Source organism: Acinetobacter lwoffii (genome assembly GCF_019048525.1).
Classification (GTDB): Bacteria; Pseudomonadota; Gammaproteobacteria; order Pseudomonadales; family Moraxellaceae; genus Acinetobacter; species Acinetobacter lwoffii_K.
On sequence record NZ_CP077369.1, the window covers coordinates 1,902,354 to 1,958,812 of the forward strand.

The following is a 56,459-nucleotide window of genomic DNA, read 5'->3' on the forward strand; positions in this document are numbered from 1 at the left end:
TTCCATTACCGCAATAGGAACCCCGCAATTGGAGCATTGTACAAACCAAAACAAAAGATCTGACTTGCCCAAGTTTTGGCTTGAAAGCTCAAAGCTGTGCGATCCACAGCTACCGCATTTTGTTTCTGCCATATTTTTCTCCACCCGATCCAAGAGCCGCTCGGGTATGCGGCAAGGTATTTTTATGAAATTAGAAACGCTTGTTTTAATAGAAGATCGGCTTCATCCCGGCTCAACCCAGATTTACCTGGAGCACATAAAAGAAGATGTGCCTGAATTTTTTGTGCCAGTAGGCGATTACAATAAGCCGATTGGTTATTTGAAATTTAAAAATATCGCTAAAAAAGGCTGCTTTGAATTAAGCTCATTAGAGAGCCTAGATTATCCCAACCCGCATCCACAATTTTCGTTGACAGGTGTTTTATATTCTCGGCAGGCAGCTCTTGAAGCGCACCACGCAATTTCTGCTTATCAACAGGCGATAAATCAGATTGATCCACCTTAAGTTGAAGTATTGTGCGTATGGTGTCAGCCTCAAATCTTACAGTTACCACACCTAAAATAGCTGAAAGACCACCATCATCTTTTAGAAAATCCAAGCCTTTTTCTGTGATTTCCGGCTTCATGATAAGAATGGAGCCACCACCATCTCCAGATTTACTATGCACCACTTTGGTGGAGTTCTCGGTAAGAAGGCCATGACCCTTGAGATAGTTCAAATTGATAGCAATTTTATGATACTCAGCACTATCTGGCTTTCGCTCATAATCAGTCCATACAAATGGGTAGCACTCTGCGATCTTACTTAACAACTCAAGCTGTAATTCTCGATCCAATATCATATAGCTTCCTGCTTATTGAGCCGCGTCGGGTTCGCGTTTTTTATTAATTAGTCTCAGGTGATTTGCTTAGGGCTTTATCCTGATACATTTTTTCATCTGCCTCTATGATAGCTGCTGATAGACCGTATGCTGGATTTCGCATTGCAAAACCAATTGCAGCACTAATGCCAGCTTTTGCAATAGCAGTTTGAATTCTGGTTGCAAGTTTATCCGCATTTTCTCGGTTGGTTTCAATACTGAGTACAGCAAACTCATCACCACCTAGACGAGCGACAATATCATTATTGCGTACAGTGTTTTTGAGGGTTAAAGCCATTTTTTGAATGAGTTCATCACCTGCAGCATGCCCCAAAGTATCATTGGTGATTTTGAGGTCATTAAGATCAATCATGAGAATAGCAACAGGGTGACCATATCGCTTGCAGCGCTTTTCTTCTAATACAATTAACTGGTCCCAAGCACGACGGTTAAAAAGGCCAGTCATCGGATCGGACAATGCCTCCATTTCAAACCGTTCAGCTTTACGTATGTACTCAGCGGCTTTTAATTCAGCTTGAATATTATAGCTAAGCACTTGTGCTAGCAGCTCAAATAATGGAGCTTCCTCGACCAGATTTTTAGATTGAGGTTCAGGATCGATTGCACAGAGAGTGCCAAAAAGGGACCCATCTTCTTTATACAGAGGTTGGCCGATATAGGCTTTAATTGGGACTAAGTGATTTATAGGTGCGTCTACGTAAACTTGAATATCAGGTGAATAGGGGGCAATGCGGGGCGCATTATTTTGTACCATGTGTGAGCAGAACGAATCTGCCCATCGAAATACTTGTCCTGGCTTAACGTCATAACCATTATCTTCACTTAGTAAGACGATCCAGTCATCACCCTCCGTACGCGTAATCATCCATAACTTGAAGCCAAAGCGTTGAGATAAGAACTTTAAAATGGCTTGGCCAGCCTCTTCGAAATTCTTAAAGTTAATATTATTCATTAAGTTAGTCCGTATTTGTACTAAGAGAGATATGGAAAAAAAATTTTTAGACTACAGGGTCATATATTATAATTTTAAACTGATAGGAATATTACTTCATATAATAAAAAGACAACCCACCACTGGGGTGGGTTGCCCTAGAGCAATAATCTTATTTTTTGTATTCAGTAATACTGATAGGTTTGTCTTTCATAAACTCTACAATACCTTCACCAGCTTTGAAGTGAATTGAAACACCATCATTATTGGCTAAACGCATACCACTTCCTGAAATAGCTCGCTTAAGGTGATAAACCTTGCCAGAATTATCTGTCATTTCTGCAGTTTCAAAATTATCCGAAGATTTCAATTCAACTGTAAGATCCATTGGACCAGTAAAGTTAATTACCTGAGTTTCAGCCGGAGTATTGCTCACAACTTTTTCTTGTACCACTTCGTTTTTTGGATTTGAAGTACAGCCAGTAATTGCTAATCCTAACAATGCTGCACCTAACAAATATTTCATTGATACTTACCTAGAGGTGGTCCCACTTGTTTGAACAACTAAAAGCTTATTTATAAGTGATATTCTGCTCTAGTTAAGCTACCTTATTTTGTTGTGGTAGCTGGTCATAGTAAAACTCATCTGGAGTCATTTTGTCCAGACTCGAATGAGGTCGTTTCAAATTATAAAATTCAAAATATGCGTTTAATTGCTTCTTCGCATCCAAAACATTGCTGTAGGCTTTGAGATAAACCTCCTCATATTTAACGCTCCGCCATAATCGTTCAATCATCACATTATCGACCCAACGACCTTTACCGTCCATGCTGATTTGGATGTCATTTGATTTTAACACTTCAATAAACGCATCACTGGTAAATTGACTGCCTTGGTCTGTATTAAAGATTTCAGGTCGACCATATTTTTCAATAGCTTCATTTAATGTTTCTATACAAAATGCAACCTCCATACTAATCGATACGCTATGGGCAAGCACCTTACGGCTGTACCAATCAATCACAGCACATAAGTAGACAAAGCCTTTTGCCATAGGGATATATGTTATATCCGTTGCCCACACTTGATTACTCCGTTGAATATTCAATCCTTTGAGCAGATATGGATATTTACGGTGAGCTTGATTGGCCTGACTTAGATTTGGTTTACGATATAACGCATTAATGCCCATTTTTTTCATTAAAGTACGTGTATGACGTCGTCCTATATGATGTCCTTGACGGTTCAATAAATCACGCATCATACGGCTACCTGCAAAAGGGTATTGCATATGTAATTCATCAATACAGCGCATCAGCTTCAGATCTGATGCACTCACAGGTTTTGGGCGATAGTAATAACAACCACGGGAGACTTTCAGTAGCTTAGCTTGCTTAGATACTGAAATCTGAAGTGAGTCGTCGATTAACTTTTGTGGTTGAAGCGGCCCAGTTTCTTCAACACACCTTCTAAAAAATCAATTTCTAATGCCTGCTCACCGATTTTTGCATGTAGTTTTTTTAGATCAATGGGTGGTTCTGCTGGAGCTTTTGATTGATCGAAGGCTTGCGAGGAAGCCGAAATCAATTGATTTTTCCAGTCAATAATTTGGTTTTGATGAACATCAAATTCAGCACTCAATTCAGCAAGTGTTTTTTCTGCTTTAATCGCAGCAAGTGCTACCTTAGCTTTAAAGTCATTTGAATGATTTCTTCTTGGTCTACGTGTCATAAAATACTCCATATATTGATGTTTATAACATCATTTGGGGAGCAAAATATCACTTATAGGTGTTGTTCAAATTTCCTGATCCACCTCTCCTTTCTATTTATGAATCATAGGTATCTTTATATTAATTGTTATAATGTAACATTTAAAGACAAGGTTACACTTACCTTACATAAAGAAAACCCGCGGATAGCGGGTTAGTGATGCTTTACTTAGTTATTACAGACCTGGTCATGAGAGGTCTTAAGTCCAATATAAAGATTTAATATTTCAGAAGTAAGAAAGCTTTAGCACTGAATAGCATCTTTCTCTTTGTAGTGATCCAAAACCAAATCCATATCAGCCAAAAGTGCAACTTCAGAGTATTCACCGGGTGATAGCTTCAACAAGTTAGGCATATAGTTCTTTTTATACTCACGCGGATAGTCTCTGCATAAGATTTTTACCCGCGCATCTTGAGTAGTGAACTCTGAGTCTAATTTTTCTATGTATTTACTAAGAATATTATCTGAGTTCTCAAGAGCTGTTGTGGTTGTGATTGGATCTATATCTTCATTAAGTTGCTTCTGGCAGCCAACAAAAGCCAAAGATAAGAGTAGGGTAGTAAGTGTGATGTATTTCATAGTTCGGTTTTATTGTTATTGTACTTTGAATTATATAGAGAATTTCATAAAAGAAAACCCACCGGAGGGGTGGGTTCATTTAATAAATTGATGAGTTAGTTTGGCTGTATTTTAAAATAGGCTTTTAGTAGTCATATTTACCAACATAAAAATTATGGTTGTTAAACCTCTAGCTTTGAAGACATATTCTTATTGAAATTAGCCCATCCAAGAATTTTATTGGCAACAATATTTTCTGAGCTTGAATACACAGCTGTAATCCCTTTTCTCTGAAGACGCCATTCAAGTTCGTTTAAATAGTTTTGTCTCTTCTCACGCTCTTCAATTTTTAATAGATTAAACTGTTCATCACTAGGGGTAAGAATAAACAAACCTGTATCATTGTCAGCCTTAAGATGATCCCTTGCTATTTCTAAATTACTTACAGCTTTTAAACAATTTAATTCAATTGTTTCATGGGATGAATAGACAGTGGAAACCATATCTGCAATTTTTTTAGAATTATAAAGCTGAATAGGAACGTTGATTTTACGTTTTATTTTAGAATCATTAATTTCAACTATTGGCTGAAGTGGAAATATCTTGTGATACTCCTGACCCATCTCTTTTTTTAATATTGAACGGATATGGTTTTGAAAAGCGTTTGTCTTTATAGGCTTAAATCTGTTAGTGGAAATGTCTTTATTATCATGTAATTTTGACAATGGAACAGCTTGTAATAGTAAATCATTTAAAATTTGATCAAGATTTTGGCCGCGAGCTAATCCACGTTTTTCATAAATTATTTGTGAAGAAAATGATTTTTCCAGCCCAAACATGAAAGCATCTTCGATTAAGTTTATAGATTCTGTAATTATCTGAGTGATTTCATCTCCATATGCACATTTGACTCTTCCAAAATCTTCGATAAAACGGGTATGACTAATACCATTTTCGTTAAAAATTATCCCTATAGCTAATTGCTCATTCGAAACAATATCTGGAGTGAAGCGAATTTGAGACCAAATTCCACTTACATGAGAATCAGTTTGCGGTAATTTTCTAAACTTTTCTTCTAATCTACGTGAGATACTCATTTCATAATCCTCAAAGATTTAGGAAAAGGTGCTATTTTGGGGGCCAAGCACAATCTCGCAATGACTCTCAAATTCAAGTGTATTGGATGCTCTGAATTCTAAAAACTCAAGTAACATTTCTGATACCGGTTTTTTGGGAACTCCCTCTATTTTAGAATCTAAAAACTCATTATCCAATAAATCTTCTAAATATTCTTGTAGTTTATCTTTAATCTCAGAAAAAGCTTTTGCCTGACTTGCTTTTGATGCTTTTAAACAATCCATTGCATGCTCAGGAATTAGAAGTGGAGTGGAAGAAAATCTCTTGCACAGCGTTTTTATGTAGATATTGAACCAGAATAAGTTTATTGGACGGGTTTGAATAAGATCCCAAGAATTCCAGTTGCTACTCGTGAGAATCTCTCCATGATCAATTAAGGAAAATGTCTTATTGGGTAGTTCTAGGATATTCCCCATATTGCGATCTTCGTTAAAAATCCAATGATCGCAAGCTATAAGCTTGTCTAGCTGTTTCCAATCTTTTAGTGTTTCAAAAAATAAATGTTCTAAATATTGTTGAAGTTTTGGATCATTCTCTTTTTTTATTTCAACTCTTTGATTTATACCTGCATTATCAGTAGAAACCCAAGCATATGTAAACCCTCGATATCTGTCTATTTCAGAAAGTTTTTGCCACATTTCTGGATCTGTATCTTCACTTACTTCTAATTCCAAAATTCCAGCCAATTCTGGCTGGGGCAGGTCTAGAGATTTAAGCATGAGGTAGCCTATGACCTCATTTATCAATCCACGCGGAGAGTTTGCACCATACACTTTAACCCAAGTATTTCTCTTGATACCATCTAACCACTCAATGCTTGCCATGTGGGTTTTAAGTCCAATAACACCATCAACAGCACCTTTTAAAAAAGTTAAATATGAAGACCGGGGTAAATAACATATCGGATCATCAGGGTTCATTTTTCTCTCCGCCCAATCAAAGGGCTGCGTCAGGTTTGCAGTTATTTATTCCAGCTAGCAAAATTAATTGGGCTATTTATATATCTGAATACTTTTCTAAAAACTCATCTATCCATCCTTGTGCCACTTCAAGATTGGTTATGTCCGCCAACTTTAGATTCGTCTCTTCTGCTTCGTTAAAGCCTTCAATAATAGCTTCAAAGATATTTGCCTCACTAATGACCTCGCGTGCTATTTCAGCAGCGTCATAGCTTTGCTTGGCCTTCTTAAGCGAAGCTATTTGCTTATCAATCCCTTCACCGATTTTACCTAATGCCAATTTAAATTCTTGACGATTAATTGTTAGCGCAGTTTTGGATTTATTAAGTGTTGCGATCATTGTGGTTTCCTTCTTAGAGATATTTTATTAAATATTTTCAATCAAAGAGCGGTGTCGGTTCGCATTTTAAAAAGCCATTGAGAACCATGCTATGGCTACTCCTGTAAAGAGTAACCCTAGTCATATTTATTCATCTTTCTTATTAACCATCTTTTGACCCAGTTTTCCTTCCTTGCAAAGTTGAACGATCTGATCATTGGTATACACAGGAATAAAACGGCCTTTCCCAAGTCCTTTAATTAGAACCTGAACATCGAAGGCGGAGAGGGTCACACCTTCATTGTTTTGCGCAGCTTCTTTAAGTCGGTCTACAACTTGATTAATAGGTAGTTGTGAATGATCCATTGTATTATCTCCTTAAGGTTTAACTAGAGCTGATTCCAGGCGACCAATAAAATCAATTTCATTAAGCTGCTCATTGGTAATAAATTCATCTGGATAGCGAATCTTGTCAGGATTATCGCTTGCAAGCCTTACAGTTGTGCTACCTGCATAACTGATGAAAATCCTTTTCATTCTTAGCTCGTAGTTATGTTTAAAAACATATACCGATCCACTTTTAAGCATGCTTGGATCTTTATCAGCCACATCAATAAAGAGAGGGCTATCTGGTGCCACAGTAGGCCACATGCTGTATTCGTCAGAATAAATTACCCGCAAGTTTTCAGGCTTGGCCTGAATACCTAAAATTCTTAATAGTGATGGGTCAATATCTAAATATTCACTTGGATCTTCTAAATAATTCTCTATCCCACTTCCACAAGAGGCCTTTACATCCCTATACACCGGTATTCTCACATTGTTTTTTTTAATCCCTTCAGCACCACGAAATTCAATGGGCGCAATTTGGATCCCGCTTTTATTTGAAATATCACTTAAAGGCATGGTGATGGCATTTGCCTGATCCAAAAAACCTTTAGGCTTACCAAAAGCTTCCTCTATTTTGGTTGCAGTCTCATCGCCAATATTTTTGGTCGGGTTTTTCCCGATGTATTGGCTAACCAAATTATAAGAAATCCCCACCTTTTCAGCAAAATCAGTACGACTCAACCCAGATTCCTTCATTAAGTCTCGAGCATTCTTAAGCCGTATTTCATGAATTTGCATCAAACCAGACATGCCAAACCCCATTATTAAATCCATTACTAAATTTACCTGTTAGGTAGAAAAAATAAATACCCTGACAGGTTGAATAAATTTTACCTAAAAGGTATATTTAATATTAATTTACCTATCAGGTGTATTTTCATGCGAAACCTATATGATTACTGGAAATCCTTAAGCGAGGATGAGAAGCATATTTTTTGTTCTCGTGTAGGGGTGTCTTACGGCTATATGGAATCACATTTGATTCATGGTCGTAAAAAACCCCGCATGGAAACTATCCAAGCAATTGTTGATGCTAGCAATAACAAGCTATCCCACAAAAATCTTTTTGACTTCTTCCTAAAGAAGACCCCAATAGCTGCTTAAACCAATTATCAATCAGTAATCGTTTTAAAGAAACGTGAACAAAAACAGGGATTCACATGATTCTAAAGAAAGAAACAAGAATAGCGATTCATCAGATGATTAATCAGTCCGAAGGATTTGATCCAAAGGATATTGCTCAAGTCACTGGTGATGCGCACAAGACGATTTGCAACTATGGCAATCCAAATATGGAGAACCATGATCCAAGTCTAAAGAAGTTTGAGGCGATCATGCTTTTGACCCAAAACCCGGTAGTTCTGAAAGTTTGGGCGCACATGCTAGGTTTTGTTCTTATGCCGGCAGGTGGAGAAGGCACACATCGTCAGATGACTATCGTAGAGGCATTACTTCAAATGAATTCTGAAACTGGAAAAGCCAATCAAAAGGTTTATGAGGTTTTAGAAGATGGCATGGTGACGCCACAAGAATATGCGGAAGCGAGCGAAATTCTTAATCGCATTATTGAAAACGCTAAAGCGGCGGATATGGCTTTAAGCAAGCAAATGCATAAATTCATGTCTTGTCCTGAAATAGATTGACAGTATTCCACTTCAAACCGAGTTAAGCAATTAGCTCGGTTTTTGTTTGCTCATACATCTGATTCGGGGTGTTCATATTTAAACTTAAATGCGGTCTATAACAATTGTAAATCATGATAGATTCCGCAATTAAGTGATCTAACTCCTTCATGGTTTGACATCGCGTGGTTAAAAACTCCTGCTTTAATATTCCATTAATTCGCTCTGCTAATGCATTCTGATAACAGTCCTTGCCATCTGTCATGGAAGGACATATCCCATAATGGCGCAATGCCGATTGATATAGCTCAGAGCAATACTGAGAGCCTCTGTCTGAATGGTGAATCATCCTGGCTGCCCGATCTGTCACATGCTGCATCGCCATATGTAGTGCCTGCACAACATTCTCTGCACGCATATCATTCGATAACTTATAACCTTTAATCTGTCGGGTATAAGCATCTGTCACCAAGGATAAATAATGCACACCTTCAGCACTCTCAACATAGGTAATATCACTAACAAAGACTTCATTGGCTTGCACCGCTGAATAATCCTTTAATAAATTTGGATGCTTCTTCATCCAATGCTTGCTATCCGTAGTTTTTGTATAGCGACGCTTAGGGCGAATCAATAAGTTATTTTCTTTCAATATTTTAAATAACTGATCCCGTCCACACTTTAAACCACGTTGCAACAATTTGCCTTTAATAAGCCAATACAGCTTACGTGTTCCGATACTTGGCATGAGACAGCGATATTCCATAACCAACTCAAGTATTTGTTCAGTTGCTTGTGCAGTCATTTGAGCACGTTTTTCTGCTTGATAATAAGCTTGTCGGGTGATTCCCAACCACTGACAATAACGTGAAACGCTTAGTCTTCTTTGGCTTTGCCAATCTTTGAAACGTGCTCGGTATACTTTTTTCCAAGATCAGTCCCACATTCTTTATCAATGTGATAAATCACATCCTGAATAAATTCAGTTTTAAGCTTTTCTGCGGCTAACTGCTTTTCTAATTGGCGGATTCGTTGTTGGGGTGTCAATTGGCGTTTAGAAGAAGTCGGCATATTCGAAGTCCAGTCCTGTTGTCCGTGCTTGCGTAACCATACCAGCACAGTTGATCTTCCTTGAATACCATATTTTGCCTGAGCTTGCTTATAAGTAATTTGCCCTTTTTCTACTTCATGTACCACCATCATTTTAAAGGCAAAGCTATAGTCACGTTGTGTACGTTTAACTCGTTGTTCTCGTTTATGTTCCATAAAATAAGTCTCTTAAGGTGTAAACTTATTTCAGGACGGGACATCACACAAAAAGAAAAAGCCTGATTTCTGAGATCAGGCTTTTTAATTCGAATTCGATCGGAGAAAAGAATTGAACATGAAGTCAAATCTAGCACATGAACCACCGCTACCTCAAGGGCAAGTAGTTCATTTCCCAAAAAATGAGCGCAAAGCTATGTCGAATAAAGAAGAGCGCTACACCAAGATGCCTAACACGTTAATTGATAGCCAGATTATGGCTCAACTGAACGATAAGGCATTTAAGTGTTTAATGTTTGTCATGCGTCAAACCATTGGATTTGACCGCGTATCTCACCCAATCGCCATCACTCAATTTCAAAAATATTGCGGTATCAAAAAACGCGATACGGTTATGTCATGTATTCGTGATCTGGAAGAACTCGGCTTAATCAAAGTTGAGAGAACAACAGGCTGTCTAAGCGAATATCAATTTACTCCTGACCAGTACCGCGAAAAGGGACTAGTACCAAATGAAGGTAGTACCCTTAAAGGTGACGGGACTAGTACCACCAAACGGGACGGGACTAGTACCACCAAACGGGACGGGACTAGTACCGCGAAAGGTGACGGGACTAGTACCGTTGAACGGGACCCTATTAAAGAAACACTTAAAGAAACATTTAAAGAAAACTTTAAAGAGAAAAACACGCAAGAAAATTCAGTTGATCAGGTTCTAAAACTTTGGACGCCAGATTTACATTCTTTGAATTCCTGGTTACAGCGATCAGGTGAAACTCCGATGACCCAAGAACTGGTGAATCAGATTTTACTTGAAGTGAATGCCCATTACGAACCACGTTTGAATGCAGGTCAGATTACAGACACCCAGATGTATTCAAACTTCGTGAAGTGGATCAAACGTAAATACACTCAAAAACAAAATTCACACTCTGCAGCACCCGCCCAAAACAACCGCAACGTAAATCAAAACTGGGGCCAGGTTCAACAGTACGCACCCGCAACCGATGACATCGACTTGGAGGGCTTAGTATGAATGCAGCAGCTCTACTTGGTTCAAAAATTCAGATCAGCTCTGAATACTGTGACCGCCACCAGATGCAAAAAGTTCAACTGGGTAACCAGTCAATTTGCAAACAGTGTGCATCTGAAATCTTAAATCAGGCCCATCAGGATCATGCAGCCTCTGTCAATCAGATGGTTCGTGAAAAGCATTTTGAAGGCGCGAAGTTACCAGGTCGTCATGCAAACAGTGGTTTTAAGGAATACATCACCACTAACGACGGCCAGAAACATGCCAAAGCTCAGTGTGTGAAATTCACTAAAGACTTTCTGGAAGGCATCACTCGCAATCTGATTATGGTGGGTCGTACTGGTACTGGAAAAACCCATTTGGCATGCGCAGTCGCTCGCAACGTTCTGGAGGCGCGTAAATACGCCCGCTACGTCACTTCTGAAGATATGGCTAATGAGATTGCCAACGCTTGGAAAAAAGCCGATGACAACGAAGCCAACGCAATCTGGCGCTATACCGATTATGACCTTCTGATTCTGGATGAATATGGATTGCATGATCGCCATGAAAACCGCCTGCAACTGGTTCACAAGGTTTTATATGCGCGTTATGACGCAGGTAAGCCGACCATGCTGATTTCAAATATGACCAAGGATGATTTGGCGACTGATTTGGGTGATCGACTATGGTCCCGGTTCCAGCATGACGGATTGGCTGTGGTTGAGTGCAATTGGATGGATCGGCGTGTAGGGGGTGGGGTGTGAAAATGCATCATCCTTTAATCCGGTACCACGGTGGAAAGTTCCGTATTGCTCACTGGATCATTTCTCAAATGCCAAATCATACTTGCTACACAGAAGTGTTTGGAGGAGCAGCTGGAGTTCTTCTGCAGAAGCCACGAGCGTACGCGGAGGTCTATAACGACCTTGATGGTGACATCGTAAATCTTTTTAAGGTACTTCGAAGTTCTAGCTCGAGAGAAAAGCTGATTGAACAATTGATTCTAACTCCGTACAGCCGTGAAGAATTTGAGAACTCTTGGGGGATCACGGAAGACTCAGTGGAACGTGCACGTCGTACGATCATCCGTGCTCAGATGGGCTTTGGGTCTGCCGGTGCAACTAAAGGTATTACAGGTTTTCGGATTGATACCAAGCGCCAGTACGGCACAGCTCAATCATTATGGACAACTTATCCAGAACATCTAAGTCAGATTGGCCAGAGATTGAGTGGCGTGCTCATTGAGAACCGTCCGGCAATCCAGGTGCTTAAGGACCATGATGCACCAAGTACTTTGCATTATGTAGATCCGCCATATGTGCATGAGACACGTTATGACGGTGCCAAAAATGGCCGGATTTATCGTCATGAAATGGATGATAAAGATCATCTGGATCTGCTCAATAGATTACTCGAGCTAGAAGGAATGGTCATGCTGTCCGGGTATCAATCAGACTTGTATGAAGATCTATTGAAAGGCTGGCAGAAGGTAGAGATCAAAGCCCGTATCTCATCCGGTCGCGGGACTGATACCAGAATTGAGTGCTTATGGATGAATCCAGCTGCTGCTCAACCAGACTTATTTGGGGGTGCCGCATGAACCAATCACTTTCAAAGCTCAATAGCGCTGCCGTTCTAGATCGCGGAATTGATGTCCTCCTAGCCGTTAAAAACACCCCAGTAGCAACAGCATCCGAAATTCAGCAGCAAGTTATGCCAAATGTGACGAAGCGTGCGGTACAGCGATATTTAAAAAACTTTGTTCAAATCGGCCTCTTATATACCAAAGTCAAAAATGGTGAAGAGTACAGATACTACCTGACAGGTAAGGCCAAACAGCTATTTGGTGATGCATGACCAGCTACTCAATCGCTGAATACAAGAAGATGGTGAAAGCCACCAGACCGAAAGGGCGCTCCAAGCGTCCTAAGGTGAAAGGCGAAAAAGTACCGAATGAGTTTGAGGTGAAACTGGCCCGAGAACTAAAGACTTTAAAAATTGAGTTTGAGCAGGAATTTGAGTTTCACCCGGATCGTAAGTGGAAAGCAGATTTTCACTTAGTAGACAAAAAGATATTGGTTGAGGTTGAAGGTGGGATCTGGAGTGGTGGAAGACATACCAGAGGCAAGGGGTATATCGGGGACATGGAAAAATATAACGCCGCAACAATGATGGGTTTTCAGGTAATACGGTTTAGTACAGATCAAGTGAAGTCAGGTCACGCGATACAGCAAATTGAGAAGATGGTAGGGGATTTGGGATGAATGCGATGGTTGAAAAATTTGAACAGTTTGAATGGTTGATTCGGGGTACTACAGCAAAGTCACCTAACTTTGAGCCTGTGGTGCATGGGACTAATGAGAAGCCTTTAACGTATCAGGATAAGTTGGGTGCCATTGCATCAATGGATACCGATCTGGCGAAGGCAATTGCTTCAGTCATCGTATTTGGCCCAGCAGCTAAAGCTGATTTTGATCATGTACAGGAACACCTGGCAAATATCATGATTTTAAATGCGGTCCAAGATAAACGTCGTGAACCAGATGGAATCAAGATTAAGGATTTAGCTAAACGTGTGGCCTTTATGGTGATTCAGTTTACTCTAGATCCGACGTTTGAAGAAAACTTCACAGCTAAAGGCCGTTTATACGCAGCTGGTATTGGTGCTCATCAGATGACACTAAAAGCCTATGATTGCACATGGAAACAGTATGAAAAGTTGATGGCACTAGCGATTGACTCTGCAATAGATGAGGCAGCTAAAGCTATTAGAAAGTACAAGAAAAATACCTACAAAGAATTTGAAGCATAAAGCTAGTAATATTTTTCTGATTCAGGTATTCTTTTTCTATACTGGTCGTATTACGGTTCAACCGAGACCAAGTGTTATCTGATAAAATGTTGACTGCTAGGAAAGACTAGTAAAGGCTCATCGAAAGGTGGGCTTTTTTGACATTATTTATTCATAAAATTAAGTGATAATGCCTTTTTGTTTTTGAGCTCTAATTGAAATGGCGATTTTAACTGTTAAAAAACTAGAAGATACTCTCGGTAAATTAGTGGCTGAAGGCAAAAAGCCTGAAAAGATTTTATTAGGCTATAAAGCGTATGGCGAGCTAATGAATGATCGTAGCTTTTTTGAGGAAGTGGCTGGCTCGGCAATGGATCCAAACAAACGAAAATATAAAAATATTAAAATTAAGGTCACTCAAGACGAATATCAGTTTGAAGTGAAATGTCAAAAATAGGTTTAAGCATCAAGGAAAGCTCGCCAAATGGTGGGCTTTTTTATTGCCCTGAGAAATACTAGTGTAATCATACCAAATTAAAATGCTTGATTAACCAGGAAGGAATCTTGCTTAGTTCGACAAAGTTAATGACATTATTTCAGCAATGAATATTATAAATTTATGTTTTATAAGTGAAAATAACTGACATTTCTTGCGACATGATTGCTTGATTGTCCAGGAGTAAATCATGCTTAGATTACTGATGTGTTTATTTGGCCTACATGGTGCGACTGAGATCGATTACACGGTTGATGATGAAGAAATCAAGGTGTGTCGGGATTGTTTGAAAGAAATAAAGTGACTTAATTCAATTTAATCGTTAAAATCACTTAGTAATTAATAGTTTATTTTTAAAACGAGTTAGATCTCAAATATAATACATATTATCTTACCGATTATTCAAAATCTCCACATTTTGGATTTCAAGTTTCGCCCACATCGACCCCAATGATGTGGGTTTTTTTTGACTAAAAATTGCCGAACGTATTACGGCGTATAAAAGCCCCTCGCATTCTAGATGTTGAGGGGTTTTTCTTTTCTTATTGGTGGTACCCATGACAGATAAAGTACAAGCTAAACAAGACTTAGAATTTTGCAGTACTGAGCTGTCTAAGTATCAGAATCTCAGCAGATCTGGATTGACGCGTCATCAAATGATAGTAATCGATGAAATTATAATTAAGCTGAAAGAACGCATTAATAATTTACGGTTCACTTTGTATGGATGAAAAGGCTTATAAACTTTTCACCCAAAAAATCCCGCCAAAAAAGAAATCGCGTGTCAGACCCCTACCCAAAGCTGGTGAAAAATACTTAGAAGCATTCGATCGATTAAAAGAAATCTTGGATCGGATGGAAATCAAATACGAAGAATATTTTCACTTTAAAAGTACGAAGCACTGGCGTTTTGATTTACACCTGGTTGGCTATCTCACATTAATTGAAATTGCTGGTGGGCCTTGGTCTGGTGGACGGAAGGGTAAGCTGGCCACAAAAGCTTGGAGCATAGATCGCTATGACCATGCTGAAGAAATGGGTTACCGCTATCACCGTTTTGAAACCGGCGATATAAACATGGGTCGAGCTACGGCGTGGTTAAGAAATTTAAAGGCATCACATGGAACAACAATTCAGACCATTCCCGCCGACGGAGCTGATTGATCAGGCTGAGGAAGAGGAAGCTATTCGCTTGGCACCTGCGCCAGAGCTTAAAGAATGGGTCGTGAATAACTGGCTTACTTTAGGTGGTGAGTTACATAACCCTGATCATGATCATATTGCTGAATTACTGCATGACAATGAAGAGTTCCTTGCATTCGCCTGGGCTTCATCTGCCGCCGTAGCGAAAAAACGTATGGTGTTAGGCCAATGTGAAAAGGTCATGTTTAACGTAGGTGGCTGGAAGAAAGCACGCCAAGAACAACAGATGCGGGACTGGTTTGGCTTTGTACCTCAATACCTGATTACTGTAGATGCTGCTTTCTGTGAACAGGCTTCAGATCGTGAGTTTTGTCGACTGATTGAACATGAGTTGTATCACATCGGAGTTGAACGCGATGAAGACGGTGAAATCATTTATAGCGATATGACCGGTCTGCCTAAGCATTATTTGGCTGGCCATGACGTTGAAGTATTCTTTGGTGAAGTTAAGCGTTGGGGTGCAGACGAATCTGTAAAACGGCTTCTGGAAATTGCCAAGAATGCGCCGTTTGTATCTGAAACAAGTATTGCTGCGTGTTGTGGGAACTGTGTGATTGGTTAAATTTTTTTGCCTATCTTGTACGACGTAGAACGACAAAGAGGTGTTTATGGCAGCATTAAAAGAGCCTGTAAAAATGTTTATAGTTCAGTCTCTTGCTTGCTTTGAAACCCCTCAACAAGTAGCAGACGCGGTAGAAGAAATATATAAGATCAAGATTGATCGAAAACAATGTCACAGTTATGACCCGACAAAATATGCAGGTCGTAATCTCAGTAAAAAGTTAAAGGATTTATTTGAGCAAACTCGCAAAGAGTTTCGTGAAAATATTGATGATATTGCGATTGCTAACAAGGCGTTTCGTTTACGTGAGCTTCAGAAGATGTATGAAGATTCTGGAAAAAATAAACGGGCAAAACAAAATCTGCTGAAACAGGCATTCCAAGAAACTGATGGTCGTGTGACAAAGCAGGAAATCACTGGTCTAGACGGCGGACCTATTCAGCAAGAAACTAAAAATCTTCCTCAATATACACCTGAACAGCTTGCTGGCATGACGGCGCAAGAGCTTTCGCGTTTAGCAATAAATGGCAAGTTATGACTTATGCAATCGAAGATATAGCGCCACTGATTAAAGAGTGGACAATCAATACACGTCTACCTGAAATCATTGAAGAAATGAAACGGCGCTATTACTACCGGATGCTGATAGAGCAGAATGAACTAAGTCGAGAGGCTGAAATCTACAAATGTAAGAATGATCCGGCTCATTGGTTTAATCACTGGGTATGGACTTATGATCCACGGGGCATGCCTTTTGGACTGCCGGCGAATATTCCTTTTGTTTTACGTCCTGGTCAGGTTGAGCTTGTTGATTGGCTATTAGAGCGTGAAAGCACCCAGACACACGGCTTAATTGAAAAAAGTCGTGATGAGGGTATGAGTTACGTTGTACTTGGTTTTTATCTGCACCGATGGCTATTTGTTGAAGGCTTTGCAGGTGGTGTGGGTAGTCGTAAGGAGGATCTGGTCGATAAGAAAGGTGATCCGAAAACGTTGCTGCATAAGTTTCGGGATATGTTTTCCAAGCTACCAGGCTGGATGAAGCCTAAAGGCTTTGTCGAAAAAGTGCATGACAACTATATGCGGATCATTAATCCAGACAACGGCGCAACGGTTACGGGTGAGGCTGGTGACAATATTGGCCGTGGTGGTCGTACCACAATGTACTTTCTGGATGAATGGGCATTCGTAGAGCGTCAAGAAGCAGTAGACGCTGCAATTTCTCAAAACACTAATGTGCACATCAAGGGATCCACACCAAATGGTATTGGGGATAAGTTTCACCAAGATCGTTTTAGTGGGCGTTACGCCGTTTTCACCATGGCATGGCGTGATAACCCAGATAAGAACTGGCAGGTCGAATTTAATGGCAAACTAATCCACCCCTGGTATGAAAAACAATTGGCCACACTAGACGATATCGTTCTAGCTCAAGAAGTTGATATTGACTACGCCGCGTCGGTAGAAGGTGTGTTGATTCCATCTGCATGGGTACAGGCTGCAGTCGATGCTCATCTTGAATTGGATATTCAGCCGTCAGGCGAACGTATGGGTGCTCTTGATGTGGCAGATGAGGGTAAGGATAAGAACTCCTTTGCTGCACGTCATGGCATCGTACTGCAGTATTTGGATACCTGGTCTGGTGTTGGTGATGACATTTTTGGCACGACTCAGAAAGCTATTGATGCTTGTCTTGATCTACGTTTGAACTCGTTTTATTACGATGCCGATGGTCTTGGTGCTGGTGTACGTGGTGATGCCCGAGTCATTAATGAGCAAAACAGATCCAAAGGTATTCCGGAGATTGAAGCAAATCCATTCCGTGGCTCAGGTGCAGTTCATAACCCAGAGCAGGAAATGGTTGAGGCGCGTAAAAACGTAGACTTCTTTGCCAATCTCAAGGCTCAGATGTGGTGGTCGTTGCGTATTAGATTTCAGAATACTTATCGAGCCTTACAAGGTATGCAATATGACCCAGACAATCTTATTTCGCTCTCTACCAAAGACATAAACAGACAGGAGCTTGAGCAACTCAAACGAGAGTTATCACAACCCACTTATACAAAAAATGGTGCAGGCAAAATCCTAGTCAATAAGCAACCGGACGGAGCCTTGTCTCCAAACCGAGCAGACGGCGTCATGATTTGCTTTAGTGATATCAAGTCGCCTGAACGCTTAAGGCCGGGTGGAGGTGGCTCACGTAGTTTCTAATCAAGGTTTTTAATATGGCAAAATCCAAAAACAAGCAGAAAGAGACCAAGCCAAAATCAGCCGGTTTGTTGACCGAAGTTGCTGTTGAAAAACTGGCATTCAGTATGGGGCGTGCGGCTGATGTTGATGAGGTCTTGCGCAAGGCTGGGGTTACCCGACAGCGCTTAAGTGTGCTCATGGCAGATGATGAAATATCCCAGGCTATGGAAACCCGGCTTGATTCGGTGATTAATGCGCCATGGCGATTGAAAGAGGATCATGGGGAGCAAACCGAGTTTTTAAAGGAGCAGGTTGCTTATTGGCACAATGAAATTATCACCGGTGCATGGGAAGCATGCCCATTTGGCTACTCAGTCATGGAGGCCAATTACCAGGTTCTTGAGGATGGCAGGTTTACACTTAATGGCATTCAAGTGAAGCCACTTGAGTGGTTTGAGCCAAAGAATAACGGTGAACTAATTTATCGTGAGCCACAGGCCAATACAGAAATCAATGTATTTCAGAAGTGGCCATTAAAGTTCTTTTTAACTCGACGCAAGCCTTCATTCAAACAACCCTATGGCGATCCACTACTATCAAAGCTGTATTGGTTATGGTTCTTTAGAACAAACTCCACTAAGTTTTGGGTTAAGTTCTTAGAGCGATTTGGATCTCCGTTACTTGTGGGTAAGGTGGGTGGCGGCAGTCGAACCCAAGATGATATTGATGCCATGACCTCGGCATTACTGAATGCCCACTCGCAGTCGGTTATTTCGATTGGCTCGGAAGATGATGTAAATACAGTAGGTACAAACTTCTCGGGTGCTGGTAGTTCTGCATTTGAGGCATTTGATACTGTTTTAACGCGCCGTATTCAAAAGGTTGTATTAGGTCAGACCCTCACATCGGGAACTGATGGAAAGGGAAGCTATAGTCTTGGCCAAGTGCATGAAAATGTACGGATGGATAAGCGTAATTCAGACTTACGCATGATCACCCCGACCTTTCAGGATATTGTTGATGCAATTTGCTTCCTAAATGGATTTGAAAAGCACACGATTATTTTGGGTGGTGAGCAAGACCTGAATGTAAAAGTAGTTGAGCGTGACTTAAAGCTGAAAGAGTTGGGTGTTGATTTTACTGATCAGTATGTAATGGAGACTTATGGCATCAAGCCCGAGCACTTCAAAATGCGTTCAGAGCAGATTCCAGCTAATACCCAGTTTAGTGCTTTACCTCACCAGGCATTCAACTTTAAGGCATCAGCAAACAAGCTTTCACCAGAGCAGCAGGAAGTTGAAGAGCTGACTGATGCACAGGATGAATTGCAGCTACTGAAACCGGATCAGGTCAAAGAATTGATATTCAAATCTGATAGTCCTGAAGCTCTGGCTTATAACTTGATGCAATTAATACCTGGTGCAACTCAGACACAGTTCACGGCCAATCTGGACCAAGCTTTGTATGCTGCGGATGTATTGGGGTATGTGACGGCGCAAAATGGGAAGTAAGTTATGCAACCAGTCACATTCCTTGAGGCACTTCGGTTTGCTCACAGTAAAAAAATCGTGCTGCCTGATGAGTTTTATTCAATGGATCTAAAGACCCGGCAGATGGCAACTACGGTTAGTTTTCTATCGAGTCTTGAGCAAATTGAGACTGTCATCAAGGCAGTGAATAAATCCATTGCCGACGGCGGTACCTTTAAAGATTTCCAGAAGCTCATTGAAGAATCTGAAATCATTCTGCCAAAGCACTATCTGGATAATGTATTTCGTACCAATATCCAAAATGCTTATGGACATGGACGATGGCAACAGCAGCAACGGAATAAAGCTAAACGACCTTACTTGATGTATTCGGCTATCAATGATAGTCGGGTGCGTCCTGCTCATTTAGCTTTGAATCGTATCGTACTGCCGATTGATCATTCATTCTGGCTGACACACTATCCGCCCTTGGGCTTTCGTTGCCGGTGCACCGTGATTGCCTTAACTGAGAAGCAGGCATTGAAATACGGCATTACGCCAGATGATCAGTTGCCAGAAATAGCTGAAGCCTTAGATTGGAGTTCTCATCCATTGCAGTTTGGTGAACTTGAATCGTTGGTAGATAAAAAGATCAGTGCTTCATCCTTAGATAAAGAATATCTCCTCGAGCAGAAAGAGGTCATTAAGGCTGAATGGACGGCGAGTAAAAAGCTCACCAGTCTGTTTGCTCCGATGGATGCTAAAACCCGGGATCTATTCGACACGGTGGCCAATACAGTAATGCCACTTGATCCAAGTATTCGGCCAAGTGCGATCCGTACCTTTCTAGACTATGTGCAAGGAAATGATGCCGCACTGTCTGGTTATTTAAACTCTGCTACAAGCTCACTGGCTGATGATGTTTTGAAACGATGGTTAGTTGATGACATGAAAGCCATTCAAGTCGTGGCAAGCAATACAGCTTCAACCGTGGTGGGTGCTGCGACACTTAATCAAGTAGCGGCTTATCAGGTAGGGCAAAAAGTTCGATTGAATGCGCCGTTGCTGATGGCTGATACGGCTTCAGATATCGTAATCAAGATTGAGAATGCAAAAGGTTTAGGTATTGATCTGGATATGTTGAATGCTGGCAACGGCGTTCTCATGCCAATGGGATTGTCTTTTGAGGTGGTTTCGATTGAGGTGGTTGAAGGGCAGATGGTTTATACACTAAAGCCTTTGTTGAATTAGTTTTTAAAATGAATATGACCGCCTTCTGGGCGGTTTTTTATGGAGCATGAAAAATGCCAGATCCAAATGAAGAGCGGCTGAAGTATTTATTTAATGCCTCTGCGATTGAGGTACCCAAAGCCGAGGAAGGGCAGAAACGGAAATTTAAAGGCACTGCTTATGCCGGTGGTCGTGTAGATGGTCACTGGTATTGGGGGCGCTCCGGTGTGGTCTTTGATCTTGATGGAATTGAGATTGATAAGCCGACAGCCTTACTTGAAGAACACTTCGGCTCAAGTCGAATTGGTGTCGTTCAAACCGTGGATACAAATGGAAAGATTGATGTATCTGGTGATTTCCTTACAAACGCCAAAGCACAGGAAATTGTCCAGGACTCTGATGACGGTTTTCCATTCCAAATGTCGATGATGATTGATCCGGGATCTATTGAGGAAGTTTCGCAAGGCAAAACGGTCACTGTAAATGGTCAGTCGTTTGAAGGCCCAATCACCATCTTCCGTCAAAACCGTATTCGTGAATTTACGATCTGCTCGACTGGTGCTGATCGCAACACATCAATTAAAGCCTTCTCGGGCAAAGCCAATCCAAACCCAACCAAAGAGGACACCAACGTGACCGAATTAGAAAAAGCACAACAGGCCAAAGAGCAGGCAGAGCGTGAGCGTGATGATGCCTTGGCTGAACTTAAGCAGTTCAAAGCACAGAAACGTGCTGATGAAATTACAGCTTTAGAAACTGAGCTGAAAACACAGTTTAGTGCTGAAGATAAAACGGCTTATACCAATATGGATGATTCAGTTTTTACCTTCACGGCTAAGCAACTTCGTCAGTTCTCGGCAGGTAATACACAACCACCAGCTGCACAACAGCCACAACAAACACCAGGTGTAAATCCGGTATTTGCACATTTGTTTAGTCATCAGGCGAATGGTGGGCAGGGCGGTGGTCAATCAAACCACAATGACACTCACAAATTCACTTCAGGTGCACAAGCATTTGCAGAACAAAAGGGGAAATAATTCATGGCTATTCATTATGTACCGCCTATTTCGGTCACTTCAAAACGGCTGATCCTGGACAATGAAAAATTACGTCGTGCTAATGCCAAGGTGCCAACCGCCACAGCATTTAAATACGGCGATCTTTTAACACTGTCAGATGCCAATGTGCTGGCCCATGCCACTGATGAAAAAACATGGGATGTGATCTGTGGTCAGGATGTATCAGCTGCAGAAGCCACAATCAAGGCCGCTGATGGGATCGAAATCCCAGTGTATTACGGCGGAGTGTTCAGTATTGAAGCTGTATCTGTAAATGGAACCTTGCTGACTCCTGCTCAATATGATGCAGCGCGTGCACAGGCAACTAAAAACAAAATCGAACTTTCTAAGGTGTAATTAACATGCCACAGTCTTTTAATCTTGAGGGCACTCCGCTCGAACTTCTTGATGTGGGTGAACTCGCACTGATTCACTCGAATTACCGTCCGATGGATACCTGGCTTTTAGACAAGCTTTTCCCAAATCGCCCGTTATTCAACCGTGATGATGTACCTTTGGCTGAAGTATCTGCCGAACATGATCTGGCGCCGCTGGTATCTCCGCAACAGCCTGGTAAGCCATTTGATACTACTCAATCTGGTGAAGTACGCCATGTTAAACCGGCTTACTACAAGCCAAAGAACCAAGTCACTCCGGCTGAAACTTTTGAAATTGCCTTGCTGGAACGTTTACGTACCGCAGGTATCATCTCTACTGGCAACCAGCGATTGTCTGAGCAAGAGCAAATGATCATTGCTCAAATCTCGGTAATGAAGCGTAACCATGATGCGATTGATAACTCGGTCCTCATGATGGCAATTGATTTACTGAAAAATGGTAAATACGCGCTTCACTCGGATGATTATGAATACAACCTGGTGGATTACCGTCGTGATGCATCTTTAACATTTACGCCGTTAACCAAGTGGAATGAAGTTGGTGCTAAACCAGTAACTGATATCCGCACTATGCTTGAACGTCAATTGGCGGCTGATGGTGGTGAAGCTAAGCTATCTGTTATGTCTGGCTTGGTTTGGGCAGCTCTCTGGAACAATGAAGAGTTTAAGAAAGAGTTCATCACGCCGTATGCCGGTATTTCTGTTCCAGTGAATCCAAGTTTTGGTGTTAAGGAATCGGCGACCTTCAAAGGTACTTTTGATGGAATCGAATTCTGGGTATATGACGCAACCTACCGCAACAAGGGCAAGGTGAATCGTTTTATTCCTAAGGATTACTTCTCTTTGATCTCTGATACCAATGGTTCAGTTGCTCACTGTAAGATTAAAAACATGTTGGCCAACGGCGTTGCTCAGCAATACTTTGATCGTCAGTGGTACTGCGAAGATCCAAGCGGAATCATGCTGATGACTGAATCTGCTCCACTGGTTGTGCCGTCTAATAAGAACGGCGTCGTTGGTGGTACTGGCTTTATCACCCTATAAGGAGCAAGACATGCCGAAGTACACAGCAAAACAATCCATCGGGCATTTTATGCCAGGTGATGAAATCAAAGGGCTTGAAGCTAAACAACTTCAGGCCCTTTTAGCATCTGGGGCTATTGAAGAATATCAAGAGCCGGAAGAACCTAAAGCAGATGGTACCGCTGCACGTTTGGCTGAACTTGAAAAGGCCAATGCTGAACTAACAGCAGCAAATAAAACCTTAACTGAAGCCAATCAGACAGCAGCTGCTGACAAGGCGAAGGCAGATCAAGAAGTTACCGAGCTAAAAGCAAAAGTGGCTGAACTTGAAAAGGCGAAGCAAGCAGCTAAGCCTAAAGCGGACTCTAAAGCGGCTGACGAAGCCAAGTAGGTGATCTATGTACGCGACTGAAGCAGATTTGGTAGCTCGGTTTGGTATACATGAGATGGAAAATTTAGAAGTAATGCAATCAACTAGTGATGCAGTTGAAAGTGCATTACAGGATGCTGCAGAGGAAATTGATAGCTATATCGCTGTTAGATATGAGCTGCCCTTACCAAGTATTCCAAGCACATTAAAACGAGTAGCGTGCAACATTGCACGCTACCGTCTTTATTTTCAGCGACCCACGGAAGAAATTGAGAACCGCTATAAAGCAGAGATTGATTTTCTAAAGCGGGTAGCTGATGGTAAAGCTATTCTAAATATCCTTAATATTGAAAACCAAGTGACTGATGAAAAGCCAGTAAATAAACCATCAACAGCACCCATCGGCACAAGTTACACCGGTGGCGTATTTGGTGATGCCACTTTAGACATGATGCCTAGCATGAAGTGAGATGTTTATGGCTTTTGCAATAACCATTCGAGCTGATAGCTCACCTATTGAAGCAGTGCTTAACCAATTAGGTAACTTTGATTCACTGAAGAACCAGTTGTTTGATGAGATTGGTGCAGGGCTTGTGAATAGTATTCAGCATCGGTTTTTAACCGGTACTGGTGTAGATGGAAATCCGTGGAAGATTTCATGGAGAGCCAAGCTGCAAGGACGTGATGGTGTGGGCGTTGGTGAAACATTACGTGATACTGGCCGCCTAATGAATTCCTACACACACAATGTTCTTTCAAGCGGTGTGGAGGTGGGTACAGATGTGGCGTACGCACCTCATCTGCATTACGGCGCAACCATCCTGCCCAAGAATGGCCAATACATTACTTTTGCAGTGGGTGGTCAATATCGGAAAGTTAAGCAGTCAGTTTTACCACCACGGACCCAGCTCGGTATTAATGCTGAAGATGAGGTCATGATTTTGGATATTGTCGGGAGTTTTATCGATGAGCACCTTCTTCGCGGTACGTGATGAGATAACAGAAAAACTGAAAGAGATTCCGGAATTTCTAAAGATCTATACGCCGTTGAACTCAGTCAATGTCACAGAGATGTCACAAGTTACGCCGTCGGCTCACGTCAACTTTGTTCGTATCGACAAGAAAGCCAGTGCAGGCAGAGGTTCAGTCAATCAGATCGGCCAACAATGGGCAGTCACAGTTGCATGTCGCAATGCTCAATCTCAAATGACCGATGGACGTGCTGTAAGTGATGAAGCGGGGTTTTTGACTGAGAAGGTGATTCAACTGCTTTCTGGTTGGCAGCCTCAAGCATCACGTACGGCGCTGGAATTTATCTCAGTTCGGGATGGCTATAGTCCAGGCTTTGCATACATCACTATTATTTTTGAATCACAAAAATTCATTTAGGAGCCAGTCATGGCAAAACAATATAAGGCAACTCAGCCTGTCGGCCGCTTTCAAAAAGGCGATATGGTCGGCGGGCTGGATGATGCGCAAATTAAAAAATTAGTGGCGGATGGTGTGATTCAGGAAGTACCTGAACCTAAATCTGCTCCAGCCAAGAAAACCACAGGGGATGAAAAGTAATGGCTAAAGAATATATCTCGTTGCAGGGTAAATTCTATTTATCCAAGCTAACTAATGGTATTGCTGGCGCTATGCGTCATCTGGGCAACGTGCCCGATTTTGAACTTGAGATTGGTGCAGATGTTATTGAGCACCAGGAATCAACATCGGGCAATCGCACAACCGACTTCACGATGGTAAATACCACCTCTGTTAATTTCTCCGGAACACTGGAAGAAGTGGACAAAGAGAACCTTGAATACATTGTCTCTGGTACAAATACTGAGGTTGCAAGTGATACTGTAGCTGATGAGTCTCTAGGGACTGTGGTTGCTGGTCAGGAAATCCAATTAAAGGGCTACAACTTATCAGAAGTGACCTTTAAGGACTCTACTAGCGGTACACCAAAGACACTTACGGATGATCAGTACACCGTAGATGCTAAGTTTGGCACTGTGATCTTCCATGATGTAGCAGACCTCACGATGCCGATCCTAGCCACCTACACAACAGGTGCTGTAACACATACCACTTTGGCAAATAACTTCAATGAAGAATATGAGTTGTTCTTCAAAGGGGTGAATACAGCAAATGGTAAGCATATGGCTGTTCGTTTGTGGCGTACCAAGAAGTCACCTGAAACCACTTTCCCATTAATTCATGAAGAATTGGGTCAGTATGAAATCTCTGGTCAGGCCTTATCTGATGTGGGTAAAGAAACAGACCCAACACTTGGCTTATATGGTCATATCGTAACGATTCCGGCAGCGACAGCACCGTAACCTTTCGCAGGCACAAAGAACTCCACGGCGCATTAGCGTCTTTTTTGTGCCTGCCTTATAGTAATAAGTCTTAAAACATTTAAGATGAAACTTAATAAATAGTAAAAAATAAAGATTATGTAATCTTTTGTTATTCTAATTTTCATCTGATGGGGATATAAAAGATATTCACTTCACGTTAAGAATAAAACTGCTATGACTAAAATAGAAATATTTGTCTCCATCCTAGCCGTAATAATTATTTCTACTATTATTTATCTTGTATGTCAGTAAGTTAGTAAGCTAAGAACCTCCTTCGGGAGGTTTTAAATAACTTGAAATCTTTATTAATTATTTAATATTTACATAAAAAAGCCCTAAAGCGTCTAAACATAAAATTACAAAAGTATGTGCAAATACAATCAGCTTAATCAACAAAATAATGTAAAGTTCCGCCTTTAGGAAAAGGGGGGCTTATGAAACATATAGTTTTTTTGTTGGTTTTTACAATATTAACTGGATGTAGTCAGCAAGAATTTAATGCTCAATCTTCTAATCCAGAGATATTAAAAGAACAACAGCTCAAATCAATACGAGAGATAACTAAAACTTTTCTTCCAAATCCTGATTCAGCTAAGTTTCGTAATCAAATAGGAGAGTGTGGAGAGGTAAGCTATAGGGACAAAGATAACAAATACACTGCTTTCCAACGCTTTGTTGTGATTGAAAAAAATATAGTGCTTGTAGAAAATCAGACGGATCAAAAACAGTTCGAACTATCGTGGAACAGTGCCTGTATACCAAGTTGGAATAAATAATTATAAGGCCCTCATTTGAGGGCTTTACTTTATTCATCAGATGATTCAGATTTTTGATCTTTTTCATTTCCATACTCTAAAGCAACCTGTTGCGCTTCAGCTGCAGCAGTGGCTTCTATTGGAATCGAGTCAGCTGCGATAGCAACGGTACCGGTAAATCCCATTAAAGCTAAGATTAGAATTTTCGAATACTTTTTCATTTGAATTTCCTCTACGTTTCTAAGACTTAATTTCAGTGTAGAGAATGATTTAAATCGTGGATGTAGCAGCTATGTCGGGATATGTAAGATATTCAGGTCTAAAGTTATAGGTTTCTAGGTTTGCGTAAGAATGCTTTTCGGTTGAAACTTTTTGTTGAGTTGCTTAACGAAATGTTTGAATGCTTCAGTAGGTAGCTACACTCTAAAGAAACTTCCCTAACTTCTAAATCTTTGTAACATCCAATAATTTTTTGTAACCTTTATGTTATTAATTGTTTGCTTTGCTTATCATATGAATGATGAAAAGTGGAGCACCGAAAATGCTAACGAAAACAGAAATCGTTGTTGTCATACTAATGGTACTAGCCTTAATTTTCATCGTTTATGAGATGGGACAAGGTGGTAGTTGGACTTTATAGAATTCAGCCTTTATTAAAGTTAAAAGAAAAGCACCTTAGGGTGCTTTTTTAATATCTAAAATTTTTCTCGGGATTCCACCATGAATGATTTTTTCCTAGCAACAAACCGAAGCATCAAAGTTAATGACATCGAAGTGCGTCAGATCCAGATGAAAGATTTTGATACCTGGGCAATGCATGCTGAAGTATTGAAGAACTTCATCAAAGACCAGAATCATTCAGATGAGATTTTGACAGGGCTCTTCAAGGCTCATGGCGTGCAAGTCATTTCGACAATGGCATGCGTCACCGATCTGGATCATGAATCACTGGTAGAACTTGCTGCTGATGAGCAGGGATTTAAAGATCTGCTTAAAGCGGTGCTTCTGGTCAATCAAGCTTACTTTAAATACGAAAAGCCAAAACGCGGCATTAAAAAGAAAGATGACTCCACCTGGTTTGATTCATTCCAGTTTCTGATATCCATGGGTCATCAGCATAGTGAAATCATGGAAATGACCTACGGCGCATTTCAGAACTACGTTAAAGCAGCAAACAAGCTGTATAAGCAAGGGATCTTTAATAACGCCGTAGCTGCACGTGTGGCACAGTCTGATAAGAAGGGCTTTGAGTCATTTAAGAAAGAGATGGTTTCTGATTGATCAAGTAGCACCCTAAAGTTATGATGTGGAAATAACTATTTAGGGGGTTATTGTGAGAAAAATATTATTAGCTCTGTGTTTGGTGTCGGGGTTCACGTATGCAGAAAGGACAACTACCAGCATTCGCACTCCATCCGGTGATTTGGTAAGAATTGGGGATAGTCATCAGGCACTTAAAAGTAAACTTGAGCTTGGTAAGCCGAGATTCTACCTCCTGGAAGATGGAAGACTTCACTGTGCAGCTACTGAGTATGTAAAACAGGTAGATTTACAGGAATACACTGTTATTTTATGCCGAGACAGAATTGTGAAAATCTTATGGCGTAATTTGTAATGAAAAATAAATTAATTGCAGCATTCCTTTGGTTTTTTGGGGTGGTCTTTATTATTAGAGGGTTGTCACTGCTTGGCGAGAGCTTTTTAGGCAGTATATTTATGATATTGGCTGGTATTTTGATGTTACCCCCAATTCAGAAAAAGATAACTGAAATAAGTCCATCTATTAAAGGTCTCTGGTTGGGTGTGGGTATATTTTTCTTATTGGGTTTTTCAGGCATGCTCCTTCAAGCTTCAGAAGAAAAAGCTTTAGAAAATGGTACAGCAAGTCCTGAGCTATTGGCGCGTGAAGCAGATCGTAAAGCACATGCTGAAGAGCAAAGAAAATCTACTGCTGAGCGTGAAGCTACAAAAGCAGCTGAGAAAGAACGGCGTGATCAGGAGAGAGAGGCGCGTGATCGTGCTATTGCAATGCAGGTGGATGCTGAAATTGCATTGAAGAACTTCCTGAAAGATCCTGAAAGTGCACAAATACGTAATCAGAACGGTATGTGTGGTGAAGTAAATAGCAAAAACAGTTTTGGTGGTTACACTGGATTCAAACGATTTATAGCAAGTCCTGCGATAGTTGCTATCGATGGGGAGAATATAGAATCTAGTGAGTTTCAAACTGTATGGGAAAAGTTTTGCACATAATGCTTAACATCTAATTTTTATAACCCTGCCCCTGAGCAGGGTTTTTTATTGCGCAAAGTTCAGAGGTTTATATGTCCGGTAAAAACTTAACCTTCAAATTGATCCTGGATGGAGATTCCAAGGGGTTAGTACAGAATGCTAAAAGTGCAGAGAAGGCTTTTAGTGATTTACAGCAGGCAATTAAACAGGGGACAGCCAGCTTTGAGGGTGAGGCTAAAAAGACATCGGATGCTGTTTCTAAAATTGTGCCGAAAGAATCCTTGGAATTAGCTGATAAGCTGAAAGCTACACTAAACGGTGCAACGGAAGCAATCAAAGGTGCAGGGGATGGAGCTAAAGAAACAGCTGATAACTTCAAGGACTTTGGTAGTAAGGCTGAGAAAGCACTTGAGCAACTAAAAGCTGATCTGGCTGGAGCAAAGCAATCACTCCAAGAATTTTCCAAAACCAATGCTTCACCACACGATATTGAAGCAGCTAAGCAAAAGGTAGATCAGCTGGAGCAGGAGGTAGAGCAAGCTGAGGTAGCATTCAATGAGTTTGACACCGCTGTAAATAAAGCCAATACAGAACTCAAGGAAACTAGTAGTGCAGCTGATAAGGCCAAACAAGGGTTTAATACCGCCAAGGCGGCAGTAGGGACACTGGCAGCAGGATTAGCAGGCCTGGGTCTTGGTCTTACTGTTAAAGAGCTATTACAGACAGCCGATGCTACACAGCAGATGGGCGAGCGTATCAAGAACGCTACTAATAGCACAGAAGAATACACCATGGTGCAAGCTAGGCTGTTAGATCTGGCCAATAAGACCTTCCGGCCACTCCAAGAGGCTCAGGAAGTGTATCTAGCGACAGCTGGTACGATGAAGTCGCTGGGCTACACCACAGAGCAAATTCTAGCGGTTACAGAGAGTCTATCACTATCTTTTACACATAACGCCACTAGGGCAGACCAAGCATCATCAGCACAGGATGCTTTAGCAAAATCCATGGCTAAAGGTGCGGTTGATGCAGATGCATGGATGTCAATCATTACGGGTGCAGATAATGTCGTAAAAGACATGGCTGAAAGTACTGGGCGCACCGAAGAAGAAATTCGCCAACTAGGAGCAAGTGGTAAAGCCTCAATTAAAGAACTTACTACGGCGCTTATTGAGTCAAGAGATCGCAATGAAGAGTTGGCCAACTCAATGGAGAATTCTACAGCCGATGCAGCAGTAGCACTCAGAAACAACTTAACAGACGTTATTGCTAAGCTAAATGAAAAACATCAGATCTCAGCCCGGCTATCAGAGGCCATGCTTACATTGGGTGGGGACATGAGCTGGCTCACCACCTTGTTTGAAGATGCTATAGGTGCTGTAGAGGCCATAACAGAGCGATATACAGGACTAGAGTCGGAGACTCAGGCATTAAAAGACGCTTTGAGTTCAACTTATGAGCTATTCAAGAGCATTATATCTGGGGCTTGGGAACTAGGAAAAACTATAGATGATGTATTAGGAACAGCATTCACAACCTTTGCATCCCTGCTTGGCTCATTTGTTGGTGATGCCACATCTGCTGGAGAGCAAGTAAGTTTCTTAACAAGGGTTTTGCAAGGACTATCACTTGTTTTTGGCATGGTTGAAGATGGCATAGCAGGCATTAAGATCGGACTTAATCTGATTACAGGCGCGTTCTATACTTTGGCCTCGGCAGCCAATAGCGTTATGGCAGCAATCACATGGGGTGATGTGAGCAAGCAATTTGCTGCCAATGCTGATCTGATGAAGGACAAGGCTAAACAGTATTATGCTGAAGCAGACAAAGAGGCTATGGGGTTTAAGTCCAAATACGTTGAACGCCTAGAGGAGATGTCCAAAACTGAGCAGCAGAAAAATCAGGAAAAGGCTGATAGTGCCAAAGCCACTCTAGATAAGATTGATGCAGACGAAACAGCCAGCGCACAAAATCGGATTAAGGCAGCACAGGATTATGCCAATGCATCCATAGCAGCCAATGAAGGCGTGCTATCAGAACAGCTCAAGTCCGAACTAGCGGCCAAGGGCTACGCCGTAGCAATGGATGAGGCAGGGAAGGTCACAGTTGCTGCTATGGATGCTGCGGGGCAGAAACTGACAGAGGCGCAGCAGAAAACTGAAGCCATTAAAGTGGCTACGGAAAACCTCAGAATAGCGGATGAAGAATATCTGGCATTTCAAAAGCAAGCCGCTATTGAGCGCGCAGCTCTAGAAAAGCAGATCCAACAAGCCAAGGCTTCTGGTGACTTGAACGAGCTTAAACAGGTTCAAGACAAGATCAACCAGATCAATACCAAGGAACAAGAGCTACAAGCCAGTCGAAACCAGAGACAGACAGAGTTACTGGCACTCAACCAGAAAACTGCTAATGGTTCGGCTGCTGCATATACAAGGGCTTCCGAACTGGCCCAAAAATTTGGGGTAGATCTAGATAAAGCGCTTAACAAGGTATCTGAACAGTTTACTAAATCTGGCGAGGATATAGATAAGCTAGGTGTGGACCTGAAAGAGCTTGGTGTCACTGGTAAACAGGCCGGTGATGTAACTTATCAAGCCTGGCTGAAATGGCTGGAAACAGCAAAAAGCCAAGCTGAAATTGATATGGCTAAAGCAAAACTTCAGGAGTTTGGAGACCAGGGTAAAGTTTCAACAAGTCAGGTAGAGCAAGGCCTCATTGCTATCAAGATGCAGGCTCAAAAGCTGCCTGATGATATCGATCCTGTTACGGAGTCTTTCAAAAGACTAGGCATTGAGACCAAGGAGAATCTCAAGCTGGCTGCCCAACAAGCATTAATGGATTTTATTAATGTTCGTGATAGCGGCAAGGCTACTGCTGAAGGTGTGCAAAAGGCCTATGAGAAAGCTGCTCAGTCTGCGGCTGCATCCGGTGACGCAGGAAGAATTGCAGCGGTAAATGCAATGAATGCCGGGCGTAATCTTGAAGTGCAGATTGATGAAACCGGTAAGGCCACTGTAAAAGCCACAGATAAAGCCAATGAGTCACTGGATAGTATGCGCCGGTCGACAGATCGGGTTCGTGACGGTGTTAAAGGCATTGAGGGCAGTGTTCACTCTGCTACCCGGGCAATAGACAGCGCTAAGTCATCTACTGAGGAATGGGCTGATGCAGTCAATAAAGCTAAAGGCGAATTTGATAAGGCCATGAAGCAGCAAAGTAAGGCGCTTGGTAGTCTGGATAACTATGATTCTTATAACAAGAATGATGTTATCTCTATGCTGAAATCTCAGGGTTATGACGATGCACAGGCCAAAAAACTGGCTGGTAATATCTGGTCACAAGCCATGGAAGCGGATCGTGATGCCAAGATGGCTAGTTATGGTAATAGCTCATTTGGTGGTTTGGATACTGTCATTAATCAGATGTTTGATCAGGCGGCTGCCAAAGGGATTACCACTCAGCACGGTACCAACAAGATCAATGAATTGCTTCGCTCTATTAACGTGGCCTCTACTGGTTCCAGCAGCCTGAGTGACTATGCGCCGTCGATCCCGTCTGCACCATCGGTTAGAGATACTCAAGGGGACAGTAAGACCGTGCGATATGAATTCAAGTCGGGTGGTAAAACCGTACCTCTTTATGGCTCACCAGAGGCTGGGGATGCAATGGAGGCCATACTTCAAGAATTTGAAATGCTGAAAAAGAGAAGTTAATGAAACTAATACGTGTATCTACATCAGAAACCGTCCCACTTGAGGACGGTTTTTTGTGGGCTGATGAATTTGAGTGGAAGCCTGTAGAGCAGAAACAGGAACGTGCAATTGACGGCTCTCTAATCATTCAAGAGGGTCATAAAAAAGCGGGGCGCTCTATTGTTCTTGAGCCTGCAGACGCTGAAATGGGCTGGATCAAGCGCCGTGATTTACGCACGGTCTTGGCTTGGTCGGCCCTATCCGAGTTGTTCATCCTTGCTTTTGAGTATCAGCATGACCGGCGGCAATTTAATGTGATTTTCAATCATGAAGCAGGTGCATTAGAAGCCAGTCCGGTCAAAGGGATTCCAACTGTATCTGAAGATGATTATTACAACGTAACTTTGCGTTTTACTGAGGTGGGGAGTTAAACAGTGGCTATTGAAACCAAAGACCTGGTGCTCTACAAATCAGAGCGCTTAATGGATACGGATGATGGGGGTGGTAAATATTCAGGCCAGATGATTGAGGATGGTCAGAGTAACAATCTGTTTCCTGATATCTCTGAATTAAACCGCGCTATGGGTGACGTATCCATGCGTAAATTTTTCCCTGCAGTCACAACAGCAGGGAATGAAGTACTGATGGGTGCAACCGTATTTATCTCCAGGAATCCCGCTGATCCAAACGTGTCAGCTCTATTGTTTAGCACCAAGTCCTGGACAGATGAACGCAAATCAGCAAAGAACCGGGTGGAGAACTATTCAGCCAAAGGTGGGCAAATTGCTGGCACACCTCTTGATACGCATTACATAGGCATGAAAACCTTGCAGGTTGCCATGTTTCCCAGCGAAACAGAAAGTGCTGTGGGAAGTACTCTGGTTCTGGTGTCAGATGAAGGTGAAGATCATGAACATGAGCAGTATGTACGCTTAACCAAGGTTGAAACTCGTATTGCCAAGATGATGATTGAGGGTAAAGAGGTTGAGTACAAGATAGCGACCTATTCTATCAGTGACGCGCTTGATCGGGATTTTGTAGGACTATCAGCAAAGCTCTGGTATCAAGGTGAAAAATCCAGAACGATTATCCGCGAGACAATTGTTGCTGACACTGGTAAATACTATGCATCAAGCAATCTTGCATCTGATGGCAAGGTGGGGGAATTCACAGTCAATGCCAAAAGTATTTTTGCCCAGCTTGTACCCTCTGCTCAAGCAGAAACACCAATTATTGATGTAAATGCAGCAGGTGAAAGTGTGGTTTTGGTGGCGGGTAACGATGGAGCCATTACAGCCCATTATCCAAATATTACAGTTGATGTGAGTCAGAATCTTTATATCGGTTCTGCCGTTATTCCCTCGAGTGTTTCATTTACTTTACAGGGCCAACCAATTTCGGATCAGGGTGGATTACTAAAAAATACTCAAGGTGTCCAGGTTGGAACAATTGATTATCAGCGTGGCTTGATTCAATGGACCTCTGCTGTGGTCGGTAGTAGCGAATATCTTGATATTACTTTCAAACCTGCAGCCGCACCGATGCAACACTATCAAAGCCATGCAATCCCAGTGACTCAGCTTAACCAGGGTACCAACTGGACAGGAGTTCTGATTCCAATTCCAGCCCCTGGTGCTTTGACTATTTCTTACATGTCACAAGGCAAATTTTATGAACTTAAAGATGATGGCTCGGGTCAGCTCAAAGGTGCGAGCTCATCCTTTGGTTCGGGTGTAATCAATTATGAAACAGGTTCATGGCTTTTAACGACTGGTGCTTTGCCAGATGTCGGTACGCCGATCTTGCTGAACTGGGGTACACCGATTGTCACTTTCGTGCGATCTAATTTAAGTGTGGAAAAAGCTGCGTTTGATTTTGATTTAGGTCGACCAGGTGTATTGCCGGGTATCACCATTAATTGGACGCTGGAAGGGGAGGCCAAAACTGCAACCTCTAATGCTCAAGGCAAGTTTACTGGTGATGCCACAGGTGAAATCAACTATGCCACGGGTACCGGTAAGATCATTCCAAACCAGCTGCCGCAAAAAGGTGCGGTCTTTTCTGTGATTTATAACTATGGATCCTCACTTGAGCAGACCAAGATGGATGTTGCTCCTGTAAATCAAAAGCTGACCTTTACCATTGGTACCGGACCAGCAATTCAGCCAAATAGTGTTGAGTTAAAAATTCCACTTCAAAGCAGTGAGGGGATTACAGGGTCTGTAACTCTGACAGATGTGCCGGTGAATGCAACTATGGGTAATCTAGTGAATAGCCGTGGTCAAGTACAAGGCACCATTATCTATGCCACTGGCGCAGTTGAAGTCACACCAAAAAGTACAGCGAGCAGATTTGTGCAAACCTTTACACCTATGGCTACCTATGCGGCTGCCTAGCGAGGAAATATGTCTTTTTATTCTCCACAAACATCAGACATTCAAGGTCAGCAGGTTGAATTAAAAGCCTTTAATACTGTTGATGTTCAAGTTAAATACCGTGATACGTCCGGTTCCAATTCAGCAACCCACACCGTGACTGCAAACAAGCTCAAGTTGGATTTATCCTCTGGTTTTGATGAGCAGATTTTGACAGGTTCAGCGCGTTTTAAAGTGGGTGCTGATACTTTTCTTGATCGTACTGGCTTGCTATATCGCAATGTGAATCCAGCCAATAATAGCGGGATTCAATCTGGCATGATCCAGTATGGGACTGGGCGCGTTGAAATCGATTCCTGGACACCGGGTGCAGATAACACGATTACTTTGGAATCCTTAACCACCACAACCGACCTATTGCCGGTCAATAAAATCAGTTTTAGAACGCCAATCATGCCGATCCGACCACAGTCTTTGACTGTTGTGGTCGGGACGCTTGAATACGGTCAGCTCACCTTGACTGCTGATGAAAACGGATTAATTGAAACCAGTCGGGCGCATGGAAAAGTGAGCTACGATACCGGATTTGTCAGTATTTACTTTTATACCAAAACCAAAATCACTGAAGCCAACCGCTCCGAAATTATGGCCAATGACTGGTATGACCCGCTGTTGGAATATCAGGAAGGGGTAGATACTTATATCAACATCCCGGTATGGGTGGATGCCTCCTCGGTACGGTATAACGCAGTGGCTTATACCTATATTCCGCTAGATTCTGAAATTTTAGGTCTATCAGCAACCCGCTTACCACTAGATGGACGTGTTCCGATTTTCCGAGTTGGGGATATTGGTATTGTTAGTTCCAGTAAGTCTTTTGAACTACCAGATGAAGTCGCAGGTAAGATTTATGAATTACCGGATCAGCGTATCTCATGGGCTGAACTCGAAGATGCCGGCGGGATCAAGATTCCCTTTGATATGTACTCAATTGACTATGATTACGGCAAGCTGACTTTAGGTGGGGATTTTGCCCTAAATAATTTAAGTGCACCTCTCACACTGCGCTATCGCTATCAAGATATGCTGTTGATCAGGGATGTGCAGATCAATGGCCAGATCACCTTTACCAAGCCGCTGACACATAACTATGATCATGAAGATACTGTGGTAGGTTCAGCACTGGTGATTGACGACATGCAATCACGTTATACCGGCAAGTTTGTACAAGAGACCTGGAATAGTATCTGGAATGATCAGCCTTCTGAGGGAGCCATATCTGCAAACTATAATGATGCCTTGTATCCGATTGAAGTAACCAACAAGGGAGCAATTCAGGAAAGATGGGCACTTGTCTTTATCTCAGAAACCACTTTCAGAATTGTAGGTGAAACAACTGGCCAGCTAGCCGGCACCGGTTCAACCAATGCGGATTGTGCCCCAATCAATCCGGTCACCAATTCACCTTACTTTATTGTAAAAAGAGAAGGATGGGGGGCAGGCTGGACCAGCGGCAACGTACTGCGTTTCAATACGATTGCGGCCATGTTTCCGGTGTGGGTGATCCGTACGGTAAAACAGTCAGAACCAACGGTATTATCAGATGAATTCCAGATCATGCTGCGTGGCGATATTGATCGCGTCGTTTAAAACCTAAATCAAATATGACCGCTTTAAGCGGTCTTTTTTATGGAATAAATAATATGGTCACAGGCAAAACAGTCAAGTTCTTCACTTCAAAAAACAATAGTGCTCCACAGCTGCTTAATGTGCAGGGTTCAATGCTTGCTCTGCTGGATGCATGTTTAGTTTCAGGCATTCAGGTAGGCACGGTGGCATCACTGACGGCTAGCGGCACCACAGCAACAGCGACTTTTGGTATGACACACAACCTGATGAAGCATCAGATCATTCGGATCAGTGGGGCCAATCAAGCTGAATTTAATGGTGACTTTAAGATCAAGCAGATTGTAAATACCAATACCATCACGTTTGAATTGAATACATCAGCAACGGTCGCCAATGCCACGGGGACAATTAACTGTTTGCTTACACCACTTGGCTTTGAAAAGCCATTCTCAAGCACAACTGCCTTAGGTGGCGGCCGAGCCGCTTTCCGCTCGAAAGATGAATCTTTACCAAACCGGCCATTTTTACGTGTCGTTGATGAGCGGATTTCAAGCTATAGCAACAATTACGCAAAATATGCCAAGGTTGGCATTGTCGAGAACATGACTGATATTGATACCATGACCGGGGTGCAAGCTCCCTACATTGCTTCAGCGCCCGCGCGCAACTGGAATCCGACTGGAAGTGGGCTGAATATCAAAAATGGCTGGGCTAAGTGGTATTACTGCTCAGCAGGTGAAAGTAATACTGATAGCACCAATCTTGCTGATTTTTCAATTGCAGCAGGCGATTGGCTGGTGGTGGGTACTGATACTGGCTTCTACATTATGAATTCAGTAAATAATGATATGAGTATCCTGGAGGATGAAAAGAAATTAGCTTACTGTTACGGCTTTGGCGCGTTTGAACAAATTGCAGATGATGATCTTTTTACTCATTATCTTTTGGCAACAAATATCTGGGAAGCGGTACAGAATATTGGCTATCGAGCATCCTATAATACCAATGGTATTTCAATTGGTTCTGAAGATAGTGATGTCGCAACATCTGGTCGAAGTGTTTTTTTACAGCGCGGTTATAAAAAGTCAGCATATGCTCAGGCTACTGGTCGCAAAGTGACAATAGAATTATCACCCGTTGTAAGTGGTAATACCAGTGGTTATTCAGTATCAGCAGATGGAATTGGCGGGGTTATATTGCAATCTCCATTGATTATGGAGATTTTAAATTCATCACAGTTTTTACCCCGCGGTTTTTTACCACTGATTAAGACTATTCCTCATAAAACGTTATATGCCGATTTACAATTAGTGGAACAATCTGGTCGCGTATTCATCGCAAAAGATATCTACGGTGATTCTAATTACTCCAAAGGACTGGTCATGTTTGATCTAGGAGAAGCCTAATGGCAATCAAGATGGATCAGCCAATTACCCTGGTATTTAAAAACAATATTGCCTTCAAAACAGCGGATGCCAAATCAATTAAGGGTCAGGTGCAGGAAAAAAAAGTTCCGCTACCTTGCCGGGTACGCCTGTTTGAACGTAAGTCAGGTCAGTTAATGGCTGAAGTGGCGACTGACAATCAGGGGCATTATGCCTTTTATAATTTAAATGATGAGGAGCGATTCTTTATTGTCGCCCATCACCCAAGGCTTCAGTTTAACGCAGTCATTCAAGATAATGTGGTGCCAAAATGATTACTCCTTCCTTAAATGCCGGGCTTTCGATGCTGCAGGCATTAACCTTATTTATCGACCAAGGTAGCGCAAATGCTACCTTTGTTTTTTATGATGACAGTAAACCTGCAGATACCACCGTTCCAGCGAATGAGTCAGCTCGGCTGGTGACTATGGAATTACCTAAACCTAGTTTTAAACGGCTGAAAAATACGAGCATTGAGTTATATCCCACTGGTGAAGGCACCATTGTTAAGACAGGAAAAGCCGTCTGGGCGCGTCTTTATAATGGCGAGGGAATAGCTGTAATGGACTTTGATTGCACTGTTGATATGGCACTTGATACCGTTGATCTGGTGATAGGGGCTTCATACGATCTGGACTCAATTGAATTCTTCCCATCAGTTTAATGAGGTGAGCATGTGTCGAACTATACGCCACCGGATGCACATAATTTAATTCTCGACTTTGATGAGCCAGCAACCAGCTCGACAAATTTAAATTTTGGGGATTCTGTCAGTAGTAATACCGTTTCGGCCTGGGTGGGGGTAAGGCTCACAAGCCAGATCCATGGCAAGCAGATTGGCTCAGCCAAAGATCAGGTGTTGGCCACGATCAAAACTGGCATTAATGTACAGATTAGTGGCAAGCAGACGATCAACTACCTGCGAAAAGTCAGGGCAGTCATTAATATTGGTGTGCTGGGAGAATTTAGTGATCATTTTGATTTGAACTTTATTGCTGGGGTATCTGGTCAATTCAGCGCATCATTTCAGAAGGCATTATTTAAAGCAATTCAAGTGAATACACTCTGGGCTAAACCCGTCTTAAGAGTGCATAACAGTGCGTTTTATTTTGAGCGTAGTCTAGGTTTAAGTAACCACGCATCAGCTAGATTTGATAATGCCAATACGCTTCATCGTGCCGTTCAAATGATTCATGAGCAGGCAACAGGCTTATCGCGCAGTGCTTATCTGAAATGGCAGGAAAATGAACGTCTGGTTATCTCCAGGACTTTGATATTTGAAGAATCCAATAAGCTTAGGATTAATCAAAAAACTGAATGGGATGAACTGGTCCGTAAACGTAAAACTTTTACTTACTCCCATCAGGTAGCACACGTTTTTGAAAAGCATTTTTCACTTGAGTGGGATAAAGGCCTTGAGTTTATTACTACATCCAGTATTGCATGGGATAAAGCCAAAGCTATTCATTACCGCAAGCATCCGGTATTACCATGGCCAAAACCTGAACCACCGCAGTATGAAAGTAACAATGATCTTAATTTTAATTGTCTGTGTGATGACCAGGATGCACATAACCTTATTTTAAATTTCGGGGATGATGAGTGTATTCCCGGTTTACCGAATCAAAACTGGTGGTATATCGTGAATGAATTATCAGTGAGCCGTCTGGATAATGGGGAGAATATCCTTGTTTATGATGGTAATTACAGTACAGATCGTAGTGGCTGGTGCTGGTCATATAGTCTAACCGTACCAGTATCTGAGATATCGAAGCTTGAACCAATTAATGGTCTACCTGTGATTTTAAAAATCATGGTTAATGGCACTGAGCATCACATGTTGCTAGAAAACCGTAGCCGTTCGCGTCGCTTTGCCGAAACGACTTATACACTTAATGGCCGTAGTCAGTCCGCTTTATTGGATGCACCCTATGCACAAACGCGATCCTTTACCCAAGAGAATGAGCGTACAGCTCGACAATTATGCCAGGCTGAACTGGATCGAGTGAATAGTTCAACACAGCTAAAGTGGGAGCTGATTGATGAGCTGAGCTGGATCATTCCGAGTGGCAGTCTAAGCTACTCCAATATGACACCCATTGCTGTTATTAAGATGATTGCCGAAAGTGCAGGCGGCTTTGTATATAGTGAAAAAGGCAACAACGCCATTACAGTCAAGCCTAAGTATAAAAAGACCTTTTGGGATGCAATTGCAGTTGAAGAGTATGATCGACTGATACCGGAAAGCCTGGTTACTGAGCAATCCACCGATTATGAGCTATACCCTGATTACAATGGAATCACTTTGACCAATGATCGTGGCCAGTTGAGTGGACAGGTACGACGTACTGGTACACCAGCCAATACCTTACTGGAAACTGTCAATAATCCGCTATTTACAGTTGAAAGTATGGGTGCATATGGCAAAACAGCACTTGCTAAAGCCGGTATGGTTGAAACCCATAGTCTGGTTATGCCGGTGAATACCAATACTGGCGAATGCGCCCCGGGTGAGTTGGTAGCTTTTAATGCAGAATGGTGGGGCATGGTTGAGAACGTGAGTGTCTCGTTCAATCATGCAGTAATCAATCAAAGTGTTAAAGTGGAGAGCATAAACCATGAGTAATCCATTGCAGCGTTTAATTGATTTACTTCCAAAGGCTCCCGAATTCATTGGTACGATAACTTCTGCAGATCATCCTAATTATAAGGTCTTGGTCGTAGACGGAACTGGACTGGTCATGTGCACGAGTACTACTAAATATACGAATGGCACCCGGGTATTTGTATCCAGTAATGAGATTAAGCGCCCAGCACCAGAAGGAAGGGTGGTGCAAATAGAAGTCTAAACTTAACCAAATAACGGCACCTTTTTAGGTGCTTTTTTATTGCCAAAAAATAGGGGGAATCATGCAGGAGCATGAAAAAACATTTTGGATGCTTGTCGTGATCGGGGCTGTCATCGGCCTGTCTAAACTTCTTGTATCTGAGGAAAGACTAACTGTTCGACTTGTTTTGGGTCGGACTATTTTGGGATCGGCTTCATCCGTTTTGGCTGGTGGGATCTTATTACAAATTCCAGATATTCATCCACTAGCTTTGATTGCAATTGCATCAGCTCTGGGAATTCTTGGAAGTACATTTATTGAAAACTGGCTTAAAAATAAAGCCGCAACTTGGAGCGCCAAATGAAATTAATTGAGCAAAGTGCCTGGAAGTATCTTTCTGTAAAGCTCCCAATTTTGGGGGCTTTTTTATTGCTTGTCGTTATTCCGGCATTGCAATGGGCGATGGACTTTAAAGTGATCCCTGTTGAGTACCATGCATTTATCACAGGGTCGGTCATGGTGTTTTTATCCTGGCTTGGTAAGAAAATTTATCAACCAAAACTGCATCAACCTTTAGGCCTTGTTGCGGTTACAGCTGGCCATAGCAATACAGATCCAGGTGCCGTAAATGGCAAAGTGAAAGAAGCAGATCTGGTGGTTAATTTCCGCAATGCAGTGACTCATTATTTGCGTGAGGCTGGATTACAGGTCAAGACCGATGGTACTGGTACCAAGAATGATCCATTGTCTGCTGCGGTAAAATTAATCCAAGGCTCAAGTGTTGCGGTTGAATTCCACATGAATGCTGCAGCATCAAAACAGGCGAATGGTATTGAGACGATTGCTTTACCGAAAGATAAGAAACTAGCGCAGGATTTGTCGAAAGCCGTAGCAGATGCGCTGGGCAGCAGATTACGTGGTGACAATGGCTGGATTGATCAGTCTAAATCTGCGCGCGGTCGTCTGGCATACGTGAATGCTGGCGGTTTGATTGTAGAGCTTGGCTTTATTTCCAATGAAGATGAACTTGCCCGGTTTAATGCGCGTTACTGGTTGGCTGCTAAGGCGGTGGCCAAAGTATTGATCGAGTACGAGCAACAGAATTAAGAAGTTAGTTTTCCAATAAAATAGATAAATGCCCTCAAATGAGGGCATTGTTTATCATTAAAATAAGTGACTGGTTATTAATTAATCCTCAGAATCCCTTCCCAACTAAAATAGTTCTGAGTCAGGTTTTGTCTGGCCATTGCCCATGCGCGACCATGCATTTTGCATGGGCCAATTGCTATTTTCTTATCTCCAAATCTCACCTTAACCTGCTCAAGGGCAGATTGAAGTTTCTCATTTTTCTCTATTTGAGTACTATCAGATAGAAGGGCATATATGTATGTCGATTTTGGCTCGATTGCGGTCAATATCACACCACATTTCTTAAACTCGATTCCTTCTTGAAACAGCTCATTCATTCGCTTCATTACAGCCCGGTTCATAACAGCAGCACAGTCAGTCGGCTCAGCAAATCCGATATTGATCGACTTGTTATAGAAAGGCCTGTTCTTATCAAAAGGATTGGATTGGGCAAAAGCAATCACACAACCACAAAGAGATTCATCTTCTCTTAACCGCTTAACAGCGTTCTGCAGGTAATCACTCATTGCCTCAGATAATGATTCAATATCGGTTACCCGTGCGCCAAATGAGCGTGATGAAATGATTTGCTTCTTGGTTGGCGCAGCCTGCTCAAGTTCGATACATGAAATCCCTTGCAGTTCCATGACAGTCCTCTGCACGACCACTGAAAACAGTTTTCCCATTTGATGTGGATTAGAAGTGGCTAAATCAAGAACAGTATTAATACCTAAGCCTTTTAGTTTTTTACTATGCTGACGACCAACTCCCCAGACTTCGGAAACATCAATCAAACTCGAAAAATAATCTCGGTGCTTCGGATCCATAGAAACCAGATCACAAACCCCATTAAAGCGTTTAGCCTTTTTAGCCATATGATTGGCAAGCTTTGCTTCGGTTTTTGATCGACCAATACCAACACAGACCGGTAATCCAATCCACCGCAAGATCCGCTGTCGCATATCTTGTGCATATTCAACCAGGTCATAATTTTCAGAATAGGCAGTAAGCTTTAAAAAGCACTCATCAATCGAATAAATTTCCTGTTCACCTGGCGCCACGTAATCAGCCAGAATCGAATGGAAACGTTGAGACATTTCAGCATACAAAGCATAGTTACTCGAAAGTACCTGTACATTATGTTTTTCGACAATATCCCTAACCTGGAATAGGGGAACACCCATCTTAATACCAAGATCTTTTGCTTCTTGGGAACGTGCAACTGCACAGCCGTCGTTATTTGAAAGAACAATGACCGGCACATCTTTAAGTTTAGGATTAAATAGGCGCTCACAGCTTACATAGCAATTATTTACATCAATGAGCGCGTATATTTCATTGTTATAGCTCATCTGAATTTCTTGATTACATTTGTGACTACACCCCAGATTTCAAATTGCTGACCTTCTTGGGGATGAATATCTGGATAACCCTCATTCTCAGCTTTCAACCAGCAACCTTTCGCATCAATAATTAGCCGTTTCACTGTCAATTCATTATCGATACTGGCAATCACAATATCTCTATGCCTAGCCTGAATACTGCGATCTACAACCAAGGCGTCATTAATATCGATTCCTGCATTTAGCATAGAAAGAGAATCCGCACGAACAATAAAAGTAGCATTCGCATTATTAATGAGGTACTCATTCAGATCGATTTTTTTATCAATATAATCTTGAGCGGGCGAGGGGAATCCAGCTTGAACGCGTTCGGTTGCCAAGGGTATTTCTATTTTTGTGACAGGATCAAACTGACGGATATCACTAATTTCATTTTCTTTTTTAAGAGATTCTAGGTATTCTTTAATATCAAGAATTTTAGATTCAGGCACTCGAATAACTTTAGTCTCTTCAGACTTTTTTCGACCTGCTCCGGCTCGAAAACCCCCATGAGTACTGTTCATAACTTTACGACTCCTTGATTTTTGTAACAATAATCAAGATTGTAAAGACTCGATAAAAATCAAACAAATAAAATAAATCTTTTAAATTCAAAGATGCGTCATAGAGTGACGCAAAATTATGATATTTCGGATGAACGGTTACAGTGCTAATTGACTTGGTAAAGACTCTTAGCCAGAGCTGCACAGCTCACTCAATTGCGACGAATGTGAATGTGGGGATATGTGTTGGGGTTATTTAATCCTTCCATCCATCCACAATATCAGCCCAGTCCTGCATCATTTTTCTACGATCTGCTAAATACTTGGCATGGTTATACGATGCACGTGTTTTATTCTCATCAGCGTGAGCCAGTTGAGTCTCGATCCACTTTTCATCATAACCAAGCTCATTCAATAGGGTGGATGCCGTAGCGCGGAAATCATGTGCCGTGACGTTCTGCATGATGTATTGCAGTGCACGATTGATTGTAGTGGCTGGCATCATCCCGCCCTTATAGACACCTTCAAAAACATACTTCTTGCGGCCAGTGAGCTTCTTCTGCTTAAGTAAAAGTTGATAAACCTGTTCAGACATTGGCACTATATGCGTCCTATTCTTCTTAGTTAGTCGCATGCCTTTTTTAAGCTGCTCCCGGGTTTGTTTTTCAAAAGTAATAGTTCTTTCTTCGAAGTCAATAAATGACCACTGCAGTCGACGCACCTCAATTGTGCGAAGCATGGTATAGAACAAAAATAAAATAGAATTGACCGTTGACTCAGCACCACCATAACTATCGATCCGCGCTCTAAACACCTTTCGTTCAGCCAAACTTAATGGTCTTGCATGCTCAACATCAGGTCGTGCTATCACTTCACGTACCGCATATGTCGGATCATTCTCAGCTCTTAATGTCGCAATGGCATATCTCATCACAGAGCCAATCTTCTTCCTGTTTTCAATTGCTGTGACTTCGCCAGTACCACGGTTATCCTGATCCTTAACACGCTTCACTGTATTCTGCATAATTTTCAAAACATCAGCAGAGGTCACATCTTTAATATTTTTATGCCCAATAACTTTATAAATATCCTTTTCCATTGCACGATGAAAAGCATCTACATAGGTTTGGGATTTATCCTTTAGACGATCCGCAGCATATTCCTTGGCAATTGCCTCGAAACTGTTTTCATCACAAAGCATGGCAGCCTTTTCTTGTTGACGATGCACAGCTGGATCAATATTGTTTGCAAGCAGTGATTTGATTTCGTCTTGCTTTTGACGTGCCTCTGCTAAGCTTACGATAGGGTATTCACCTAGACTGATCATTGAGGCCTTGCCTGCATAACGATAGCGTACACGCCAAAGCTTTGTACCGGTAGAGCGAACCTCAATACATAGTCCGCCTTGGTCAGCAATACGGTATGCTTTTTCCATTGGTTTTAGTTTTTTTAACTTGGTATCGTTAAGCATGTGAGTAACGCAAGAGATTAAATATTGTTACTCACTATATTACTCACAAAAGCGATTAATACAATTTAATTCTATTTTATGGTATTTAACTGGAAAGGCTTGAAAATAAAGACATAAGGATTTTGATTTAATGGCATTTTACAGTATTTAATTATTATGATAATTCTCGACCATTAAAAGCATGAGTTTAACCTATTGAAATTAATGCACTTAAATGTGCTAATGTTGTCCAGATCGTACTTTATTTATACGTGTTGCAAGCACTTGCCTGACACAACTAAATCATTGATTTCATTGTGTGAAAATAAAGCACGCTTCATCATAGCAAAAAATAGCCCCATTCGGCGCAACAATTTCGCTCAATTTATTGGCTTTAAAAACCTGTAGAAAATTAAATAAAATTTTATAATGATTTAAAGTAATAGGCTTACTCATAGAAAGATTTAAAAGGCTATTTTTTAGAGTAAAACTTAAAAATGAAAAAATTAAGGTCAAAGAGAGGTAAAATGCTTGATGAAAAAAACATCACTTGAATAATTAAGCTTTATATAAACTTTTCTATTGAAAGTAGATTTAAAGAAAATGCCTCATAATAGGCATACAATCCCAAATGAATCGCAAAATTTTCTTTACTGATATCTACTAAAAAAAGCTCAATTTTTATCCAAAAACAAGTAAAAATATAACAAAAGTAAGAAAAAGCAGCATATTTGCTATAAAAAGCTATGTTTCTTATACATTTTTATAGATACATGCACTATTTAGGTGCGCTAAAAAATAAAGCTGAAATAAAATAAATGAAGAATGCTTGAATATAGTGCATTTAGTTTTGCAGCTAGTATAATAGCCGCAAAGTATTTTTGTCACTTCATGATTTCTTATAAAGATTTCAAGATTTTATCTATACTTTTAAAAGTTGGTACGGTAATTGCTTAATAACTATCAACTGCTAACACGCACTTCACGGGTGCAACAAAAACATCGGAGCAAAATGAGCATGGCGAACAAGGTCCTTCAACTCATACAAGAAAGTGGCGCAAAATGGGTCGATTTTCGCTTTACTGATACCAAGGGTAAAGAGCAACACGTCACTTACCCAGCAGACAGTATTGATGAAGATACATTTGAAGACGGCAAAATGTTTGACGGTTCTTCAATTGCAGGTTGGAAAGGCATCGAAGCATCGGACATGATTTTACGTCCGGATGCGGCAACAGGTTTTATCGACCCGTTCTTTGCAGAGCCAACAGTTGTTGTAACTTGTGACGTCATCGAGCCATCAACTGGTCAAGGTTATGATCGTGACCCACGTTCGATTGCGCGCCGTGCAGAAGAATATTTGAAATCTACCGGTATCGGTGATACTGCATTCTTTGGTCCAGAACCAGAATTCTTCGTATTTGACGAAGTAAAATGGGAAATCGACATGTCTGGCGCGCGCCATACATTGATCGCTGAAGAAGCTGCTTGGTCAACTAACAAAGACTACGAAGGCGGTAACTCTGGTCACCGTCCACGCGTAAAAGGCGGTTACTTCCCAGTTCCTCCTGTAGATTCTTCACATGACATGCGTGCAGACATGTGTGCGCGTATCGAAGACATCATGGGTCCAGGTCGTGTAGAAGTACATCACCACGAAGTTGCTTCTTGCCAGTTAGAAATTGGTGTGAGCTTCAACACTATGGTGCGTAAAGCAGACGAAGTTCAACAGTTCAAATATGCGGTTTGGAACGTTGCGCATCAATATGCAAAAACAGCAACCTTTATGCCTAAACCAATGGTTGGCGATAACGGTTCTGGTATGCACGTGCATATGTCGATCTCTAAAGACGGCAAAAACCTGTTTGCTGGTGATGAATATGCAGGCCTTTCAGAAATGGCGTTGTACTTCATCGGTGGTGTAATTAAACATGCCCGTTCTTTGAATGCGATCACTAACCCTTCTACAAACTCGTATAAGCGTTTGGTTCCACATTTCGAAGCACCGATTATGCTTGCTTACTCAGCGCGTAACCGTTCTGCATCTATCCGTATTCCTTACGTGTCTAGCCCGAAAGGCAAGCGTATTGAAGCGCGTTTTCCAGATCCAATGATGAACCCGTACCTAGGTTTCGCGGCATTGTTGATGGCTGGTCTTGACGGTATTCAAAACAAGATCCACCCAGGTGAAGCTGCTGACAAGAACTTGTACGATCTTCCACCGGAAGAAGAAGCAAAAATCCCTACAGTGGCGCATAGCCTGGATATGGCGCTTGAAGCACTTCAAGCGGATCATGATTACCTGTTAAAAGGTGGCGTGTTCACGAAAGAAATGCTTGATGCTTATATCGAGCTTAAAACTGAAGAAGTTCGTCGTCTAAACACGACTACTCACCCAGTTGAATTTGATATGTACTACAGCTTGTAATTCATCACGAATTAAAGCGAAGAAAACCCGCGCATGTCGCGGGTTTTTTTGTATCATCTATTTATAATTTTAAATGATTGATGGGCTTAAATGGCACAACGTAAAAAGCACACCAGCTTTTATCCATGGATTGATCCAAAAGATCATAACAAAGGTTTTAAGTTGAACTTCTCTGAAGTGACTTATCTTGAAGTGGGGCGGACTCCCGAGGGTTATAAGCAGGCTCAATTTGTGGCGCTGAAAAATCCTGAAATAGCGCTGGATTATGCTTATCCAGAATCATTTTATTTGAGTGCTGAAGGTTTTATTTTAATTAAAACCCCACAAGGCAAATATGAAATCATTGCAAAAACAGATAACTGTTAACAATGAATAGTCGTTCTAGAAATCAAAATCAGCGTGTGCTGCTGTCAACTCTGCCTGTTGAGTTAAAACCGTGGCTGTATGCATCGGGTTCACTCACGCAACAACTGACCGATTTGGCGCAAGGACAATTCCATGTCGAGCCAATTCAAGAGCATTTTCAGCGTTTAAGCTTTGCCAATGCCAAATGGATGCAGATGTCACATCAGCATACTTCCTGGGTGCGTGAAAGTTATCTCTACGGCTCGGAACAGTCTCCTTGGGTGAAAGCCAAAAGCATCTTTCCGATTTTAAGCCTGCAAAAAAAAGCCCGAATTTTTCAGCATATTGGCACCAAACCGATTGGCTGGTTTCTGTTTCAGCGCACTAATCCACTGTGCCAGCGCCGGGTGGTACTTTTAGATGAGGGCTGGACCCGTCAGAGCTGCTATACTTGGCACGGCTGTAAATTTATCGTACAAGAAACATTTTTACCGGCATTTGAACACTTTATACAAAATTCACGGGCTTGATTTTTATGGCAACCGCACAAGCAATCACCTGGCGTGAGCGTCTTAGCGCCTATTATTATCTTTGTCGTTTTGATAAACCGATTGGGACTGAACTGGTTTTTTGGCCTACCATGTGGGCGCTGTGGATTGCAGCTCAGGGCATGCCACGTATTGAAATTTTAATTCCCATGATTTTGGGTGTGATTTTTATGCGGGCGGCAGGCTGTGCCATTAATGATTTTGCTGACCGTAAAGTCGATGCACATGTGGAGCGTACTAAAAACCGCCCATTAGCGACCGGGATTATCAGTGCCAAAGAGGCCGTAATGGTATTTCTGGTTTTGGTGGCTGCCAGTGCCTGCTTGCTATTTTTTCTGCCAATCGAAACTTTTTACTGGTCATTTGGGGCTTTATTTTTAGCGTTTATTTATCCTTTTATGAAGCGCTATACCCATTTACCTCAAGTCTTTTTGGGTGCAGCATTTTCCTGGTCGATTCCGATGGCTTATACCGCAGTTGGACAAACGCCGGATTTAACCTGCTGGCTTCTATATTTTGGTAATCTGGCCTGGACCGTAGCCTATGATACCCAATATGCAATTGCAGATCGTGAATACGATTTAAAGATTGGGGTGAAATCAACCGCGATCTTATTTGGTCGATATGATATTCAGATCATTAGCGCTTTGCAGGCCATTAGTATTCTTTTGATTGCTGTAGCACTTTGGCTAGAAAATTTACTGATTCCATTTGGTTTGGCTGCATTAATTGTTGTCACTCTCGATTTTATTTACCAATGGTTTAAAACTCGAGATAAAAATCCACATTTGTGTTTCTGGGCGTTTAGGCATAACCGCTGGATTGGACTGATTATTTTTGCAGGAATACTACTGGCTTTGAGGTAGTGACTGTCTATCGACTGAGAAAAAAGCGTCCTATAAGGATGCTTTTGTTATTGCCTAATCTATAAGGCTTGAGCTATGACTTTATTTTGTTATATTGGGCAGTGTAATTAAATGACGAAATTAAAGCAGGTTTGTTATGTCCGAGCAGCCACAGCCCCGCAGTGTCAAAAAGCTATTGATCTTCGGTACGCTTGCACTTTGTATTCCGGTATTTTTAATTAGTATGGCATTTCTTGCAGTGAATAGTGATGCTAAAAATCAGGAAAAATACAAGCAGCAGCAGACAGATATGATTGCGCGTATTGAAGCACGAGAAGCTGCGGAAAAGCTCAAAGCAGAGCAGGATGTTAAGGCAGATTCAACTCAAGCTGCGTCTGAAAGTAGTGCAACAGCACCTTAATCTATCTAAAATCCCTTTGCACTTGTCTAATACTGCAAATGTCTGTGTAGTAGATAGTTGCATGGGTTTCTGCAAACGATGATTTGACTGTAGATATTCGATACTTAGTAATTAGGCAAGCTGTATTCTAGAATGGAAAAATATAGCCACCCATCATCCGATCGGTGGCTATATTTAAATCATCTTAAAGCAATTCTTTGCGCAATTGTTCTGAAGATTTAATTGAAAGTAGGGCAGGTGCTACATCTAGGGCTGTTTTGGCACCATATTGCTGAGTTTGATTCAGACGGTAGCAGGCACGGGCATAAGCCACTAGAACACTTGCAGTAAACTCTGGATTGCTATTCAGCTTTAAAGAAAACTCAATCACCTGTTTTTGTGCATCACTGGTATTACCACTACGAATGACAAAACCGCCATGTGGCATATCTTGGTGATCTTTCAGTAAAGTTTCCTCACTGATAAAATTCACAGTCGTATTATAATCTGCAAAATAATCAGGCATGCTGACGATGGTTTGTTCAACTGTTGCTGCATCAGCTCCTTGTTCCAAGACCACATAACAGTCACGATGATGTTTATCTTTGGTGCTTAACTCAGGTCGTGCGCCACTGCGGACTTGTTCAATAGCATCAGTGGATGGAATGGTATATTGAACACCAGCTTTCACCCCAGGTACACGGCGGATCGCATCCGAATGGCCTTGGCTTAAGCCTTTACCCCAAAAAGTATAAGTTTCGCCATCTGGTAATAGCGCTTCACCAAATAAACGGTTAATCGAGAACATGCCAGGATCCCAGCCAATAGAAATCATGGCTGTTTTTTTGTTAGCAAGGGCGGGTGCATCGACTGCAGCATAGTATTCCGGAATACGTGCATGCGTATCAAAACTATCTACAGTATTGAATTTACTTGCAAAGATAGGCGCCTGTTGTGGCAAGTCATCTTTAGAGCCGCCACAAAGAATCAGCACATCAATTTTATCGCTAAACTCATTTAATAGTGCATCCATGCTATACACTTGAGTTTCTGCAAAGCAAGGAGAGACGCTGCTTGGTGAGCGGCGAGTAAAAATACCGACAAGCTGCATATCAGGATTTTTCTGGATGGCAGTTTCAACACCGCGGCCAAGATTACCGTAACCCGCGATACCAATACGAATAGAATTTTGCATAAATAAACGATCACTGAATAAAAAAACAACGCCAAAAATAAGCAAGGTGATGATGGCCAGAAATGGAACAGGCCAATCAGGTCATCTGACTTATATTTTGTTTTCGAAAGGATTATAGAGCGATAATTTAAACTTTATCACCCTAATCCTGCAGAAAGGCAGGTTTAACTGAGAATGCTTGTGATGAGACGCTAAATTGGACGAGGATAGGTTAGTTTTGAAGCATGAAAAGCTGCCGAGAAATTAAAAGCGGAGCAGGAGGCTTTGATTAATCCAATTCAAGCTGCAGCGAGAAATATCGAAATTGCAGCTTAATTTATTTTAAATCCCTTTGCAGTTGTCTGATAGTCGGAATCTGGGTGTATCGAATCACGGTATAGCCTGCTGCAATCAGCATGGCATCGCGTTCAGCATCTTCCTGCTCTTTGCCAATATGGCTCGTTTTCCTAATTAATAAAATGATTGTCAAATAAGAGCAGAGATTGTAACTACTATTTTTTTTAAATACAAAACTGAAATATTGCTTTAAGTTCAATTTAGAAGATTCAAATATCAAATGAGACACATCTGTAGTTAATTGAAAAAGTTAGGTGTATTAAAACTCATTAGACTTCTTCAATGCACGAAACAGACTGTGCAAGAATTTAATTAAATTAAGATTATTCAGAAAAGTATTCTGAAAAGAAAGTGATGAAATTGCTATCAATGGCATTCAACCAATCATAAAGTTCGATGAAATCTAATCTTCTTTCAAAATTCTCAACTTTAGCCACATATGATTGAGGCTTTTTTAAAGACGAAGCTAACTGTACCTGAGTTATTTTTTTCGACTCACGTAGTCCTATTAATTCGTTAATAACTTTCCTATACCTAGGATCATGTATTGAGCTCATGGCTCAAAATGTTGTACTATCTTCATAAATATCCCAAAATGGGATATTTTTTATTATTGTACACTGGGTGTTTTATTTTATGTCATTAAATCATAAACTTAGTTATCATTTGGTTGAATATCTGTCGAATCAAAATTTTAGAGACAGTGAGTTTAAAGAAATTTTTAATGGTTTTAAAAAAGAAAACCCAGAGTTTTCGTCGAATAATAGTTATCAACGTACATATCGTATTATAAGGGAGCTAGTAAATTGTGATTTGATGATTCTTAAGCGTACTCATCATAATTACAGATATACTTCAAATTACTCAGTTTCATCGCTAAATAATTTTTTGTTAAAACAAGATATTACGATTGATTTTAAGGATAAATTGAAAAGTGAATTTGCTGAAGTAAATTTAAATATAGAAAAAATCCGTCTAGAAATTAACTTTTTTGATAAATATATGAAAGAGTATCCTATCTTAAAAGACACTATCCTTCAGTTTAAAAAGAAAAGTCAGCAAAAACTGACTTATTTAGAATCTCAAATTTGTGTTTTAAATATTATTAGGACAAATGTTTGATATGAACTTATTTTCGTGTGAATGCTAACAACCTAAGCTGGATTTTAATTATTTAAGATTTTTGAATAGTTCTAAGATGAATTCTATCTGTTTTTTGATACGGGCGACTTGCTACGAGAAGTTTGATCCTTGAAATTTAGAATGCTTTTTATGATTTAGTGTAATTTATCATAAATAAAATCTATGAAATTTAATGCCAACGAAGAGATCACGCTACATCTAAAATTTTAGCATTCCAACTCATAATAATTAAATGACCCCATAAAATTAATAGGTGGAGAGAGAGTAAGAAATGAAGATATAAGCTTTATTAAAAAATTAAGTGTTTATATCTATGAATTAGTTAGAATTTTTCTCTTATACTCGAACTTCAAATTAAGTCTAATCAGCAAGAATCCCTTTTTTTCGTGAATCATAGATCGTCTACTGCAAAAAATAAATTTGACATAACCTAAAATTCAACCTAACATCAGCTTTAGGCTGAACTGCATAATCGTTCTACTGTAAAAAAAAATAGTGATGACAGGTGGCCGCCTGTCATCGAATTCAAAACTATTAACGCGACTAAACATTAGGAGTTAAGAACAAATGAAAGTATATCAGATCAATTACGACCTGCGTAAGCAACGTAACTATGATGAGCTGTACAAAAAGATTCAATCTTATCCAAATTGGTGCCATCCATTAGAGTCATGTTGGTTAATTGCCTCTGAAAAAACAGCGCCACAAATTGCAGAGGAGCTCTTCAAAGTTATGGATAGTGATGATGGACTATTGGTGACCCGCTTACTAAATGAAGCATCTTGGTACAACCTTGATTCAGAGGGAATGAAAGATGTGACTAATTGGCTTCAAGAAAACTTAAGCAAAGCTAGCTAATAGTCTAAGCCAAGGATGGCTCAACCCCCTTCAGAGTAAATATCTATGGCAAAGTTTAAGAGATTCATAAAACTGAGTGATCTTGCAGAGATCCGCACAGGTTTTACATTTCGTGAAAAGGTTGAAGAAGTCGAGTCAGGCAATGCCCACGTATTGCAGATCAAAGATATTCGTAGCATTGCAATGGATACATGTGGTTATACACTTTTTGCTGATGCCTTACCGCAAATTGATTGGCGAGGTAAAGATAATGCAATTGTATCACCTCAATCTGTGTTGTTGCCCTGTCGTGGAGAGTATCTCAAAGCCCATTATTTTGTGGGTAATCAAGATCAATCAAAAGTATTACCCTTAATTGTGAGTAGTCAGTTTTTGATTCTAATGCCAAATCAAAATGTAGTGCCTGAATACTTATGCTGGTACTTAAACCAACCTAAAGTGCAATACGAGTTACGCAAAGAAAGTCAGGGTTCTAAGATGCCGATGCTTAGTGTATCAACAGTCAGCCAATTTGAGGTTGAAGTCCCTAGCTTGGACATTCAGCAACGCATAATCGAATTAAACCGTCTTTGGGAGCAAGAGCAGATCTTGACTCAGCAATTACTTAAAAATCGTGAACAAATGATGATGGGCATGTTTAAACAACTGCTCCAAGGAAACAAATAATGGTTACTCAAATTAATCAAGATACCGTCAATAAAGCCCTTTGGTCGGCATGTGATGTATTCCGTGGCACGGTGAGTGCAGATACCTATAAAGACTATATTTTGACAATGCTGTTCTTAAAGTACATCTCTGATGTATGGCAAGACCACTACGACAATTATAAAAACGAATATGGTGATGAACCTGAGCTGATTGAAGAAATGATGAAAAACGAGCGTTTTGTACTGCCTCGTGAATCTAATTTCTATACCTTGCATGAGCGTCGCTTTGAGCCCGGCAATGGTGAACGCATTGATATGGCTTTACATGCGCTTGAAGAAGCCAATGGCACAAAGCTGAAAGATGTAGGCAAAAGCGTTTTCCAAGATATCTCGTTTAATACCGATAAATTGGGTGAAGAAAAGCAAAAAAATACCATTCTCAAAGATCTCTTAGAAGTGTTTGCTGTGCCTGAGTTGGATCTCAAACCAAGCCGTGTGGGTTCACTTGATGTCATTGGTAACGGTTATGAATTTTTGATTAAAAACTTCGCTGCCAGTGGTGGTCAAAAAGCAGGTGAATTCTATACACCACCTGAAGTATCGGACTTAATTGCTGAATTACTTGATCCACAAAAAGGTGACAGTATTTGTGACCCAGCATGTGGTTCTGGTTCACTATTGATGAAGTGTGGTCGTAAGGTTGTAATTAATCACGATAGCAAAGAATATGCACTTTATGGGCAAGAAGCGATTGGTTCAACTTGGTCATTAGCCAAGATGAACATGTTCTTGCATGGTGAAGACAACCACAAAATTGAGTGGGGCGATACTATTCGTAATCCAAAATTATTGGATAAGAATGGCGACTTGATGTTGTTTGATATTGTGACCGCTAACCCACCATTCTCATTAGATAAATGGGGTTATGAGCAAGCTGAAAATGATAAGTTTGATCGTTTCCGTCGAGGTTTACCACCAAAGACCAAAGGTGATTATGCGTTTATTTCACACATGATTGAAACGCTCAAACCTGTTACGGGTCGTATGGGCGTTGTGGTTCCTCATGGGGTGTTATTCCGTGGCTCATCTGAAGGGAAGATTCGTGAGAAGTTGATTAACGAAAACTTATTAGATGCGGTGATTGGTTTACCTGAGAAGTTGTTCTACGGTACGGGTATTCCTGCTGCCATTTTAATTTTCAAAAAGCAAAAGTCTGATGATTCAGTTTTATTTATTGATGCAAGCCGTGAGTTTAAGTCAGGTAAAAATCAAAACAATTTAACTGAAGAGAATATTGCCAAGATTATTGCAACCTATCGTGCTCGTGAAAGCGTCGATAAGTATGCGTATTTGGCGACTTTGCAGGAAGTAAAAGATAACGATTACAACCTGAATATTCCTCGTTATGTGGATACGTTTGAAGAGGAAGCTGAGATTGATTTGGTTGCTGTACGTGCTGAGCGTGAGCAGTTAAAGACTCAACTTGCTGAGCTTGAAGTGCAAATGGCGAAGTATTTAGAGGAGTTGGGTTATGGTGCATAAGTATTCAGAGCTTGATTTGATGCAAGCTCGAATAAAAGATGTTCCTAAAGGTTGGAACTTTTTACCAATTGCTAAGGCTTTTAAAATCAGAAATGATCTAAGAAAACCAATCAGTGATGAAATTCGTTCTACCCAACAAGGTTCATATCCTTATTATGGACCAACAAAGATTCAAGACTATATTGATACATATGAGCAAGATGGTAGTTTTGCATTAATTGGTGAAGATGGAGATCACTTTTTAAAGTACAAATCACAATCAATGACACAATTGGTTGATGGTAAATGTACGGTAAACAATCATGCACATATCATTGAAGGAACTGATTTAGCTTCAAGAGAATGGTTTTATTACTATTTTATGCATCGTGATATTTATAGTTATTTATCACGTCAGGGTGCAGGGCGATATAAGTTAAATAAAGCATCTCTCGAAAAGATTTATGTATTGATTCCTCCTAGTGAAGAGCAAGAAAAAATCGCCAAAATCCTTTCAACTTGGGATCAAGCGATTTCGGCTACTGAAAAACTGCTTGAAAATAGCCAACAGCAGAAAAAAGCGTTGATGCAACAATTGCTGACGGGTAAAAAACGTTTACTTGATGAGAATGGGGTGAGATTTAGTGGGGAGTGGCAACGATTTAGTTTGGGAAGCATTGCAAAAGTTTATCAGCCGAGAACAATTTCTCAATCTGAATTAAGCTCTGATGGTTACCCTGTATATGGAGCTAATGGTGTTATTGGATATTACTCAGATTTTAATCATGAATTAGAGCAAA

The 56,459-nt window shown here is 41.1% G+C and carries 66 protein-coding genes and 1 pseudogene (2 of these 67 cut by a window edge); 48 read left to right on the forward strand and 19 right to left on the reverse strand.

Annotated elements, in window-relative coordinates:
• The 11 genes from I6L24_RS08855 to I6L24_RS08905 form a co-directional block, all read right to left on the reverse strand.
• Nucleotides 1–132, reverse strand: partial view of a hypothetical protein gene (locus I6L24_RS08855; RefSeq protein WP_004893803.1) — the 5' portion only. It extends 114 nt beyond the left edge of the window; the window shows 132 of its 246 coding nt (coding positions 1–132); its start codon is at nt 130–132; its stop codon lies beyond the left edge, outside the window.
• Nucleotides 133–338: 206 nt separating this feature from the next.
• The gene (locus I6L24_RS08860) at nt 339–842 is read right to left on the reverse strand and encodes a hypothetical protein (RefSeq protein WP_005262270.1); all 504 of its coding nucleotides are present in this window, start codon (nt 840–842) and stop codon (nt 339–341) included.
• Nucleotides 843–885: 43 nt separating this feature from the next.
• Nucleotides 886–1,833 carry a GGDEF domain-containing protein gene (locus I6L24_RS08865; protein WP_216985898.1) on the reverse strand — a complete coding sequence of 316 codons (948 nt, stop codon included), beginning with the start codon at nt 1,831–1,833 and terminating at the stop codon, nt 886–888.
• A 151-nt stretch (nt 1,834–1,984) separates the two neighbouring features.
• The gene (locus I6L24_RS08870; protein ID WP_005262268.1) at nt 1,985–2,338 is read right to left on the reverse strand and encodes a hypothetical protein; all 354 of its coding nucleotides are present in this window, start codon (nt 2,336–2,338) and stop codon (nt 1,985–1,987) included.
• A 73-nt stretch (nt 2,339–2,411) separates the two neighbouring features.
• Nucleotides 2,412–3,544, reverse strand: a protein-coding gene (locus I6L24_RS08875) for an IS3 family transposase (protein ID WP_227548722.1) whose coding sequence is annotated in 2 segments (ribosomal slippage) — nt 2,412–3,292 and nt 3,292–3,544 — 1,134 coding nt in all. Because the reading frame shifts where the segments join, the coding sequence is not laid out codon by codon here.
• Nucleotides 3,545–3,828: 284 nt separating this feature from the next.
• Nucleotides 3,829–4,164 carry a hypothetical protein gene (locus tag I6L24_RS08880; RefSeq protein WP_216985899.1) on the reverse strand — a complete coding sequence of 112 codons (336 nt, stop codon included), beginning with the start codon at nt 4,162–4,164 and terminating at the stop codon, nt 3,829–3,831.
• Nucleotides 4,165–4,325: 161 nt separating this feature from the next.
• Nucleotides 4,326–5,240 (reverse strand): hypothetical protein, encoded by a 915-nt coding sequence (locus tag I6L24_RS08885; RefSeq protein ID WP_216985900.1) that lies wholly within the window; start codon nt 5,238–5,240, stop codon nt 4,326–4,328.
• A gap of 18 nt (nt 5,241–5,258) precedes the next feature.
• Nucleotides 5,259–6,200: a hypothetical protein gene (locus I6L24_RS08890; protein ID WP_216985901.1), complete on the reverse strand. Its 942-nt coding sequence runs from the start codon at nt 6,198–6,200 to the stop codon at nt 5,259–5,261.
• A gap of 76 nt (nt 6,201–6,276) precedes the next feature.
• Nucleotides 6,277–6,579: a hypothetical protein gene (locus I6L24_RS08895; RefSeq protein WP_216985902.1), complete on the reverse strand. Its 303-nt coding sequence runs from the start codon at nt 6,577–6,579 to the stop codon at nt 6,277–6,279.
• A gap of 126 nt (nt 6,580–6,705) precedes the next feature.
• Complete coding sequence (locus I6L24_RS08900) at nt 6,706–6,924, reverse strand: hypothetical protein (RefSeq protein ID WP_005262245.1); 219 nt, start codon at nt 6,922–6,924, stop codon at nt 6,706–6,708.
• A gap of 12 nt (nt 6,925–6,936) precedes the next feature.
• Nucleotides 6,937–7,710 carry a LexA family transcriptional regulator gene (locus tag I6L24_RS08905; protein ID WP_005262244.1) on the reverse strand — a complete coding sequence of 258 codons (774 nt, stop codon included), beginning with the start codon at nt 7,708–7,710 and terminating at the stop codon, nt 6,937–6,939.
• A 117-nt stretch (nt 7,711–7,827) separates the two neighbouring features.
• Here I6L24_RS08905 and I6L24_RS16555 point away from each other — a divergent pair, with 117 nt between their 5' ends.
• Both I6L24_RS16555 and I6L24_RS08910 read left to right on the forward strand, forming a co-directional pair.
• Entirely contained in the window at nt 7,828–8,052 is a 225-nt protein-coding gene (locus I6L24_RS16555; protein WP_005262243.1) for a hypothetical protein, read from the forward strand.
• 56 nt (nt 8,053–8,108) lie between these two features.
• Nucleotides 8,109–8,591: a phage regulatory CII family protein gene (locus I6L24_RS08910; protein ID WP_216985903.1), complete on the forward strand. Its 483-nt coding sequence runs from the start codon at nt 8,109–8,111 to the stop codon at nt 8,589–8,591.
• Nucleotides 8,592–8,613: 22 nt separating this feature from the next.
• On the opposite strand, the gene I6L24_RS08915 is transcribed toward I6L24_RS08910, so the two are convergent.
• Nucleotides 8,614–9,836 (reverse strand): IS3 family transposase gene (locus I6L24_RS08915; RefSeq protein ID WP_148335412.1). Its coding sequence is split into 2 segments (ribosomal slippage): nt 8,614–9,500 and nt 9,500–9,836, totalling 1,224 coding nucleotides; the frame shifts between segments, so codons are not numbered across the junction.
• A 118-nt stretch (nt 9,837–9,954) separates the two neighbouring features.
• Between I6L24_RS08915 and I6L24_RS08920 the strand changes: the two genes are divergently transcribed.
• The 23 genes from I6L24_RS08920 (at nt 9,955) to I6L24_RS09030 (ending at nt 26,771) form a co-directional block, all read left to right on the forward strand.
• Nucleotides 9,955–10,872, forward strand: a complete 918-nt coding sequence (locus I6L24_RS08920; protein WP_216985904.1) for a replication protein — start codon at nt 9,955–9,957, stop codon at nt 10,870–10,872.
• Nucleotides 10,869–11,615: an ATP-binding protein gene (locus tag I6L24_RS08925; RefSeq protein ID WP_005262240.1), complete on the forward strand. Its 747-nt coding sequence runs from the start codon at nt 10,869–10,871 to the stop codon at nt 11,613–11,615. The genes I6L24_RS08920 and I6L24_RS08925 overlap by 4 nt, the downstream gene beginning before the upstream one ends.
• A 2-nt stretch (nt 11,616–11,617) precedes the next feature.
• On the forward strand, nt 11,618–12,451 hold the full coding sequence (locus I6L24_RS08930) for a DNA adenine methylase (protein WP_216985905.1): 834 nt from the start codon (nt 11,618–11,620) through the stop codon (nt 12,449–12,451).
• The gene (locus tag I6L24_RS08935) at nt 12,448–12,708 is read left to right on the forward strand and encodes a Fic family protein (protein WP_138742979.1); all 261 of its coding nucleotides are present in this window, start codon (nt 12,448–12,450) and stop codon (nt 12,706–12,708) included. The genes I6L24_RS08930 and I6L24_RS08935 overlap by 4 nt, the downstream gene beginning before the upstream one ends.
• Nucleotides 12,705–13,115, forward strand: a complete 411-nt coding sequence (locus I6L24_RS08940; RefSeq protein ID WP_216985906.1) for a DUF559 domain-containing protein — start codon at nt 12,705–12,707, stop codon at nt 13,113–13,115. Before I6L24_RS08935 ends, I6L24_RS08940 begins: the two co-directional genes overlap by 4 nt.
• Nucleotides 13,112–13,663, forward strand: coding sequence for a hypothetical protein (locus tag I6L24_RS08945; RefSeq protein ID WP_005262236.1), 552 nt, complete (start codon nt 13,112–13,114; stop codon nt 13,661–13,663). The genes I6L24_RS08940 and I6L24_RS08945 overlap by 4 nt, the downstream gene beginning before the upstream one ends.
• 199 nt (nt 13,664–13,862) lie before the next feature.
• Nucleotides 13,863–14,099 carry a hypothetical protein gene (locus I6L24_RS08950; RefSeq protein ID WP_004645336.1) on the forward strand — a complete coding sequence of 79 codons (237 nt, stop codon included), beginning with the start codon at nt 13,863–13,865 and terminating at the stop codon, nt 14,097–14,099.
• A 762-nt stretch (nt 14,100–14,861) separates the two neighbouring features.
• Nucleotides 14,862–15,302 (forward strand): hypothetical protein, encoded by a 441-nt coding sequence (locus tag I6L24_RS08955; RefSeq protein WP_216985907.1) that lies wholly within the window; start codon nt 14,862–14,864, stop codon nt 15,300–15,302.
• Nucleotides 15,259–15,903 (forward strand): putative metallopeptidase, encoded by a 645-nt coding sequence (locus I6L24_RS08960; protein WP_216985908.1) that lies wholly within the window; start codon nt 15,259–15,261, stop codon nt 15,901–15,903. The genes I6L24_RS08955 and I6L24_RS08960 overlap by 44 nt, the downstream gene beginning before the upstream one ends.
• 46 nt (nt 15,904–15,949) lie before the next feature.
• Entirely contained in the window at nt 15,950–16,441 is a 492-nt protein-coding gene (locus tag I6L24_RS08965) for a DUF2280 domain-containing protein (protein ID WP_216985909.1), read from the forward strand.
• Nucleotides 16,438–18,114, forward strand: a complete 1,677-nt coding sequence (locus I6L24_RS08970) for a terminase (RefSeq protein ID WP_216985910.1) — start codon at nt 16,438–16,440, stop codon at nt 18,112–18,114. The genes I6L24_RS08965 and I6L24_RS08970 overlap by 4 nt, the downstream gene beginning before the upstream one ends.
• Before the next feature lie 14 nt (nt 18,115–18,128).
• The gene (locus tag I6L24_RS08975) at nt 18,129–19,604 is read left to right on the forward strand and encodes a phage portal protein family protein (RefSeq protein ID WP_216985911.1); all 1,476 of its coding nucleotides are present in this window, start codon (nt 18,129–18,131) and stop codon (nt 19,602–19,604) included.
• A 3-nt stretch (nt 19,605–19,607) separates the two neighbouring features.
• Entirely contained in the window at nt 19,608–20,813 is a 1,206-nt protein-coding gene (locus I6L24_RS08980) for a phage head morphogenesis protein (RefSeq protein ID WP_216985912.1), read from the forward strand.
• A 53-nt stretch (nt 20,814–20,866) separates the two neighbouring features.
• Nucleotides 20,867–21,832: a hypothetical protein gene (locus I6L24_RS08985; RefSeq protein WP_216985913.1), complete on the forward strand. Its 966-nt coding sequence runs from the start codon at nt 20,867–20,869 to the stop codon at nt 21,830–21,832.
• Nucleotides 21,833–21,835: 3 nt separating this feature from the next.
• Entirely contained in the window at nt 21,836–22,210 is a 375-nt protein-coding gene (locus tag I6L24_RS08990) for a hypothetical protein (RefSeq protein WP_216985914.1), read from the forward strand.
• 5 nt (nt 22,211–22,215) lie between these two features.
• The gene (locus I6L24_RS08995) at nt 22,216–23,295 is read left to right on the forward strand and encodes a major capsid protein (protein ID WP_216985915.1); all 1,080 of its coding nucleotides are present in this window, start codon (nt 22,216–22,218) and stop codon (nt 23,293–23,295) included.
• 10 nt (nt 23,296–23,305) lie between these two features.
• A complete protein-coding gene (locus tag I6L24_RS09000) occupies nt 23,306–23,665 on the forward strand; it encodes a hypothetical protein (RefSeq protein WP_216985916.1) in 360 nt (119 codons plus the stop codon).
• Between the two features lie 7 nt (nt 23,666–23,672).
• Nucleotides 23,673–24,113, forward strand: a complete 441-nt coding sequence (locus I6L24_RS09005; RefSeq protein ID WP_005097143.1) for a gp436 family protein — start codon at nt 23,673–23,675, stop codon at nt 24,111–24,113.
• Nucleotides 24,114–24,120: 7 nt separating this feature from the next.
• The gene (locus I6L24_RS09010) at nt 24,121–24,636 is read left to right on the forward strand and encodes a phage virion morphogenesis protein (protein WP_005097142.1); all 516 of its coding nucleotides are present in this window, start codon (nt 24,121–24,123) and stop codon (nt 24,634–24,636) included.
• Nucleotides 24,611–25,033 carry a phage tail terminator protein gene (locus I6L24_RS09015; protein ID WP_216985917.1) on the forward strand — a complete coding sequence of 141 codons (423 nt, stop codon included), beginning with the start codon at nt 24,611–24,613 and terminating at the stop codon, nt 25,031–25,033. The genes I6L24_RS09010 and I6L24_RS09015 overlap by 26 nt, the downstream gene beginning before the upstream one ends.
• Before the next feature lie 9 nt (nt 25,034–25,042).
• Entirely contained in the window at nt 25,043–25,213 is a 171-nt protein-coding gene (locus tag I6L24_RS09020; RefSeq protein WP_216985918.1) for a hypothetical protein, read from the forward strand.
• Nucleotides 25,213–25,974, forward strand: coding sequence for a phage tail tube protein (locus I6L24_RS09025; protein ID WP_005097138.1), 762 nt, complete (start codon nt 25,213–25,215; stop codon nt 25,972–25,974). The genes I6L24_RS09020 and I6L24_RS09025 overlap by 1 nt, the downstream gene beginning before the upstream one ends.
• Before the next feature lie 455 nt (nt 25,975–26,429).
• Entirely contained in the window at nt 26,430–26,771 is a 342-nt protein-coding gene (locus I6L24_RS09030; protein WP_004893884.1) for a hypothetical protein, read from the forward strand.
• Between the two features lie 29 nt (nt 26,772–26,800).
• On the opposite strand, the gene I6L24_RS09035 is transcribed toward I6L24_RS09030, so the two are convergent.
• Entirely contained in the window at nt 26,801–26,971 is a 171-nt protein-coding gene (locus I6L24_RS09035; protein WP_216985919.1) for a hypothetical protein, read from the reverse strand.
• A gap of 499 nt (nt 26,972–27,470) precedes the next feature.
• Here I6L24_RS09035 and I6L24_RS09040 point away from each other — a divergent pair, with 499 nt between their 5' ends.
• The 13 genes from I6L24_RS09040 (at nt 27,471) to I6L24_RS09100 (ending at nt 42,037) form a co-directional block, all read left to right on the forward strand.
• The gene (locus tag I6L24_RS09040; protein ID WP_216985920.1) at nt 27,471–28,031 is read left to right on the forward strand and encodes a hypothetical protein; all 561 of its coding nucleotides are present in this window, start codon (nt 27,471–27,473) and stop codon (nt 28,029–28,031) included.
• Between the two features lie 333 nt (nt 28,032–28,364).
• On the forward strand, nt 28,365–29,003 hold the full coding sequence (locus tag I6L24_RS16560) for a DMT family transporter (protein WP_228733309.1): 639 nt from the start codon (nt 28,365–28,367) through the stop codon (nt 29,001–29,003).
• Nucleotides 29,004–29,074: 71 nt separating this feature from the next.
• Nucleotides 29,075–32,695: a tape measure protein gene (locus tag I6L24_RS09050; protein ID WP_216985921.1), complete on the forward strand. Its 3,621-nt coding sequence runs from the start codon at nt 29,075–29,077 to the stop codon at nt 32,693–32,695.
• Nucleotides 32,695–33,105, forward strand: a complete 411-nt coding sequence (locus tag I6L24_RS09055; RefSeq protein WP_216985922.1) for a hypothetical protein — start codon at nt 32,695–32,697, stop codon at nt 33,103–33,105. The genes I6L24_RS09050 and I6L24_RS09055 overlap by 1 nt, the downstream gene beginning before the upstream one ends.
• A 3-nt stretch (nt 33,106–33,108) precedes the next feature.
• Entirely contained in the window at nt 33,109–35,070 is a 1,962-nt protein-coding gene (locus tag I6L24_RS09060) for a hypothetical protein (RefSeq protein WP_216985923.1), read from the forward strand.
• A gap of 9 nt (nt 35,071–35,079) precedes the next feature.
• Entirely contained in the window at nt 35,080–36,699 is a 1,620-nt protein-coding gene (locus I6L24_RS09065; RefSeq protein WP_216985924.1) for a hypothetical protein, read from the forward strand.
• 14 nt (nt 36,700–36,713) lie between these two features.
• Entirely contained in the window at nt 36,714–38,084 is a 1,371-nt protein-coding gene (locus I6L24_RS09070; RefSeq protein WP_216985925.1) for a hypothetical protein, read from the forward strand.
• A complete protein-coding gene (locus I6L24_RS09075; protein ID WP_216985926.1) occupies nt 38,084–38,377 on the forward strand; it encodes a carboxypeptidase regulatory-like domain-containing protein in 294 nt (97 codons plus the stop codon). The genes I6L24_RS09070 and I6L24_RS09075 overlap by 1 nt, the downstream gene beginning before the upstream one ends.
• On the forward strand, nt 38,374–38,766 hold the full coding sequence (locus I6L24_RS09080; RefSeq protein ID WP_216985927.1) for a hypothetical protein: 393 nt from the start codon (nt 38,374–38,376) through the stop codon (nt 38,764–38,766). Before I6L24_RS09075 ends, I6L24_RS09080 begins: the two co-directional genes overlap by 4 nt.
• A gap of 12 nt (nt 38,767–38,778) precedes the next feature.
• Nucleotides 38,779–40,728 (forward strand): hypothetical protein, encoded by a 1,950-nt coding sequence (locus I6L24_RS09085; protein WP_216985928.1) that lies wholly within the window; start codon nt 38,779–38,781, stop codon nt 40,726–40,728.
• A complete protein-coding gene (locus tag I6L24_RS09090) occupies nt 40,721–40,951 on the forward strand; it encodes a hypothetical protein (RefSeq protein WP_216985929.1) in 231 nt (76 codons plus the stop codon). The genes I6L24_RS09085 and I6L24_RS09090 overlap by 8 nt, the downstream gene beginning before the upstream one ends.
• A 61-nt stretch (nt 40,952–41,012) precedes the next feature.
• A complete protein-coding gene (locus I6L24_RS09095; protein ID WP_216985930.1) occupies nt 41,013–41,294 on the forward strand; it encodes a phage holin family protein in 282 nt (93 codons plus the stop codon).
• Entirely contained in the window at nt 41,291–42,037 is a 747-nt protein-coding gene (locus I6L24_RS09100; RefSeq protein WP_216985931.1) for an N-acetylmuramoyl-L-alanine amidase, read from the forward strand. Before I6L24_RS09095 ends, I6L24_RS09100 begins: the two co-directional genes overlap by 4 nt.
• A 77-nt stretch (nt 42,038–42,114) precedes the next feature.
• Here the strand turns inward: I6L24_RS09100 and I6L24_RS09105 are convergent, their stop codons facing one another.
• From I6L24_RS09105 to I6L24_RS09115, 3 genes are all read right to left on the reverse strand, one after another.
• Nucleotides 42,115–43,410, reverse strand: coding sequence for a Y-family DNA polymerase (locus I6L24_RS09105; protein ID WP_216985932.1), 1,296 nt, complete (start codon nt 43,408–43,410; stop codon nt 42,115–42,117).
• A complete protein-coding gene (locus I6L24_RS09110) occupies nt 43,407–43,964 on the reverse strand; it encodes a LexA family protein (RefSeq protein WP_044112759.1) in 558 nt (185 codons plus the stop codon). The genes I6L24_RS09105 and I6L24_RS09110 overlap by 4 nt, the downstream gene beginning before the upstream one ends.
• Nucleotides 43,965–44,199: 235 nt before the next feature.
• Entirely contained in the window at nt 44,200–45,414 is a 1,215-nt protein-coding gene (locus I6L24_RS09115; RefSeq protein ID WP_216985933.1) for a tyrosine-type recombinase/integrase, read from the reverse strand.
• Nucleotides 45,415–46,405: 991 nt separating this feature from the next.
• Here I6L24_RS09115 and glnA point away from each other — a divergent pair.
• From glnA to I6L24_RS09140, 5 genes are all read left to right on the forward strand, one after another.
• A complete protein-coding gene (glnA, locus tag I6L24_RS09120; protein ID WP_004279641.1) occupies nt 46,406–47,821 on the forward strand; it encodes a type I glutamate--ammonia ligase in 1,416 nt (471 codons plus the stop codon).
• 90 nt (nt 47,822–47,911) lie between these two features.
• Nucleotides 47,912–48,187: a hypothetical protein gene (locus tag I6L24_RS09125; protein WP_004279642.1), complete on the forward strand. Its 276-nt coding sequence runs from the start codon at nt 47,912–47,914 to the stop codon at nt 48,185–48,187.
• A gap of 2 nt (nt 48,188–48,189) precedes the next feature.
• Nucleotides 48,190–48,696: a chorismate--pyruvate lyase family protein gene (locus I6L24_RS09130; protein WP_004279643.1), complete on the forward strand. Its 507-nt coding sequence runs from the start codon at nt 48,190–48,192 to the stop codon at nt 48,694–48,696.
• Between the two features lie 5 nt (nt 48,697–48,701).
• Entirely contained in the window at nt 48,702–49,580 is an 879-nt protein-coding gene (gene ubiA / locus I6L24_RS09135) for a 4-hydroxybenzoate octaprenyltransferase (RefSeq protein ID WP_004279645.1), read from the forward strand.
• Nucleotides 49,581–49,716: 136 nt separating this feature from the next.
• On the forward strand, nt 49,717–49,980 hold the full coding sequence (locus tag I6L24_RS09140) for a hypothetical protein (protein ID WP_004279647.1): 264 nt from the start codon (nt 49,717–49,719) through the stop codon (nt 49,978–49,980).
• Between the two features lie 184 nt (nt 49,981–50,164).
• On the opposite strand, the gene I6L24_RS09145 is transcribed toward I6L24_RS09140, so the two are convergent.
• The 3 genes and pseudogenes from I6L24_RS09145 to I6L24_RS09155 all read right to left on the reverse strand — a co-directional run bounded on the left by I6L24_RS09145 (nt 50,165) and on the right by I6L24_RS09155 (nt 52,047).
• Entirely contained in the window at nt 50,165–51,154 is a 990-nt protein-coding gene (locus I6L24_RS09145; protein ID WP_004279649.1) for a diaminopimelate dehydrogenase, read from the reverse strand.
• A 316-nt stretch (nt 51,155–51,470) separates the two neighbouring features.
• Nucleotides 51,471–51,632 (reverse strand): annotated as a pseudogene (locus tag I6L24_RS09150) (DUF559 domain-containing protein); the annotation flags it as partial.
• A gap of 181 nt (nt 51,633–51,813) precedes the next feature.
• Nucleotides 51,814–52,047, reverse strand: coding sequence for a helix-turn-helix domain-containing protein (locus I6L24_RS09155; protein WP_180176605.1), 234 nt, complete (start codon nt 52,045–52,047; stop codon nt 51,814–51,816).
• Between the two features lie 79 nt (nt 52,048–52,126).
• Between I6L24_RS09155 and I6L24_RS09160 the strand changes: the two genes are divergently transcribed.
• The 5 genes from I6L24_RS09160 to I6L24_RS09180 form a co-directional block, all read left to right on the forward strand.
• Nucleotides 52,127–52,612, forward strand: coding sequence for a hypothetical protein (locus I6L24_RS09160; protein ID WP_180176606.1), 486 nt, complete (start codon nt 52,127–52,129; stop codon nt 52,610–52,612).
• 588 nt (nt 52,613–53,200) lie between these two features.
• On the forward strand, nt 53,201–53,491 hold the full coding sequence (locus tag I6L24_RS09165) for a hypothetical protein (protein WP_216985934.1): 291 nt from the start codon (nt 53,201–53,203) through the stop codon (nt 53,489–53,491).
• Between the two features lie 45 nt (nt 53,492–53,536).
• On the forward strand, nt 53,537–54,157 hold the full coding sequence (locus I6L24_RS09170; protein ID WP_216985935.1) for a restriction endonuclease subunit S: 621 nt from the start codon (nt 53,537–53,539) through the stop codon (nt 54,155–54,157).
• Nucleotides 54,157–55,680 carry a type I restriction-modification system subunit M gene (locus I6L24_RS09175; RefSeq protein ID WP_216985936.1) on the forward strand — a complete coding sequence of 508 codons (1,524 nt, stop codon included), beginning with the start codon at nt 54,157–54,159 and terminating at the stop codon, nt 55,678–55,680. The genes I6L24_RS09170 and I6L24_RS09175 overlap by 1 nt, the downstream gene beginning before the upstream one ends.
• A protein-coding gene (locus I6L24_RS09180; protein ID WP_216985937.1) for a restriction endonuclease subunit S crosses the window boundary here: on the forward strand, nt 55,670–56,459 show its 5' portion. The gene runs 380 nt beyond the window's last position; the window shows 790 of its 1,170 coding nt (coding positions 1–790); the start codon lies at nt 55,670–55,672; its stop codon lies beyond the right edge, outside the window. The genes I6L24_RS09175 and I6L24_RS09180 overlap by 11 nt, the downstream gene beginning before the upstream one ends.

Coding starts and splice junctions, on each gene's coding strand:
- I6L24_RS08860 (WP_005262270.1), bottom strand. CDS start 842: ATGATATTGGATCGAGAATTACAGCTTGAGTTGTTAAGTAAGATCGCA.
- I6L24_RS08865 (WP_216985898.1), bottom strand. CDS start 1,833: ATGAATAATATTAACTTTAAGAATTTCGAAGAGGCTGGCCAAGCCATT.
- I6L24_RS08870 (WP_005262268.1), bottom strand. CDS start 2,338: ATGAAATATTTGTTAGGTGCAGCATTGTTAGGATTAGCAATTACTGGC.
- I6L24_RS08880 (WP_216985899.1), bottom strand. CDS start 4,164: ATGAAATACATCACACTTACTACCCTACTCTTATCTTTGGCTTTTGTT.
- I6L24_RS08885 (WP_216985900.1), bottom strand. CDS start 5,240: ATGAGTATCTCACGTAGATTAGAAGAAAAGTTTAGAAAATTACCGCAA.
- I6L24_RS08890 (WP_216985901.1), bottom strand. CDS start 6,200: ATGAACCCTGATGATCCGATATGTTATTTACCCCGGTCTTCATATTTA.
- I6L24_RS08895 (WP_216985902.1), bottom strand. CDS start 6,579: ATGATCGCAACACTTAATAAATCCAAAACTGCGCTAACAATTAATCGT.
- I6L24_RS08900 (WP_005262245.1), bottom strand. CDS start 6,924: ATGGATCATTCACAACTACCTATTAATCAAGTTGTAGACCGACTTAAA.
- I6L24_RS08905 (WP_005262244.1), bottom strand. CDS start 7,710: ATGGGGTTTGGCATGTCTGGTTTGATGCAAATTCATGAAATACGGCTT.
- I6L24_RS16555 (WP_005262243.1), top strand. CDS start 7,828: ATGCGAAACCTATATGATTACTGGAAATCCTTAAGCGAGGATGAGAAG.
- I6L24_RS08910 (WP_216985903.1), top strand. CDS start 8,109: ATGATTCTAAAGAAAGAAACAAGAATAGCGATTCATCAGATGATTAAT.
- I6L24_RS08920 (WP_216985904.1), top strand. CDS start 9,955: ATGAAGTCAAATCTAGCACATGAACCACCGCTACCTCAAGGGCAAGTA.
- I6L24_RS08925 (WP_005262240.1), top strand. CDS start 10,869: ATGAATGCAGCAGCTCTACTTGGTTCAAAAATTCAGATCAGCTCTGAA.
- I6L24_RS08930 (WP_216985905.1), top strand. CDS start 11,618: ATGCATCATCCTTTAATCCGGTACCACGGTGGAAAGTTCCGTATTGCT.
- I6L24_RS08935 (WP_138742979.1), top strand. CDS start 12,448: ATGAACCAATCACTTTCAAAGCTCAATAGCGCTGCCGTTCTAGATCGC.
- I6L24_RS08940 (WP_216985906.1), top strand. CDS start 12,705: ATGACCAGCTACTCAATCGCTGAATACAAGAAGATGGTGAAAGCCACC.
- I6L24_RS08945 (WP_005262236.1), top strand. CDS start 13,112: ATGAATGCGATGGTTGAAAAATTTGAACAGTTTGAATGGTTGATTCGG.
- I6L24_RS08950 (WP_004645336.1), top strand. CDS start 13,863: ATGGCGATTTTAACTGTTAAAAAACTAGAAGATACTCTCGGTAAATTA.
- I6L24_RS08955 (WP_216985907.1), top strand. CDS start 14,862: ATGGATGAAAAGGCTTATAAACTTTTCACCCAAAAAATCCCGCCAAAA.
- I6L24_RS08960 (WP_216985908.1), top strand. CDS start 15,259: ATGGAACAACAATTCAGACCATTCCCGCCGACGGAGCTGATTGATCAG.
- I6L24_RS08965 (WP_216985909.1), top strand. CDS start 15,950: ATGGCAGCATTAAAAGAGCCTGTAAAAATGTTTATAGTTCAGTCTCTT.
- I6L24_RS08970 (WP_216985910.1), top strand. CDS start 16,438: ATGACTTATGCAATCGAAGATATAGCGCCACTGATTAAAGAGTGGACA.
- I6L24_RS08975 (WP_216985911.1), top strand. CDS start 18,129: ATGGCAAAATCCAAAAACAAGCAGAAAGAGACCAAGCCAAAATCAGCC.
- I6L24_RS08980 (WP_216985912.1), top strand. CDS start 19,608: ATGCAACCAGTCACATTCCTTGAGGCACTTCGGTTTGCTCACAGTAAA.
- I6L24_RS08985 (WP_216985913.1), top strand. CDS start 20,867: ATGCCAGATCCAAATGAAGAGCGGCTGAAGTATTTATTTAATGCCTCT.
- I6L24_RS08990 (WP_216985914.1), top strand. CDS start 21,836: ATGGCTATTCATTATGTACCGCCTATTTCGGTCACTTCAAAACGGCTG.
- I6L24_RS08995 (WP_216985915.1), top strand. CDS start 22,216: ATGCCACAGTCTTTTAATCTTGAGGGCACTCCGCTCGAACTTCTTGAT.
- I6L24_RS09000 (WP_216985916.1), top strand. CDS start 23,306: ATGCCGAAGTACACAGCAAAACAATCCATCGGGCATTTTATGCCAGGT.
- I6L24_RS09005 (WP_005097143.1), top strand. CDS start 23,673: ATGTACGCGACTGAAGCAGATTTGGTAGCTCGGTTTGGTATACATGAG.
- I6L24_RS09010 (WP_005097142.1), top strand. CDS start 24,121: ATGGCTTTTGCAATAACCATTCGAGCTGATAGCTCACCTATTGAAGCA.
- I6L24_RS09015 (WP_216985917.1), top strand. CDS start 24,611: ATGAGCACCTTCTTCGCGGTACGTGATGAGATAACAGAAAAACTGAAA.
- I6L24_RS09020 (WP_216985918.1), top strand. CDS start 25,043: ATGGCAAAACAATATAAGGCAACTCAGCCTGTCGGCCGCTTTCAAAAA.
- I6L24_RS09025 (WP_005097138.1), top strand. CDS start 25,213: ATGGCTAAAGAATATATCTCGTTGCAGGGTAAATTCTATTTATCCAAG.
- I6L24_RS09030 (WP_004893884.1), top strand. CDS start 26,430: ATGAAACATATAGTTTTTTTGTTGGTTTTTACAATATTAACTGGATGT.
- I6L24_RS09035 (WP_216985919.1), bottom strand. CDS start 26,971: ATGAAAAAGTATTCGAAAATTCTAATCTTAGCTTTAATGGGATTTACC.
- I6L24_RS09040 (WP_216985920.1), top strand. CDS start 27,471: ATGAATGATTTTTTCCTAGCAACAAACCGAAGCATCAAAGTTAATGAC.
- I6L24_RS16560 (WP_228733309.1), top strand. CDS start 28,365: ATGAAAAATAAATTAATTGCAGCATTCCTTTGGTTTTTTGGGGTGGTC.
- I6L24_RS09050 (WP_216985921.1), top strand. CDS start 29,075: ATGTCCGGTAAAAACTTAACCTTCAAATTGATCCTGGATGGAGATTCC.
- I6L24_RS09055 (WP_216985922.1), top strand. CDS start 32,695: ATGAAACTAATACGTGTATCTACATCAGAAACCGTCCCACTTGAGGAC.
- I6L24_RS09065 (WP_216985924.1), top strand. CDS start 35,080: ATGTCTTTTTATTCTCCACAAACATCAGACATTCAAGGTCAGCAGGTT.
- I6L24_RS09070 (WP_216985925.1), top strand. CDS start 36,714: ATGACCGCTTTAAGCGGTCTTTTTTATGGAATAAATAATATGGTCACA.
- I6L24_RS09075 (WP_216985926.1), top strand. CDS start 38,084: ATGGCAATCAAGATGGATCAGCCAATTACCCTGGTATTTAAAAACAAT.
- I6L24_RS09080 (WP_216985927.1), top strand. CDS start 38,374: ATGATTACTCCTTCCTTAAATGCCGGGCTTTCGATGCTGCAGGCATTA.
- I6L24_RS09090 (WP_216985929.1), top strand. CDS start 40,721: ATGAGTAATCCATTGCAGCGTTTAATTGATTTACTTCCAAAGGCTCCC.
- I6L24_RS09095 (WP_216985930.1), top strand. CDS start 41,013: ATGCAGGAGCATGAAAAAACATTTTGGATGCTTGTCGTGATCGGGGCT.
- I6L24_RS09100 (WP_216985931.1), top strand. CDS start 41,291: ATGAAATTAATTGAGCAAAGTGCCTGGAAGTATCTTTCTGTAAAGCTC.
- I6L24_RS09105 (WP_216985932.1), bottom strand. CDS start 43,410: ATGAGCTATAACAATGAAATATACGCGCTCATTGATGTAAATAATTGC.
- I6L24_RS09110 (WP_044112759.1), bottom strand. CDS start 43,964: ATGAACAGTACTCATGGGGGTTTTCGAGCCGGAGCAGGTCGAAAAAAG.
- I6L24_RS09115 (WP_216985933.1), bottom strand. CDS start 45,414: ATGCTTAACGATACCAAGTTAAAAAAACTAAAACCAATGGAAAAAGCA.
- glnA (WP_004279641.1), top strand. CDS start 46,406: ATGAGCATGGCGAACAAGGTCCTTCAACTCATACAAGAAAGTGGCGCA.
- I6L24_RS09125 (WP_004279642.1), top strand. CDS start 47,912: ATGGCACAACGTAAAAAGCACACCAGCTTTTATCCATGGATTGATCCA.
- I6L24_RS09130 (WP_004279643.1), top strand. CDS start 48,190: ATGAATAGTCGTTCTAGAAATCAAAATCAGCGTGTGCTGCTGTCAACT.
- ubiA (WP_004279645.1), top strand. CDS start 48,702: ATGGCAACCGCACAAGCAATCACCTGGCGTGAGCGTCTTAGCGCCTAT.
- I6L24_RS09140 (WP_004279647.1), top strand. CDS start 49,717: ATGTCCGAGCAGCCACAGCCCCGCAGTGTCAAAAAGCTATTGATCTTC.
- I6L24_RS09145 (WP_004279649.1), bottom strand. CDS start 51,154: ATGCAAAATTCTATTCGTATTGGTATCGCGGGTTACGGTAATCTTGGC.
- I6L24_RS09155 (WP_180176605.1), bottom strand. CDS start 52,047: ATGAGCTCAATACATGATCCTAGGTATAGGAAAGTTATTAACGAATTA.
- I6L24_RS09160 (WP_180176606.1), top strand. CDS start 52,127: ATGTCATTAAATCATAAACTTAGTTATCATTTGGTTGAATATCTGTCG.
- I6L24_RS09165 (WP_216985934.1), top strand. CDS start 53,201: ATGAAAGTATATCAGATCAATTACGACCTGCGTAAGCAACGTAACTAT.
- I6L24_RS09170 (WP_216985935.1), top strand. CDS start 53,537: ATGGCAAAGTTTAAGAGATTCATAAAACTGAGTGATCTTGCAGAGATC.
- I6L24_RS09175 (WP_216985936.1), top strand. CDS start 54,157: ATGGTTACTCAAATTAATCAAGATACCGTCAATAAAGCCCTTTGGTCG.